At 34.4% G+C, this 57,671-nt stretch carries 60 protein-coding genes and 1 pseudogene (1 of these 61 running past the window's edge); 48 read left to right on the forward strand and 13 right to left on the reverse strand.

Annotation, left to right across the window (positions count from 1 at the left end; translation table 11 throughout):
* Positions 1-90: 90 nt before the first annotated feature.
* Positions 91-1,446: an MATE family efflux transporter gene (locus BMY57_RS02325; protein WP_091772416.1), complete on the reverse strand. Its 1,356-nt coding sequence runs from the start codon at positions 1,444-1,446 to the stop codon at positions 91-93.
* A gap of 92 nt (positions 1,447-1,538) precedes the next feature.
* Between BMY57_RS02325 and murG the strand changes: the two genes are divergently transcribed.
* The gene (murG, locus tag BMY57_RS02330; RefSeq protein ID WP_091772417.1) at positions 1,539-2,609 is read left to right on the forward strand and encodes an undecaprenyldiphospho-muramoylpentapeptide beta-N-acetylglucosaminyltransferase; all 1,071 of its coding nucleotides are present in this window, start codon (positions 1,539-1,541) and stop codon (positions 2,607-2,609) included.
* Positions 2,610-2,647: 38 nt separating this feature from the next.
* Here murG and BMY57_RS02335 read toward each other — a convergent pair whose 3' ends face one another.
* From BMY57_RS02335 to BMY57_RS02345, 3 genes are read right to left on the reverse strand one after another with little or no spacing between them, the layout of a single operon-like run.
* Complete coding sequence (locus BMY57_RS02335) at positions 2,648-3,790, reverse strand: Ger(x)C family spore germination protein (protein ID WP_091772418.1); 1,143 nt, start codon at positions 3,788-3,790, stop codon at positions 2,648-2,650.
* Positions 3,774-4,886 carry a GerAB/ArcD/ProY family transporter gene (locus BMY57_RS02340; RefSeq protein ID WP_091772419.1) on the reverse strand — a complete coding sequence of 371 codons (1,113 nt, stop codon included), beginning with the start codon at positions 4,884-4,886 and terminating at the stop codon, positions 3,774-3,776. Before BMY57_RS02340 ends, BMY57_RS02335 begins: the two co-directional genes overlap by 17 nt.
* Before the next feature lie 2 nt (positions 4,887-4,888).
* Entirely contained in the window at positions 4,889-6,394 is a 1,506-nt protein-coding gene (locus BMY57_RS02345; protein WP_091772420.1) for a spore germination protein, read from the reverse strand.
* 102 nt (positions 6,395-6,496) lie between these two features.
* On the opposite strand from BMY57_RS02345, the gene BMY57_RS02350 reads away from it, so the two are divergent.
* The 15 genes from BMY57_RS02350 to BMY57_RS02420 all read left to right on the forward strand — a co-directional run bounded on the left by BMY57_RS02350 (position 6,497) and on the right by BMY57_RS02420 (position 24,002).
* Positions 6,497-7,519, forward strand: coding sequence for a TIGR00341 family protein (locus BMY57_RS02350; protein ID WP_091772421.1), 1,023 nt, complete (start codon positions 6,497-6,499; stop codon positions 7,517-7,519).
* A gap of 536 nt (positions 7,520-8,055) precedes the next feature.
* Entirely contained in the window at positions 8,056-9,798 is a 1,743-nt protein-coding gene (locus tag BMY57_RS02355) for an ABC transporter ATP-binding protein (RefSeq protein WP_091772422.1), read from the forward strand.
* A gap of 1 nt (position 9,799) precedes the next feature.
* Positions 9,800-11,821, forward strand: coding sequence for an ABC transporter ATP-binding protein (locus BMY57_RS02360; protein WP_091772423.1), 2,022 nt, complete (start codon positions 9,800-9,802; stop codon positions 11,819-11,821).
* A gap of 13 nt (positions 11,822-11,834) precedes the next feature.
* Positions 11,835-12,638 carry a S1C family serine protease gene (locus BMY57_RS02365; RefSeq protein ID WP_091772424.1) on the forward strand — a complete coding sequence of 268 codons (804 nt, stop codon included), beginning with the start codon at positions 11,835-11,837 and terminating at the stop codon, positions 12,636-12,638.
* A gap of 67 nt (positions 12,639-12,705) precedes the next feature.
* Positions 12,706-13,437, forward strand: a complete 732-nt coding sequence (sigI, locus tag BMY57_RS02370; RefSeq protein ID WP_091772425.1) for an RNA polymerase sigma-I factor — start codon at positions 12,706-12,708, stop codon at positions 13,435-13,437.
* Between the two features lie 2 nt (positions 13,438-13,439).
* Positions 13,440-14,726: an anti-sigma-I factor RsgI family protein gene (locus BMY57_RS02375; RefSeq protein ID WP_091772426.1), complete on the forward strand. Its 1,287-nt coding sequence runs from the start codon at positions 13,440-13,442 to the stop codon at positions 14,724-14,726.
* Positions 14,727-14,922: 196 nt separating this feature from the next.
* A complete protein-coding gene (locus BMY57_RS02380; protein WP_091772427.1) occupies positions 14,923-16,332 on the forward strand; it encodes a hypothetical protein in 1,410 nt (469 codons plus the stop codon).
* Positions 16,333-16,353: 21 nt separating this feature from the next.
* Positions 16,354-17,532 carry an ABC transporter permease gene (locus BMY57_RS02385; RefSeq protein ID WP_177176310.1) on the forward strand — a complete coding sequence of 393 codons (1,179 nt, stop codon included), beginning with the start codon at positions 16,354-16,356 and terminating at the stop codon, positions 17,530-17,532.
* Positions 17,529-18,533, forward strand: a complete 1,005-nt coding sequence (locus tag BMY57_RS02390; protein ID WP_091772429.1) for an ABC transporter permease — start codon at positions 17,529-17,531, stop codon at positions 18,531-18,533. The genes BMY57_RS02385 and BMY57_RS02390 overlap by 4 nt, the downstream gene beginning before the upstream one ends.
* Positions 18,534-18,548: 15 nt before the next feature.
* Positions 18,549-19,247, forward strand: a complete 699-nt coding sequence (locus BMY57_RS02395) for an ABC transporter ATP-binding protein (protein WP_091772430.1) — start codon at positions 18,549-18,551, stop codon at positions 19,245-19,247.
* A 4-nt stretch (positions 19,248-19,251) separates the two neighbouring features.
* Positions 19,252-20,676, forward strand: coding sequence for a GAF domain-containing sensor histidine kinase (locus BMY57_RS02400; protein WP_091772431.1), 1,425 nt, complete (start codon positions 19,252-19,254; stop codon positions 20,674-20,676).
* A gap of 16 nt (positions 20,677-20,692) precedes the next feature.
* Positions 20,693-21,337 (forward strand): response regulator, encoded by a 645-nt coding sequence (locus BMY57_RS02405; RefSeq protein ID WP_091772432.1) that lies wholly within the window; start codon positions 20,693-20,695, stop codon positions 21,335-21,337.
* Between the two features lie 86 nt (positions 21,338-21,423).
* The gene (locus BMY57_RS02410; RefSeq protein ID WP_091772433.1) at positions 21,424-22,044 is read left to right on the forward strand and encodes a YhcN/YlaJ family sporulation lipoprotein; all 621 of its coding nucleotides are present in this window, start codon (positions 21,424-21,426) and stop codon (positions 22,042-22,044) included.
* Between the two features lie 96 nt (positions 22,045-22,140).
* Positions 22,141-23,148 carry a SpoVR family protein gene (locus BMY57_RS02415; RefSeq protein ID WP_091772434.1) on the forward strand — a complete coding sequence of 336 codons (1,008 nt, stop codon included), beginning with the start codon at positions 22,141-22,143 and terminating at the stop codon, positions 23,146-23,148.
* A 56-nt stretch (positions 23,149-23,204) separates the two neighbouring features.
* A complete protein-coding gene (locus BMY57_RS02420) occupies positions 23,205-24,002 on the forward strand; it encodes a pentapeptide repeat-containing protein (protein ID WP_091772435.1) in 798 nt (265 codons plus the stop codon).
* A gap of 386 nt (positions 24,003-24,388) precedes the next feature.
* Here the strand turns inward: BMY57_RS02420 and BMY57_RS02425 are convergent, their stop codons facing one another.
* A complete protein-coding gene (locus BMY57_RS02425) occupies positions 24,389-25,048 on the reverse strand; it encodes a hypothetical protein (protein WP_177176311.1) in 660 nt (219 codons plus the stop codon).
* Positions 25,049-25,147: 99 nt separating this feature from the next.
* Here BMY57_RS02425 and BMY57_RS02430 point away from each other — a divergent pair, with 99 nt between their 5' ends.
* From BMY57_RS02430 to BMY57_RS02445, 5 genes are all read left to right on the forward strand, one after another.
* Complete coding sequence (locus BMY57_RS02430) at positions 25,148-25,567, forward strand: hypothetical protein (RefSeq protein WP_091772437.1); 420 nt, start codon at positions 25,148-25,150, stop codon at positions 25,565-25,567.
* A gap of 126 nt (positions 25,568-25,693) precedes the next feature.
* Entirely contained in the window at positions 25,694-25,849 is a 156-nt protein-coding gene (locus BMY57_RS16000; protein ID WP_175615480.1) for a hypothetical protein, read from the forward strand.
* A 142-nt stretch (positions 25,850-25,991) separates the two neighbouring features.
* Entirely contained in the window at positions 25,992-26,507 is a 516-nt protein-coding gene (locus BMY57_RS02435; protein ID WP_091772438.1) for a GNAT family N-acetyltransferase, read from the forward strand.
* Between the two features lie 135 nt (positions 26,508-26,642).
* Complete coding sequence (locus BMY57_RS02440; RefSeq protein WP_091772439.1) at positions 26,643-26,963, forward strand: YqfO family protein; 321 nt, start codon at positions 26,643-26,645, stop codon at positions 26,961-26,963.
* A 25-nt stretch (positions 26,964-26,988) separates the two neighbouring features.
* Positions 26,989-27,330, forward strand: coding sequence for a GNAT family N-acetyltransferase (locus BMY57_RS02445; RefSeq protein WP_091772440.1), 342 nt, complete (start codon positions 26,989-26,991; stop codon positions 27,328-27,330).
* A gap of 29 nt (positions 27,331-27,359) precedes the next feature.
* Here BMY57_RS02445 and BMY57_RS16240 read toward each other — a convergent pair.
* Positions 27,360-27,440, reverse strand: a pseudogene (locus tag BMY57_RS16240) (GNAT family N-acetyltransferase); the annotation flags it as partial.
* A gap of 607 nt (positions 27,441-28,047) precedes the next feature.
* On the opposite strand from BMY57_RS16240, the gene BMY57_RS02450 reads away from it, so the two are divergent.
* Genes BMY57_RS02450 through BMY57_RS02470 form a run of 5 tightly spaced genes read left to right on the forward strand, consistent with a single transcriptional unit; the run spans position 28,048 to position 31,086 of the window.
* A complete protein-coding gene (locus BMY57_RS02450; RefSeq protein WP_091772441.1) occupies positions 28,048-28,815 on the forward strand; it encodes an HAD-IIB family hydrolase in 768 nt (255 codons plus the stop codon).
* A gap of 33 nt (positions 28,816-28,848) precedes the next feature.
* Positions 28,849-29,469 carry a nucleotidyltransferase family protein gene (locus BMY57_RS02455; protein ID WP_091772442.1) on the forward strand — a complete coding sequence of 207 codons (621 nt, stop codon included), beginning with the start codon at positions 28,849-28,851 and terminating at the stop codon, positions 29,467-29,469.
* 17 nt (positions 29,470-29,486) lie between these two features.
* Positions 29,487-30,149, forward strand: a complete 663-nt coding sequence (locus tag BMY57_RS02460; protein ID WP_091772443.1) for an HAD family hydrolase — start codon at positions 29,487-29,489, stop codon at positions 30,147-30,149.
* A 2-nt stretch (positions 30,150-30,151) separates the two neighbouring features.
* Positions 30,152-30,610: a DinB family protein gene (locus tag BMY57_RS02465; RefSeq protein ID WP_091772444.1), complete on the forward strand. Its 459-nt coding sequence runs from the start codon at positions 30,152-30,154 to the stop codon at positions 30,608-30,610.
* Positions 30,611-30,630: 20 nt separating this feature from the next.
* On the forward strand, positions 30,631-31,086 hold the full coding sequence (locus BMY57_RS02470) for a GNAT family N-acetyltransferase (RefSeq protein ID WP_091772445.1): 456 nt from the start codon (positions 30,631-30,633) through the stop codon (positions 31,084-31,086).
* Positions 31,087-31,287: 201 nt separating this feature from the next.
* Here BMY57_RS02470 and BMY57_RS02475 read toward each other — a convergent pair whose 3' ends face one another.
* Positions 31,288-31,467, reverse strand: coding sequence for an aspartyl-phosphate phosphatase Spo0E family protein (locus BMY57_RS02475; protein WP_091772446.1), 180 nt, complete (start codon positions 31,465-31,467; stop codon positions 31,288-31,290).
* A gap of 232 nt (positions 31,468-31,699) precedes the next feature.
* Here BMY57_RS02475 and BMY57_RS02480 point away from each other — a divergent pair, with 232 nt between their 5' ends.
* The 11 genes from BMY57_RS02480 (at position 31,700) to BMY57_RS02530 (ending at position 41,513) form a co-directional block, all read left to right on the forward strand.
* A complete protein-coding gene (locus BMY57_RS02480) occupies positions 31,700-33,472 on the forward strand; it encodes a methyl-accepting chemotaxis protein (protein ID WP_091772447.1) in 1,773 nt (590 codons plus the stop codon).
* 85 nt (positions 33,473-33,557) lie between these two features.
* Positions 33,558-34,727, forward strand: a complete 1,170-nt coding sequence (chrA, locus tag BMY57_RS02485) for a chromate efflux transporter (protein WP_369678845.1) — start codon at positions 33,558-33,560, stop codon at positions 34,725-34,727.
* A gap of 12 nt (positions 34,728-34,739) precedes the next feature.
* Positions 34,740-35,519 carry a cobalamin-binding protein gene (locus BMY57_RS02490; RefSeq protein ID WP_091772449.1) on the forward strand — a complete coding sequence of 260 codons (780 nt, stop codon included), beginning with the start codon at positions 34,740-34,742 and terminating at the stop codon, positions 35,517-35,519.
* Positions 35,520-35,539: 20 nt separating this feature from the next.
* Positions 35,540-36,280 (forward strand): AzlC family ABC transporter permease, encoded by a 741-nt coding sequence (locus tag BMY57_RS02495; RefSeq protein ID WP_091772450.1) that lies wholly within the window; start codon positions 35,540-35,542, stop codon positions 36,278-36,280.
* Positions 36,277-36,570 (forward strand): AzlD domain-containing protein, encoded by a 294-nt coding sequence (locus BMY57_RS02500; RefSeq protein ID WP_091772451.1) that lies wholly within the window; start codon positions 36,277-36,279, stop codon positions 36,568-36,570. The genes BMY57_RS02495 and BMY57_RS02500 overlap by 4 nt, the downstream gene beginning before the upstream one ends.
* A gap of 16 nt (positions 36,571-36,586) precedes the next feature.
* Positions 36,587-37,132 carry a GNAT family N-acetyltransferase gene (locus BMY57_RS02505; RefSeq protein WP_091772452.1) on the forward strand — a complete coding sequence of 182 codons (546 nt, stop codon included), beginning with the start codon at positions 36,587-36,589 and terminating at the stop codon, positions 37,130-37,132.
* Positions 37,133-37,289: 157 nt separating this feature from the next.
* The gene (locus BMY57_RS02510; RefSeq protein ID WP_091772453.1) at positions 37,290-38,291 is read left to right on the forward strand and encodes a hypothetical protein; all 1,002 of its coding nucleotides are present in this window, start codon (positions 37,290-37,292) and stop codon (positions 38,289-38,291) included.
* A 217-nt stretch (positions 38,292-38,508) separates the two neighbouring features.
* A complete protein-coding gene (locus BMY57_RS02515) occupies positions 38,509-38,745 on the forward strand; it encodes an IDEAL domain-containing protein (RefSeq protein WP_091772454.1) in 237 nt (78 codons plus the stop codon).
* A 136-nt stretch (positions 38,746-38,881) separates the two neighbouring features.
* Positions 38,882-39,688, forward strand: a complete 807-nt coding sequence (locus BMY57_RS02520; protein WP_091772455.1) for a M15 family metallopeptidase — start codon at positions 38,882-38,884, stop codon at positions 39,686-39,688.
* Between the two features lie 150 nt (positions 39,689-39,838).
* Entirely contained in the window at positions 39,839-41,233 is a 1,395-nt protein-coding gene (gene fumC / locus BMY57_RS02525) for a class II fumarate hydratase (protein ID WP_091772456.1), read from the forward strand.
* 79 nt (positions 41,234-41,312) lie between these two features.
* A complete protein-coding gene (locus BMY57_RS02530) occupies positions 41,313-41,513 on the forward strand; it encodes an alpha/beta-type small acid-soluble spore protein (RefSeq protein ID WP_054754960.1) in 201 nt (66 codons plus the stop codon).
* Positions 41,514-41,725: 212 nt separating this feature from the next.
* On the opposite strand, the gene BMY57_RS02535 is transcribed toward BMY57_RS02530, so the two are convergent.
* Positions 41,726-41,920 carry a hypothetical protein gene (locus BMY57_RS02535; RefSeq protein ID WP_091772457.1) on the reverse strand — a complete coding sequence of 65 codons (195 nt, stop codon included), beginning with the start codon at positions 41,918-41,920 and terminating at the stop codon, positions 41,726-41,728.
* Positions 41,921-42,040: 120 nt separating this feature from the next.
* On the opposite strand from BMY57_RS02535, the gene BMY57_RS02540 reads away from it, so the two are divergent.
* The gene (locus BMY57_RS02540) at positions 42,041-43,177 is read left to right on the forward strand and encodes a DUF445 domain-containing protein (protein WP_091772458.1); all 1,137 of its coding nucleotides are present in this window, start codon (positions 42,041-42,043) and stop codon (positions 43,175-43,177) included.
* Positions 43,178-43,269: 92 nt separating this feature from the next.
* On the forward strand, positions 43,270-43,620 hold the full coding sequence (locus BMY57_RS02545; protein WP_091772459.1) for a YlbF/YmcA family competence regulator: 351 nt from the start codon (positions 43,270-43,272) through the stop codon (positions 43,618-43,620).
* Between the two features lie 90 nt (positions 43,621-43,710).
* Here BMY57_RS02545 and BMY57_RS02550 read toward each other — a convergent pair whose 3' ends face one another.
* On the reverse strand, positions 43,711-43,896 hold the full coding sequence (locus tag BMY57_RS02550; protein ID WP_091772460.1) for a YhzD family protein: 186 nt from the start codon (positions 43,894-43,896) through the stop codon (positions 43,711-43,713).
* A gap of 164 nt (positions 43,897-44,060) precedes the next feature.
* Between BMY57_RS02550 and BMY57_RS02555 the strand changes: the two genes are divergently transcribed.
* Genes BMY57_RS02555 through BMY57_RS02580 form a run of 6 tightly spaced genes read left to right on the forward strand, consistent with a single transcriptional unit; the run spans position 44,061 to position 52,604 of the window.
* Positions 44,061-45,293 carry a metallophosphoesterase family protein gene (locus tag BMY57_RS02555; protein WP_091772461.1) on the forward strand — a complete coding sequence of 411 codons (1,233 nt, stop codon included), beginning with the start codon at positions 44,061-44,063 and terminating at the stop codon, positions 45,291-45,293.
* A 4-nt stretch (positions 45,294-45,297) separates the two neighbouring features.
* Positions 45,298-48,246 (forward strand): ATP-binding protein, encoded by a 2,949-nt coding sequence (locus BMY57_RS02560; RefSeq protein WP_091772462.1) that lies wholly within the window; start codon positions 45,298-45,300, stop codon positions 48,244-48,246.
* Between the two features lie 14 nt (positions 48,247-48,260).
* A complete protein-coding gene (gene yhaM, locus BMY57_RS02565) occupies positions 48,261-49,202 on the forward strand; it encodes a 3'-5' exoribonuclease YhaM (RefSeq protein ID WP_091772463.1) in 942 nt (313 codons plus the stop codon).
* A gap of 24 nt (positions 49,203-49,226) precedes the next feature.
* Positions 49,227-50,177, forward strand: a complete 951-nt coding sequence (locus BMY57_RS02570; RefSeq protein ID WP_091772464.1) for an AAA family ATPase — start codon at positions 49,227-49,229, stop codon at positions 50,175-50,177.
* Positions 50,174-51,391, forward strand: a complete 1,218-nt coding sequence (locus BMY57_RS02575) for a DUF58 domain-containing protein (RefSeq protein WP_091772465.1) — start codon at positions 50,174-50,176, stop codon at positions 51,389-51,391. Before BMY57_RS02570 ends, BMY57_RS02575 begins: the two co-directional genes overlap by 4 nt.
* Entirely contained in the window at positions 51,375-52,604 is a 1,230-nt protein-coding gene (locus tag BMY57_RS02580) for a hypothetical protein (RefSeq protein ID WP_091772466.1), read from the forward strand. Before BMY57_RS02575 ends, BMY57_RS02580 begins: the two co-directional genes overlap by 17 nt.
* A gap of 38 nt (positions 52,605-52,642) precedes the next feature.
* Here the strand turns inward: BMY57_RS02580 and BMY57_RS02585 are convergent, their stop codons facing one another.
* Complete coding sequence (locus BMY57_RS02585; protein WP_091772467.1) at positions 52,643-53,509, reverse strand: peptidylprolyl isomerase; 867 nt, start codon at positions 53,507-53,509, stop codon at positions 52,643-52,645.
* 151 nt (positions 53,510-53,660) lie between these two features.
* Here BMY57_RS02585 and BMY57_RS02590 point away from each other — a divergent pair, with 151 nt between their 5' ends.
* Positions 53,661-53,747: a YjcZ family sporulation protein gene (locus BMY57_RS02590; RefSeq protein WP_091772468.1), complete on the forward strand. Its 87-nt coding sequence runs from the start codon at positions 53,661-53,663 to the stop codon at positions 53,745-53,747.
* A gap of 248 nt (positions 53,748-53,995) precedes the next feature.
* On the opposite strand, the gene BMY57_RS02600 is transcribed toward BMY57_RS02590, so the two are convergent.
* The 3 genes from BMY57_RS02600 to BMY57_RS02610 form a co-directional block, all read right to left on the reverse strand.
* Entirely contained in the window at positions 53,996-54,538 is a 543-nt protein-coding gene (locus BMY57_RS02600; RefSeq protein WP_091772470.1) for a DUF3267 domain-containing protein, read from the reverse strand.
* A 175-nt stretch (positions 54,539-54,713) separates the two neighbouring features.
* Positions 54,714-55,244, reverse strand: coding sequence for an HTH-type transcriptional regulator Hpr (locus BMY57_RS02605; RefSeq protein WP_091772471.1), 531 nt, complete (start codon positions 55,242-55,244; stop codon positions 54,714-54,716).
* 100 nt (positions 55,245-55,344) lie between these two features.
* Entirely contained in the window at positions 55,345-55,821 is a 477-nt protein-coding gene (locus BMY57_RS02610) for a GbsR/MarR family transcriptional regulator (protein ID WP_246247608.1), read from the reverse strand.
* A gap of 292 nt (positions 55,822-56,113) precedes the next feature.
* Between BMY57_RS02610 and BMY57_RS02615 the strand changes: the two genes are divergently transcribed.
* The gene (locus BMY57_RS02615) at positions 56,114-57,313 is read left to right on the forward strand and encodes a quaternary amine ABC transporter ATP-binding protein (protein WP_091772472.1); all 1,200 of its coding nucleotides are present in this window, start codon (positions 56,114-56,116) and stop codon (positions 57,311-57,313) included.
* Positions 57,314-57,350: 37 nt separating this feature from the next.
* A protein-coding gene (locus BMY57_RS02620) for an ABC transporter permease (RefSeq protein WP_091772590.1) crosses the window boundary here: on the forward strand, positions 57,351-57,671 show its beginning. It continues 525 nt past the right edge of the window; 321 of the gene's 846 nt are visible here — the first part of the coding sequence; its start codon is at positions 57,351-57,353; its stop codon lies off the right edge, out of view.

Consider the following 57,671-nt stretch of genomic DNA (forward strand, 5'->3'; position numbering starts at 1 on the left):
AAAATTAAAAAAGAGTATAAAAAAATCGTGGAGAACATCAATTTTGATGTCTTCCACGATTTTTTATTTTACTGGGTTTTGTCCCAGCCTCTAACCACTTATCAAAACCTTCCTTTTATTTACAAAAAACAGTCTAACCGATAATGCAATGGCACCAAATCCTAATCCAGTTATGAGGCCAACCCAATAACCATATGGACCTAGCGCGGTAAAATTAGCCGCGACATATCCAGCTGGAAGTCCTAGCACCCAAAAAGAGACTAGCGCAATTACGGATGTGACATTGACATCTTTATACCCACGCAACGCTCCTTGGATTGGGGTCCCAATTCCGTCCGATAATTGGAAAAAGATAGCATAAATTAAAAAGTGCTGCATCAGTCCAATGACTACAGGGTCATTACTGTATAACATGGCGACATGCTCACGGAACATATAAATCAAAATCCCGCTAACTAACGAAAAGATCACTCCAGAACTAATCCCAATCTTGGCATAAGCCGTCGCTTCCCTTAATCGATTAGCTCCTACTTCAAAACCGACCGCAATGGTAAGCGCCATGGCAATTGCCAATGGCAGCATGTAAAACAACGTCGCAAAATTAATCGCGGCTTGGTGGGCAGCTATGGTTTCAGTATTATAAACACTCATCAATAATGTAATGGCTGCAAAAATACTTGTTTCAAAGAAAATCGTTATCCCAATTGGAATACCAATCTTCAATTGTTCCTTCCACGCCGTAAAAGATGGCCGTTCAATTGCTGAAAAAACTTGATAGCGATTAAAAGGAGCTCTCTTTTGTACAATCCAAACAGATATACTCGCGGAAATTAAGTAAGTGATGGCAGATGCCATTCCTGCCCCAATTCCACCAAAAGCAGGAACTCCCCACTTACCGAAAATAAATAGGTAATTAAAGAAAACATTCAAGGGCAAAGCTAATAATATAATCAGCATAGAAATCTTTGTCTGCCCCAGCGCATCAATAAATGACCTTAATAAATTAAATAAGAATAGTGGAACCATTCCAATGCCAAGACTCACTAAATAGTATTTAGCAATATGACTTACTTCTTCCTCTAAAGATAATGCGTTTAGAACAGGTGTCAACACAAATATTCCGATTATAAAAATGAGTACAGCAATGCAAACAGACAGGTAGACCCCTTGCCTTATTACATGTGTAATCTGATTGGTTTTCTGAGCACCCATTAATTGAGAGACAATCGGTGGGATTGCCATTAAAATTCCTGTTACACCAGTAAGAATGGGAACCCAAATGGACGACCCGATCGCAACACCTGCTAAATCATTCGCGCCTGCTCGCCCCGCCATAATCGTATCAAAAAAATTCATTAAATAGAGGCCGACTTGAGTGACCAAGATCGGAATTAATATTTTAATAAATAGTGACAGTTTTTCTGAAATCCCATGAGTTTCGTACATTATTCAACCTCGCTCCTATTCAAAACGAACGACATTTGTTAATATGACATTATACTTGATTTTACTTGATAAGAATAGAAGGGAAGACATGTATGAGTCAAAAATCGATCGTCTTTACCGGTGGAGGTACAGCAGGCCATGTAGTCGTGAACTTGGCTCTAATACCTGAATTTTTAAAGGAAGGTTATGATGTTCATTACATCGGTTCATATAATGGAATTGAAAAAGATTTAATTAGCCACTTAGATGGGGTAACGTATCACGGAATTGCAACGGGGAAGTTAAGAAGGTATCTATCTAAAGAAAATATAAAAGATCCGTTCCGTGTTTTAAAAGGTATTTTTCAAGCAAGAAAAATACTTAAACAAGTTAAGCCTTCCATTGTGTTTTCAAAAGGTGGGTTTGTATCTGTTCCCGTAGTAATGGCTTCGAAAATGACGGGTGTTCCATCTATTATTCATGAATCTGATTATACACCTGGTTTAGCTAATAAAATTGCGACGAAATTTAGCTCATATATCTTAACTACTTTTCCAGAAACAACAAAGCATTTACCTGAAGAAAAAGTTAAGCATATGGGTGCAATTATTAGAGAAGAACTGTTTGAAGGTGACGCTAAAAAGGCTTATCAGTTCACAGGTTTAACAGAAGATAAACCGATTATCCTTGTGATGGGTGGAAGTGCTGGTGCACAGAAAATTAATGAATCTGTTCGGTTGGCATTACCAACTTTATTAAAAGACTTCCAAGTTATTCATTTATGCGGAAAAGGGAAAATCGACCCATCCGTTCAACAGGCTGGATATGTCCAATATGAGTACATTTCGGAGGAATTAAAAGATTTATTTGCGATTACAGATGTGGTGATTTCGCGTGCTGGTTCGAATGCTATCTTTGAATTTTTAGCCTTAAGAATTCCGATGTTACTGATTCCTCTTTCAAAACAATCGAGCCGTGGTGATCAAATTTTAAATGCGAACTCATTTAAAAAACAAAATTATGCGGAAGTGATTGAAGAAGAGGAATTAACAAGAGAACATCTAGTTCAAAAAACAGAGGACTTGTATCAAAACCGTGATACTTATAAATATAAAATGATGCAATATCAACCTCAAGAAGTAAAGCAAGATGTCGTAGAACTGATTAAACAAACCATGAAATAAAAAAGCTCAAGGGAGATTACCTCTCTTGAGCTAAATTATTATTCAATAATTCCATAACTACGTATAGTAGTTGATACATTCACTTGAACATCAATATCTTGAAACATGTCACGCCATTGTTCTTTCGTGATATTTTTCCCCTCTTTTTTAGATTTATATTCTTTTCCAAAACCATAGAAATCAGCATTGGCTTCTTTAGACTTCTCAATTAATTCTTCAATTTTAGTTTCTATTTGCTTATTGATTGTTTTTTCAAGCAGATCTAATGCTTCTCTGTTACTTAAGTCAATTCGTTCGGTTAGTTCAACGAGTCTACCTTCAAGATTTATATCTACTCTGTATTTTAAGTTCTCAATATCTGTGATTTTTACGTCAGTCTTATTACTGATTTTTTCTAAGACAACAAAGACTTGATCAGAATCGGGTTTTTCGTAACCCTCCATATAATTAAGAAACGACTCTATAGGGAAGTTTAGTTCAACTTTACCTTCTTTTAATTGTTTCGTCATTAATAACACATAAAAAATATCGTCTAATGGAAGTTCATCTACATAACGATCATCTTGAAATATAGCTAGCCCAGTTAATTGAGCTTTATCATTATGATTTTCAATAATAGGTACTAATGGATCCTGTCCAATTGTAAAAAATGCTCGTGTAAATTCATGCAAAGTATTACTATTTAATTGCTCGTCTTCGATTGCTGTCTCAATCAACCGTTGAATGTAAGTCCCAATATTGGGTAACTGTTCATAGTTTGTAGCACTTAGAACGTGTTGAGTTGGCTGATTAGAAACGGCTATATACACCATATCAGATATAGCAGCGTCACGTTCTAAAGTATCAATATAAGGGAAAATGCCTCCTCTAGCTAATTCAGGTCCATACAAGATGGTTCTAAGTTGGCGAGAAACGATTTTATATCCCGATTTTTTATTCGCATTTTTCTTTAACTCTCTAAATGTATGTCCCTCACTATAAATAATTTGAGAAGCATCTGTAATATCTGGGTTAAATTGAAATAACACTGTTGTCAATTGAAGCATGTCGTTACCATTTGCTTTATCGAACCCATAAGCGGTTACGATTCCTAATTGTTCTAGGACATTCTTTTCGACACAACCTGCCAGTAGAGTAAGTGACATTAAGTTAATGAGTATAAACTTAAGAACTTTTTGCATTCTTTTTCTTCCCTTTCATTCGTTGTCTAATCGCAAATGGAAGGAGCACAAAAGGAAATCCAAAACCTAAAAATAACCCAACTCTACCTGTGAAATCCGTTAATTTATTTACAAGTTCTCGGTCATCAAAGATTGAGACAAATAAGAGAGAAAATATAATCATGACAGCTAGACAATATTTTTGTTTCCAGCCATGAACACGCTTGCAAGTGAAACTAACCATCCAAGCGAGTAAAATCAGGTTTGGTAATATAACTAGAATCCATAACGCAACGGCTAATATATCAAAACGTTCAAACATTGGAAAAGAAATAACTTTAAACAATGTTAGAAGTGGCCAAACTTTTTCCTCCAATTGCCTAGGGGAAAAATACCCAATTGCAACCATGGTCGTTAATAAATACATAGCAACAGTAAACACGATGGCAAATTGGCTATAACGTCCCACTCTTTTCTTATCGTTAATGAATGGATATACCATCCATAACAATTCAAACCCTAAAAACGTGTAAGAGGAAATTAACACGCCTTGGTAAATTTCATCTAATCCAACTTGAAACATAGGAAAATAGTTTCTCGAATCAATTTGAGTGATGGGTTTGTGTAATAATCCAACCATCCATATTGAAGATAGAAAGAATACAAAGCTAGATCCAATGGCTACTCTTATTCCTCCATAGACGGCATACCAAACCAATGTCAGAAGGAGTAATCCAATGAACCAAGATTTCATTTGTGGGAAAATAAATACTTGGACAAATTCGATATAGTTTGCGATGACACTTAGAAATAGGAGTAAAAAGTATATGACAAATAGTGAACTGACAACTAGGCCAACATATTTCCCCATCGATTTTGTTAAGATCCCGGGTAAATCTTCTTTTTCAAATGAATTTAAAACAAATACCATACAAGCAATGACTAAATGTAAAATTAACCCTGTTATAATAATGGGGATCCAACTGTCTTGTCGGGCTTCCATAAATACTAATCTAGGGTATCCAGCCATACCAACACCGACTTGCATGGTGTGTAGAATAATAAATAAATACCAGGCTTTTATTTGATTTTCTTTTGGTATAGATAGACTTTTCATAGCTATTCCTCAATATCCCGTTTTTTAGTATTGGATGGTTCCTCAAAACGTTTTTTATCTTTTGGCATATTTGAAGCGGCACGATAATTACTCTGGAGAAATGGAAGTCGCAAAATCGAATTATCTAAGTCCTTGTAACGAAATGGATAAATTGGTGAAAAATATGGACGTTTTAAAGATTGCAGTTTTACGACATGAATTAAGATTAGGGCATAGCTGTAGAAAATACCGATAACCCCCCAAAGGCCTGCCATAATGATTAATGGGAAACGCATGATTCGGATGGCAGTACCCATTAAATAACTAGGAATTGTAAATGAAGCGAGAGCACTAAGTGCCACTATAATAATTAAAATATTACTCGTAAAACCTGCTTGTACAATGGCCTGTCCAATTACGATACCGCCTACGATACCCATTGTCTGACCGACTTTGGTTGGTAACCGTGCTCCGGCCTCACGAATTAATTCTATTAAGAACTCAAGTATTAGAGCCTCGAGCAATGGCGGAAATGGTACTCGAGAGCGCGAGTGACCTAGTGATACAAGTAAAGCTGTTGGTATAATTTCGTAGTGAAACGTTATTGCAGCAACATAAAACGGCGTTAATGTAATCGATAGAAACATGGCAATCAAACGCATGAAACGAATGAACGTCCCCATGTTCCAACGAGTATATAAATCCTCAGTTGATTCAAAGAAGCTAAAGAAGTTTGTAGGTGCAATGACCCCGCTAGGACTTTTATCAACCATAACACCTATTTTTCCTTCTTTAATTTCATAACAGAAACGATCAGGTAATTCTGTCACATAAAGCTGTGGAAAAATAGAATATGAGTTATCTTCAATATATTGCGTTAAAACAGAGCTTTCTAGTACATCGTCTGTTTGAAGTTTGTTTAGTCTTCTACGCATTTCTTTGACATTTTCGTCATCAGCGATACTCTTAAGATAAACGAGACGTACCTCGGTTGGAATCTCATTCCCAACAATGAATTTTTCAGTTACTAATGAAGGATTATCTAATCGCCAATGAATGATATTTAGATTAGTTTGTATCGATTCTGTAAAAGCAATTTGGGGTCCAAAGATCAGAGATTCAGTTTCAGCTCTCTCAGGCTCTCTTTGTTCTAGTTGTGGGACGCCATATGTAATGCAGTGCTCCTGCCCCTCTATATAAATAGCAACTGAACCCATCATTAAGTCTTCTCCAATTTCTTTAAGAGAGGATCTTAGTTCTCCGCCTGAGATAGGGATCTTGTTCATTAATGATTCTGTGTTCCATTCTTCATCAGATTGCTGCATGACATGGATAATGTGCTTGTAAATATTCTCTTTTTTAACCATGTAATTAATGAAAATAACAATTATCTTTTGACCTTGATGTTCGAATTGTTTGCTAGAGACATCTGGTGACGATTGAAAAAAATCCTTTATGTCCGTCGCAAATTTATCAATTTCACATGGGAAATAGCTTGATGAAGTCTTTTTTCTGCTTCTCCGTCTCATGTTGATCTCCTTCAAATGTTTTATGAATAGTATGTGATTGTTAAACGAAAATATGTAAATACTAATGCTCATACAATATAGATTTACAGTGGGTGAGGTCGTTTGAATTTACAATTAGTAGAAGTATATGTGCCGAAGAAGAACTACCATTTTGTCGTAGAAAAGTTAAGAAGCTTTTCAAGAGAAGGGACTTGGAAAGAGGAAGAGTCTCATGATGAGAGAATTTTAATTAGGATGATTATTTCATCTGATTATGTTGAAGAAGTTTTAAACTATTTAGAAACCGTCTCAAGATCTTCCGAAGGATTTGAAACTATTCTGTTCCCAGTGCATACGTACTTTTCTCATTTAACCATTCAGAAGGAAGAACAACCAAAAGAGGAACTACCAGAGGAAGAAGAAGAGGAAGAAGAAAAAAGAAAGTTTCTTCGGGCGAGTCGTCAAGAGTTAAAACATACAGTGGAAGAAAAAAGCGATTTAACTTTGAATTACACATTGTTAGTCATATTTTCTGCAATCGTGGCGACAGCTGGTTTTATGAAAGATGACACAGCCGTTGTCATTGGGGCGATGGCAATTGCTCCATTAATCGGTCCAGCTATATCAATGGGATTTGCGACCGTTTTAGGAGATTTAAAGCATTTAGGAAAAGCTGCGTTTACCCTGTTTGCAGGGGTATTTGTAATTGTTTTGATTTCGGCTATTTTTGGTTTCTTTTTTGTGAATGGCACGGAATCTAGTCAGTATATAAACCGAACAGAAGTGACGCTAGCCGATTTCTTTTTAGCCTTAGCAGCTGGAGCAGCGGGGGCTATGTCAATCTTAAATCGATTATCTAGCAATTTGGTCGGGGTCATGGTCGCAGTTGCCTTACTCCCGCCCGTAATTACCTTCGGGATGTCTATAGGGCAAGCATTATGGACGGATACGTACGGAGCATTTTTATTAATTATGACGAATATTACATGCATAGTTCTGAGTGCTGTGATCATATTCTTTATAAGTGGAGTCCGACCAGTCAGGTGGAAAGATGAATCCATGATTAGTGTATCGAGACTTGTATCAATCTTTTTTATTTCAATTATTGCAGCGATTATTTTTGTCATTATTTTCATAGGCTTTTGATGCAATTTCAAAAACTTTTCGAAATTGTGTTGCTTTTTTGATTTTAACAGTATATAATCTTTAAAGTAATTAGAAAAAACAGGTAAAGGAGGTCACGAAAATGATAAGAGTACAAATCAATGGACAGCATGCAGTAGAAGTATTAAAAATTCAATATTTAAATATCGTGACCAAACCTATAGATACCTGGAATAGCTCTTTATAGGGTTATATCGTTGTCTTTATATTTATTGTTAAAAATCAGGTGAATTAACGTCGCGATTATATGATGATCGCGGCGTTTTTGTTGTTTATAAAGCACATTTGGCCACGGTCAAGTGTGCTTTATTTATATAGACTTTGTTTTTATGAGCAACAGAGTCATTATGTTTCAAAATTCAAAAGGAGAGTGAAGAAATTGTTTAAGATTTCATTTGAGATTTACCGTAATGGAATTCGCAAACGAATTAACATTGAATTTCATTTATTTAGTAGGCAGCATAGGCTGGATGACGGTTAGTTAACATCAAAAATTGAATTAAAAGGGGGAATCATAAATGATTAGCGTATTTAAAAAATTATCATGGTATTTTAAAGAGCAATGGATCCGGTACACATTGGCTATTACGGCTTTAATCATCGTAAATGTTCTCGTAGTTATTCCACCAACTCTTTTGGGTGAAATCATTGATTCCATACAAATGAATCAATTAACGAATGAACGTTTTACACAGTTAGTTGCATTTTTTATAACTTTAGTCATCGTAAGTTATTTAATCTCTTTTTTCTGGGACTACACATTGTTTGGAAGAGCAATCCTATTAGAGAAGAAAATGCGCTCGCTCTTGATGGGTCATTTTATGAAAATGACACCGTCTTTCTTTGGGAAATACCGCACAGGCGACTTGATGGCTCGTGCAACGAACGATTTAAAAGCAATCATGATGACAGCAGGATTCGGAATTCTTACATTAGTTGATTCAACGGTTTTTATGGCATTTATTATTGCGATTATGTTGTTTACGATTGATGTGAAATTAACTTTAGCGGCTCTGATTCCATTACCAATTATGGCGTTCATTATGCAAAAATACGGAAAAGCCATTCATGAGCGGTTCATGAAAGCTCAAGCATCCTTTAGCGAGTTGAACAACGACACACTTGAATCAATTCAAGGAGTTCGAGTTATTCGCGCTTTTGTTCAAGAAAAGCAGGATGAAAAAAGATTTAATGATAAAACAGAAGAAGTCTTTCAAAAGAATATTGATGTAGCAAAACTAGATGCTTTATTTGAGCCGACAATCAAAGTGTTAGTGGGGTTAGCTTATACGATTGGTTTAGGGTTTGGCTCATATTTAGTGATTCGCGGGGATATTACAATTGGTAAACTAGTCTCGTTTAATGTTTACTTAGGAATGTTGATTTGGCCAATGTTTGCAGTTGGAGAATTGATTAATGTGATGCAACGAGGTAATGCATCATTGGATCGAATAGATCAAATTTTATCCCACAAACCAGATGTGTCAACTCCTGAAAAACCTAAGTTAGTCGAACGTCCAGAATCGATTATTTTTAAAGACTTATGGTTTAAATATCCTGACGTATCACAATATGATTTAAAAAATATCAATTTGAATATTCAACGAGGAGAAACAATCGGTATTGTAGGGATGACAGGGGCAGGAAAAACAACCGTGTTTAGACAGTTATTAAGGGAATATCCACCTGCTGAAAAAGGTGCCTTATATATTAACAACGTTCCAATTCAAGAGATATCGTTAGAACAAACCCGTGATTGGATCAGTCATGTACCACAAGATCATATTTTATTTTCAAAAACAGTGAGAGAAAATATTTTATTTGGTAATCCAAATGCTTCGGATGATTTAATTTATGAAATATTAGAAACGGCATCTCTACGTGAGGATATAGAAAATTTACCAGAAGGTCTCGATACATTAGTAGGAGAAAGTGGAGTGACGTTATCAGGCGGTCAGAAGCAAAGGGTATCCTTAGCTCGAGCTTTAATTAAAAATCCAGAAATTTTAATTCTTGATGATTCATTGTCTGCAGTTGACGGTAAGACAGAGTCTAAAATTATTGAACACCTAAAGAGAGTTCGTTCTAATAAAACCACATTGATAGCAGCACACAGATTGTCAGCTGTGCAACATGCCGATCAAATCATCGTTCTTGAAAACGGTGAAATTGTTGAACATGGTACACATGAAGAACTTATGAAACATCAAGGTTGGTATTATACGCAATTCGTTATTCAACAGATGGAGGGAGGGAATTAATATGGATCAACCATCAACCGAGAAGCGTTTATTTCAATATGCGTGGTCTTTTAAAAAAAGTATCTTTATCGGTCTGCTATGTTTGATGGTTTCGGTAGCCTTAGAACTATCGGGACCATTCATAGCTAAACATTTAATTGATCAGCATATTGTCGGTGTTGCAAACCATTATGTCGTAAGTGAAAATAATGAAGGGGTTCATTTTAACGGAATGACTTATGAAAGGATCGATCGGACAGAACAACCATCAGATGAACAAGTCACCCTATATCAAGATGGGATCTCGTTTTATTTATTTGATGAAAAGGTTCCATTGAATGCTTCTATAGTTGAATCGAACTCAGATCGTTTCGTTTTGGATGATCAAGGAGAGTCCATTGAAACGACTGGTCAAAGATTATCAGCAGGCGAAGTTTATACTTTTTTTGAAGGTGAAATCGGCTCGATCATGTGGTTGCTAGCCTTATACATGGGATTAATCTTAATCGCATCCTATTTCTTATATTACAAGACGTATTTATTACAATTTGCCTCGAATCGAATTATTCAAAAAATGCGTCGAGATGTATTTGAACACATTCAAAGCTTACCGATTAAGTATTTCGTTGATCAACCAGCTGGTAAAATTTTGGCAAGAGTTACGAATGATACTGAGGCGATTCGTGAGCTGTATGTAAAAGTATTAGAGGTGTTTGCCTCTGGTGCAATTTATATATTTGGTATATTTGTAGCGCTGTTCATTCTTGATCCAAAACTGGCAGCGATCTGTTTATTTTTAATTCCAATATTGTTTATTTGGATGAAATCATATAAAAAAGTCGGTGGTCGTTATAATCGAATCATTCGAGAAACAAATAGCCAAATCAATGCGAATATAAATGAGTCAATCCAAGGTATGTCAATTATTCAAGCTTATAATCAGACAGAACGAATGACAGGTGAGTTTGAAGAGCTCAATGAAAAACATCGTGTTTATCAAACGAAAATGAATACTTTTACAGCATGGACATCATTTAATTTAGTCGATGTAATGCGAAATGTTGCCTTCGTTGTCTTCATACTTTATTTCGGTGGAGCGGCATTAGATGGAACTACACTCGCTTCAGCTGGTCTACTTTACGCTTTAGTTGATTTATTAACACGTCTATTTGAACCAGTTGATCAAATTGTCAGCCAATTAGCTCAGCTAGAACAAGCAAGGGTATCAGGAGGTCGTGTTTTCGAGTTAATGGACGAAAAAGGTGAAGAAGTGAATTATAGCTCTATTCCTCGATATGAAGGTCACGTCTCTTTCAACGATGTATCATTTGCTTATGAGAAAGATGACTACGTTCTAAATGGAATTAATTTTGAAATTACACCTGGTCAAACAGCCGCATTCGTTGGTCATACTGGTTCAGGTAAAAGCACCATTATGAATTTGCTGTTTCGATTTTATGATCCCACCCATGGGAAAATATTAATTGATGGTCAAGATACAAAAGAGTTTTCAAAACAACAAGTGCGAAAACATATTGGTATTGTGTTGCAAGACCCATTTATTTTTACTGGTACCATCATTTCAAATATCACGATGGATGACCCATCTATTTCAAGAGAGCAAGCCATTGAGGCGTTAAAAGCTGTTGGTGCTGATAAATTCATTGAAAAGCTACCTAATCAATATGATGAACCCGTTAAGGAGAAGGGAAATGAATTTTCCACTGGTCAACGTCAGTTGTTGTCATTCGCGAGAGCTTTAGCCTTTAATCCAGCTATATTAATCTTGGATGAAGCAACAGCTAATATTGATACCGAAACAGAAGGGCTGATTCAAGAAGCCTTAAATGTACTCAAAAAAGGCCGTACGACACTCGTGATTGCTCACCGATTATCAACCATTCAACAAGCTGACCAAATTTTCGTTTTAAAACATGGTAAAATATTAGAAAAAGGAAACCATGAAAGCCTCTTGAAAGAACGTGGCGAATATTTTAATATGTATGAAATGCAACTTGGTCGAAATCGAATGAATGTCTCTTAAGTAGGTGAGCGAGATGACTGATGATAAACGTCCAGATATCATCGATGAGGATCTTTATGAAAATATAGATGAAGAAGAAATGTATGAAATATTACAAGAAAAAAAGAGAGAATTACGTGAAAGAGACAAAGAAGAAGAGCAAAAGCCAAAACGCCCATTTCCTAAATGGGTATTTTGGCTTATTGCTGTTTTTATGGTCATCAATATTGGTGCAGCTATCCCCAATTTCTTTTCGTTAGCCGCGATTGATTTCGTCAAAACATCCGCTCAGCTCATGATGGATGAGGATATTCAGGAATATAAAGAATCCATTGCATTAATCGATACAGGTGAAAGTAAGGGGACGGGTTTTACTTTTACCGAAGAAGGACAAATATTAACGAATTATCACGTGATTGATCGATCAGGACAATTACTTGTTTACTTACCAGAAGATGGCCCATATACAGCCACAATAGTAGAAACTTATCCTGATATAGATTTGGCTGTCCTTAAAATAGAAGGAGAGGAATTTCCTTATCTCGATTTAGCAGACCAAGCAACGTTTAAAAAGGATGAGCCGTTTTACTTTATTGGTAATCCCTTAAGATTTAGTGGAATTGCTAATGAAGGTGAAATTATTGGCCTTTCTGATTCCTCACTGGACACTGATGTATTAATGCTTCAAGCTCCAGTTTATCGAGGGAATAGCGGAAGTCCTGTAATTAATGAACAAGGTGAGGTTATTGGTGTTATTTATGCTACGCGTCAAAGTGAGGAACATGGAAAAGTCGGTTTAGCCATTCCAATCGAATCGTTTCATGAGCGATATGAATAAAGGTGTATAACACCCATAAAGGGAAATGTGGAACCGAACAATTATAGTACGTTGGGGGTGATGAGGGGTGTTAAAGCGTCCAAAAATAGATGACGTATCCCTCGAGGAACACGTGAAGGCCGTACAATCAGGAGATGAGGAGACCCGTCATCATCTATTAGCGGATTATCAACCTTTTATTGCAACATGTGTTTCTAAAGTGTGTAAAAGGTATATAAATCCAGAAAGAGATGATGAGTTTAGCATTGGATTAATGGCTTTTAATGAAGCGATTGATGCTTATTCGGTGGAAAAAGGTAGTTCTTTTTTATCTTTTGCCAAATTAGTCATTACACGAAAGGTTATTGATTACATAAGATCAGAAAAAAATGACTTTTCGACCATTTCACTTGATCAGTCAGATAGTGATGAAGATAGTCATTCACAAGATTGGCAAATTGCTGATGCATCAAAAAAGGTTTTTTATGACGATGAATTAGCATGGCATCGTCAAATTGAAATAGATGAATATAATGAGAAGTTAAAAGAATATAAGTTATCATTTTCAGAATTAGCAAGAGTCTCTCCTAAACATCAAGATGCAAAGAAAACGTCTCAGCATATCGCTAAAATCATATATGAACATGAAGAGATTAAAGAATACATTTTAAAGAAAAAGAGATTGCCTATTAAAAAAATCGTCCCAATCGTTAATGTCAGTAAGAAAACCATTGAGCGAAATCGTAAATATATTTTAGCTATTTTTATATTAATAAATGAAGACTTTACATTTTTAAAAGATTATATTAAGGGGGTGTAATCATGAAAAAAGGACTCATCGTTGAACAAAAAAGAACAAGCACGTTAATGATGACAGCTGACGGCTCTTTTTATAAAGCGCGTAAGATTGAGGGGTCGATAGGGGAAGAGTTGCCTTTTGAACCGTTAGAAAGCCCCAGTCTTATTTTTGACTCAATTATTCATTGGTTTCGTTCACTAGCCTTCATGAAACCTGCCATGGCCGCAATTATAGCATTATTATTTATTATTCCTTTCTATTCATGGTTAGGTGAAGATGAGGTTCATGCTTACGTGAGTATTGATATTAATCCAAGTGTTGAACTGTCTTTAAATGATCATTATGAAGTGATTGATATAGTAGGATTAAATGATGATGGAAACCGACTTATAGAACAATTAACCGATTGGGAAGGTGAACCGGTTGATCAAGTTTCATCTAAAATACTAAGTTTAAGTGATCAACTAGGTTATTTAGATCATGACCATCAAGTGTTATTCGGAATTAGTTATGTTGAGCAATTAACCAATAGTCATGATGTTTTACAAGAAGTATCTCAAGAAATGCAGTCAGCATTTGACTCGATTGACGTCGCCTTATTTGAAATACCATCACAAGTAAGAACAGAAGCTCACAATCAGAAGACTTCAATGAATTTAATGTATGCATCTAATTTATTAGATGAAATGGATCAACAATTAGAAACATCAGAAAAAGAGATAGAGACAAATACAGATAGGTCTAAACAATCCTCAAAAGATATAGATTTAAAGAACTTGGAAGTGGTTGAGAAGTTTGTGGAAAAATCCAACTCTGATCAAATACCACCAGGGTTAAAGAAAAAAGTCGAAAAGTATCACGAAAAACAAGAACAACAGAAAGAAAAGACAAAACAAAAACCTGATAAACAAGAGAGTCAAAAAGAGGAAAAATCCAAAAACAAAGAGAAGTCTAAAAAAGAAAATAATAACTCTAACGAAACAGATGAGTCAGACCATCCTTCACAAAAAAATAATCCACCTTCACAAAAAGATAAATCTAAAAAAGATAAACAAAAGGGCAAACAAAAAGATCAAGAAAAAAAGCAAAACCATGGAGGCCCAAAGAAGGATCAAGGTGATGGGTCTCCTCCCGGTTTGGACCGAAAGGACAACCTTAAGCAACCCAACAACAAAGGTCAAAACAATCAAAAAAAATCTAATAATAACGAAAAAAAAGGTGGTCCTAAATCCAAAGGGTTAGATAAGAAAAATGATGAACATCCAGGTAAGAAAAAAGGAAATGATAAAGATAATAATAAACCGAATTAACTTAAAGACTACAGAGTTCATTCTGTAGTCTTTTTTTGTTGAATTAATGACCAAACCTTGAAAAAATATGAAATTAAATGCATGATAGAATACATGTTGAATTCTGGAAATGTAGATTTTATTATAATGGTCTTCTTAACGGACAACCTGTATCATAAGATATATCATCAATAGTTCGTGTAAATGAGGTCTTATCATGCGTGAAAGCTTAGTAAAATATAAAAAAACTTTTATCCTAATCGGTGTGGTTCTTTTAGTGGTAGTAGGATTTTTTATTTACCGAATGGTTACACATTCGGTCATTCAGTATGCTGATATTGAAAAGAATACAATTCAAACGATTCTAAGTCATACTGAAGACTATACGGAGCATTCAAGATCATTAGCAAAGCGTTTAGCTAATGAGGAAAACCGACAAAAAATGATTTTAAGTGGCAATGTAAATTTAGGTGAGTTTAGTCAAAAGTCCGTTATAGCTCGATCTATTCTCGCAAATTCAAGAATCGTAATAGATTCTCAGCATCAACCTCAGAATGAAGAGATGTCAGCCAATGTTAATGTACAATTACAAAGGACGAGTTTATTAAAAGCTCAACTTTATCAAGATTCGTTATATACAGCTGTAAAACTACCTTTTGTACAAAAGGCATTCGGAATTAAAAATGATCGTTTAGGAGAATGGATGTCAACACATCACGATCAACAAGTGATCGAGGAAGTACCAAGCCAATTAGAGCAATCCTTTAGTTTAAGAGGAATGGATTACATAAAGTTATTTCAAATTCTACAAGAAACTGATTTGGAAGAAGAATCAAATGTATCTTTTAAAGATGGTAAATATCAAAAGCTGTCGATGAATGTTTCAGCAGAACAAGCTGAAACGTTCAAGGAGATATTAATTGATGAAGTTAATTCAAATAACGATAGTGAATATACACAAAAAGTTATGAAGTATGTCGAGCAAATTAGCTTTCCAGACGGATTTAGCTATGATGTCTATTACACAGAGGATTTTGTAAGATACCGTCAACTCGAGGGAACTTATCGTTATGAAGAGGAAGAGCACAATTTTAATATTAACTTAGATACGAAAATAGAAGAGGATCAATACCGTGTAGAATTTGTTTCTAATATAGGTCATCATGACGGACCTATTAAGATTGATTATCAAGCTATTGGCGAACCCGGTTCGGATAGTTATAATATAAAAAGAGACCTAAACATACAAAAACAACAGAACGATCAGGCTGAGCTTAAGTGGAATACGCGATACAGCAGCAATCTACAGGAGATTCAATTTAACATCAATGTCTCGTCTTTTTTACCTAGAGTAGAAGGAAATGTCGATATAAAAACGAATATAGATAAAGATGAAGGTCAAAAGACTTATCAAGGAGATCTATCCATAAGCAATATTAAGACTTCTTTTGATATAACTCGAGAAATCGATTTTAGTCAAGAGACCGATATCGAAAAAATAGATGCCCAAGATGTTCGATTCATACATCAAATGTCTATAGATGAATATAATCATTGGTTTAATGGATTAAAAGAACAATTTAATGATTATATAAAACAAATAATTGAAAAGTTTAATCCTTTTTAATATATGAAAGGGGGCAGGTCTGTGATTTTTCATCTTTGGAAGTATGAGTGGAAGCGGATGCTTAAACGGCCTGGCCTTTTTTTATTTACTCTTTTATTTCCAATTGCCGTTATAGGATTAATTTCACTCTTCTTATATACAACTGCTAGTGATGAGTTAGAATCAGTTCATTTACTGGTTTTAGATGAAGACCAAACTTTTGAGACAAATGCTTTAATTAAGCAATTACAAGATGATCAAACCATTGATGGTGAGGTTTTCTTTAATCAAGGTAAAGAAGATTTATCTTATTATCTTGAACAACCTGATGGATACGCAGCAATCGTTCAAATACCTGAAGGCTTTACAGAACAATTAAGTAATGGTGTAAATGAATCTATTAATGTTTATTTAAATGAAAACTTGCCCATTGCATCAAACTTAGCTTATTTATTATTAGAAAGTGGACAAGATTACATATCGGCTGCTCAAACTGGGGTTAATACGGTTAATCATTTTCATATAAAATCAATGGAAGATACAGATGAACGACAACAATTTCTTCAACAATCCATTGTTCACTTTACAACTTATTCACTCGGGCGCAATTCGTTCTTTGAAGAAGTATCATCAGAAGGAATGATGCTTAGTTGGTCTATGCAAGCCTTTATTATACTAACGACTTTATTAATCCTATTTACATATTGGTTGTTGGTCATACTTAATCAGCCAAAGCATCAACCTATTATTCAAAAACGTCTTAATTTAATATCTGTTACACGTTTCGATCAATTAATTGCTCAATGGTTATATCAGTTGACATATTTAATGCTTTATATAATCGTAATGGTTTTATCACTGTCATATTTCGTCTTTCCAACAGTTGAGATTGACCTTAATCTAATCACTCACTGGTTAACAATTGGAGTGGGATTGACTCTGCTCTATACGCTAATCAGGTTACTGATTCCAACTTTTATATTAAGCATTATAATCTTTACTGTGGGCAGTTTAATTTTAATGATGATAAGTGGTTTATTATTACCACCTATCTATCTACCTGAACATTTGAGTATTCTTTCATTTATTTATGAAGGGTTCGAGAAAATTTGGCTACAGGATAATATACCGATGGTTTATTGGATTGGAGTAGGTATAGCGACGTTAATTGGATTATTAGTATTATTCATCGTCCGTAAGATTGGGGTGGTGTTAAAATGATATTTAAAATCTTACTGCAACAGAAATGGACGTTAATTTTATTAATATCCGCCCCAATCTTGTTTATAATTATAGGTTACCAATTCATTGATCGAACAACTGACGATATCAAAGTACCAGTTGCTTTAGTAGATCCATATGAACAAAATATTACTGAACAATTGTTATCAGATATGTCTACAGATGAGTCGTTTAATATCACCCATGCTACGTCAATCCCAGAAGAGGTATTAGAACGTGGCGAAGTTGAAGCCATTTTTGTTTTACCTGAAGATTTAGAAGGAAAAATAAGAGCTGGAGAGTTAGAAGGCACCATTCAATGGTATCGTCACGAACGAAGTGTATTTGATGGATTATTTAAAGAACAATTAGCTTCAGCCATTATGACGAGGGCTATTCGATCTGAAGCTGCAAACTTAGTCCAACGTTATCAAAGTGATGCGGACTGGAATGAAATATATGAATATGGGCTTCGATACTTAGAGCCTGAACCGATTTTTCAAATTCAATTTGAATCCGTTCAGCAACAAATCTCGCAAGTTAATCATGATTCCGAAGATTGGTTGTTGTTCCGTTGGTTGTTCTGGATATTTATTTGGAGTATTTTGGCTTTCTTAACGCAATTATTATTAAACTGGAAAGAACAGAACATATTTGAACGTTTATCAACCATCGGACATGCCAATTCTTTACGTAAAGCATGGTTTTTTACATTTTTAGTTTTATTAGCAATTTTAACGGTCTTTACTTCAGTTGGAATTCAAACCTTGTGGTTGTCTTCATATAACTGGATGACTGTTGCAATCGATGTTGGGATTGTCATTTTTTCATTATTGATCTATTATCTTTTATCATTTGTCATTCAAAAACGAGAAACGTTATGGACAATTGCTTTAACTTATGGTGTCTCAGCATCTGTAGTCTTTTTTTTGATTCAATATAACCTATTATCGTTTAACTGGTGGTTTTCCATCTTCCTTCCAAGCTGGATATTAGTATAAACAGGAGAGATCGTTATGTTAACTCTTGAAAACATCACATATAAAAAAAGAGGACAAACCTTATTGTCTCAAATTAATGGTGAGATTAACCGAGGAGATTGTGTGACGTTATTTGGACCAAATGGAGCTGGAAAATCAACTCTAATAAAGATTATGGCGGGATTAGTAAAGCCTTCAAAAGGTAAAAGATCCATTCAACCCGAACACAAAAACCCAATTGGCTATGTTCCACAGCAAACAGCTTTATTTAAAGGGTTAACGGTTCGTGACCAAATAAAGTATTATCAAAAATTAACTAAACCTAAATCGAATGAATTTATAGACGATATGATTCTCTCGTTAGGCTTAAGTCAAATTTTAAATAAAAGAATCGAACAATTAAGCGGCGGGATGAAGCGTAAAGTGAACTTAGCTGTAGGAATGGTGCATCAGCCGGAGTTATTGTTGTTGGATGAAGCGTTCGTAGGAGTTGATTTAGCTGCCAAACATGATATGTTAACGTGGTTAAGAAAATTAAACAATCAAGGGACAACCATCGTTTTTATTACTCACGATTGGTACGTTATCCAACACTTACAGCCCACAATGTGGGTTTTAGACCATGGGGTTATGATTGATCAAGTCGAATGGGATTCCGTTCCATATTTAAATCTTAATCGACAATCCCAGGCTCTTCAAAAAATGTTTGATGTCAATATGGGCAGTGTAAGGTGATTGAATGGAAGATTATAATAAGGTTTTTACTTTAAAAACCATAGCTGAGGTCCTAAACCAATCTAACGAAAGGAAGCCAATGCTTCAAAGTGTACTTGAATCATTTTTAAATATTACACACTTTGAGGCAGGGTGGATCTTTCTAGGAGAACATGAAATGGAGCTTGTGGCGGATTACGGTTTACCTGAAGCCTTGATCGTCAATGATAAAGAACCAATGTGTGGCAGTGATATGTGCTATTGTTTATCAAGTTATAAACAGGGGCGATTGGAACAGGCTTTTAGTATTTTAACTTGCAAAAGGTTAGAACAGGCAAATCGAGAAAGTAAATATCATACAGGTGGTTTTACTCATCACGCCACTGTCGCATTACAAGATCAGAACAAAAAGTATGGGGTGTTTAATGTCACAGCTCCTAATCGAACACAGTTTCATCAAGATGAACTGGATTTATTACAATCCATTGCAGAACAAATCACCTATGCCCTTATAAGAATCGAATTATTTGAAGCGGAAGAAAAACGGGTAAAGCTATTAGAATCCTTACATCATATCTCAACTGAGCTTCGTCAAATCGAAAGCTATGACGATTTAAAACATTTGATCGATCTTACGGTTATTAACTCTTGGATTTTAGGATGTGAGATCCATGTACATGAGGCTAACCTTAGGTGTGGCAATAAAACCTCATACCAAATCCATATAGATTTACCTACGTTATCAGGAGAAATAATCTTTTTCAGCAATCAAAATGTAGATGAACAAGAAACTGAATTCCTTAACTTATTAGCTCAATATATAGAACTAACCATTAAATCAATTCAATTGAAGGAACGGGAACGAAATATCATCCAAATTCAAGAGCGTGAAGCATTGGCTCAAGATTTACATGACACTGTTAACCAATTATTATATTCTATGACAGCTACGTCCAGTGCTTTAAAAACGATGAATCAAGACGAATCATTAAATGAACCGATTCAACTTATTCATTCGTTATCCCAACAAGCGCTTAACGAAATGCGACAATTGATTGAAGACAAACAATCGAATTTTATTAAAAAAGGATTAGTTTCAGCTCTTAATCAATATGCTACTCAAATTGGGCTCACTTTAAACTGGTCGACTAAAGGTGTTAAAGACATCCCGGTGCAAATGGAAGAGGCTTTATATAAAGTAGGTCGAGAAGCGATTCATAACATTTATAAACACGCAAGTGTCCAAAAAGCGAGCTTAAAACTAATTCGAGACCAAGAGCATATCCAATTTCAAATTCAAGACCATGGTCTTGGTTTTGACACAGACCAAGTTAAAACATCATTTGGATTAGTGGGGATAAAAGATCGAGTTAATAAATTAGGTGGAAAGTGTGAAATTCTTTCAAAACCTGAACGAGGAACAAAGATAGACATTACGATTCCTGTTTAAAGTCGAGGGGAAAAATATGATAAAAGTATTACTGGTTGATGATCATGAAGTGGTTCGAAAAGGACTTATTTATTTTTTAAATACAAAAGATGATATTGAAATAATTGGCGAGGCATCAAACGGTCAAGAGGCACTAGATATATTAGAACACGATCAGGTTGATGTTTGTGTATTAGACATTCAAATGCCTGAACTGGATGGAATCGACACCATTAAGGAAATTCAGAAAAAGTCTTCAAAGGTACATATTTTGGTTCTAACAAGCTTTTTAAATGATCAATATGTGATCTCAGCCATTCAAAATGGTGCAAGTGGATATTTATTAAAAGACTCAGGACCTGAAAAATTACATACTGCTATCCAAAAAGTTTATCACAATGAAGAAATGATTGATGAAAAAGCAGCTGTTCACTTGCTTAAACATGTAAAAAAACAGCCGTCTATGTCACAAGAAAAAGAATTATTAAACAGTTTAACGAGACGCGAGACAGAAGTGTTGAAGGAAATCATGAAGGGACATTCCAATAAAGAAATTGCAACCCATCTTTTTATAACTGAGAAAACAGTCAAAACACATATATCGAACATATTATCAAAGCTAGACGTTCATGATCGTACCCAAGCCGCGTTATTCGCAGTTAAGCATTTAGATAACGATTAGCACATTTTCCCAACGTTCACTAAGCATATTCGATGCCTTATTTTTTCATACTAAGGATAAATTCATGAAGAAAGGAGGCGTCGAATGTGCGTTTTTTATTCTGGATAACTTTAGCCGCGATGCTAACGTTTTTAGGTGCTTGTCAGGGATTGGATGATCAAGGCTTAAATAACGGAAACAATAATAACGGTGATAATGTTGAGATGATTGACACTGATCGTAATAACGATGGAAATCAGAGACAATATCGTGAGTTATACCGTCAAGATAATGAAGACAGAATGCGAGAACGTGATAACCGTTTAGATATGATTGATGTTGAGGAAGATCGTGATCAAAGACCAAATGATCGTAATGGTCAAAATAATTATGAAGTAGCAAATGAAGCTGCTGAAAAAATTTCAGATGATATGGATGAAATTGATGAAGCTTATGTATTAGCTGGTGAAAACAATGCTTATGTAGCCGTTACATTAGCAGGTAATAATACAGACGACGAAGTAAGTGATGACATTAAAAAGCAAGTATCAGAAAAAGTAAAAGAAGCAAATGATGATATTGAAAATGTGTATGTATCAGCAAACCCTCAATTCTTCGATATGGTAAATAACTATGCTGAAGATGTACGTAATGGCGATCCAGTGGAAGGGTTCTTTGAAGAGTTTAACTCAATGATCGACAGAATCTTCCCTGACTTAGAACGATAATATGAATGATAATCAAAACTCAGATAAGGTTTTAGCCTTATCTGAGTTTTTTTATGATAAAGACATCATATTCTGTATTGAAGGGGGGAGGTTTGTATGGATTATCGTAAGAAATTAGTAACTAAGGAAGAGCTATTAGACATTCACCATAAAGGATACCGCAATCGTTATAGCACTTCCCGCGTTACAAATATACAGGTATTAGAAATGTTTGAGCTGGACCAACCACCGACCATTTACTTAAATCAGGAAAACTCTAAAATTGAAAATGAATATGTCATGGCTCACTGCATGGGGCATATTGAGTTTGTGCAGAACAATTCAATTTTGAAAGGCTTAAGGAAACCACGGCTAACCTATGATATGTTGTTTCCATATATACAATTTGATCAATTCGATTTATTTTTAGCAACCATGAGAACACTAGGTTCAACCACTCAAAGCCTTGATTCACGCTTCATTGCTCCAGTCGATTATTTTCTTTCTAATAAAAAGAATTGGTTTTTAGATTGGCAAAAATGGTTGTTAAAGCTCATAAAGGAAGAAGTGCAGTATTTTAATGCCATTAAACAAACAAAGTTAATGAATGAAGGTTGGGCTACGTTTATGCAGGCAAATGCACTGCAAAAAATGAATTTAACTTTAAGGGAGAAACTTGAGGTTGCTCAGTTAGAAGCTCAGTTGCATTATAAGCCTGAAGAGGGTTTGAACTACTACTCACTGGGTCAGGCATTATGGAATGAAGTTCCTAAAGAAGAACGAATGCGAGTCGTGAAGGAATTTGATGATGTTGGACTTATTGAAAAATATTATACTGAAGCGGTACATCAAGCAGAAAAAATAACTGTTGCGGCAAATCGAAAGGTGACGGATGATTATCGGGAGGTTAAAAGGGAATTAATATTATACTTTAAACATCAATCTCCCATTTTTTATGTAGATCAAGAAGTTACCGATGAAACAGGTTACGTGACCCTTCGATATCAAAATTCTCCATACCAAATTGAAGCCAATCAAATAAACAAAATTAAAGGCGCACTAGAACAGATTCTCAAACTGCCGATTTATATAAAACCACTATACGCACAAAGAGTTTCTAACTAATGTTTAGAAAATTATGTTAATATGAAGGTAACTAATGACTTTAGGAAGTGTGTGTCGTGATAAATCGTTTGAAATCAGACTGTCAAAACTGTTTTGCGTTATGTTGTGTAGCCTTACCATATGAAAAATCAGCTGATTTTCCTTTAAATAAGAATGCTGGAGACGCTTGCCCAAACTTATGTTCAAACAACCTGTGCTCTATTCATGATCAATTAAGAGATCGAGGATTTAGAGGCTGTGTCACCTATGAATGTTTTGGGGCTGGCCAGCATGTTTCACAAGTCATTTATAAAGGCAACGATTGGCGAGATGACACCACTAGGGCTGAAGAGATGTTTGCTGGCTTTCCTATTGTTCAACAGCTTCATGAAATGCTTTGGTATCTAGAACAAGCCATCACGTTAACAGAAACCGAACCATTTAAAGAGAGTTTAAGAGAAGTTTATGAACAAACCGTTGAGCTAACAAAAGAACAGCCTGAAGATATTTTAAACATAGATATTAACTCACATAGAAGTACCGTTAACTCATTATTAATCAAGACAAGTCAAGTGTATAGAGCAGAATTCACTAATCAAGTCAAAATTAATGAACAAGATTACTTAGGAGCTAATTTAAAAGGGTTAAATTTACAAGGGCAAGATTTTCGTGGAACATTAATGATGGCTTCAGATTTGAGCCATTCTGATTTGAGTAAATCAGATTTTATTGGTGCTGATTTAAGAGATGCTAAACTATATGGCGCCAAAATAGGAGATGCACTTTTTCTAACCCAGTCACAAATTAATTCAGCTATCGGTGATCAATCTACTGAGATTCCAAGTTATTTGAAGAGACTAAGACATTGGTTATAGATGAAGTTTTCTAGGAAAGAAATAACAGTGGAAAAAACATTTAGGAGTGACCGTGTGAATCAACCTTTACTAAGGGCTGAAGGAATTATAACAACCGAAGGCCATACAAAAATACTTGTACAATGTGATTTAGACAAGTTAATTGCAAGAAGGTGATTTCTACTTGCAAGAATGACAGTTTTATTTGGATAAATATTCTTTTAATTTGTAAGAAGTAAAAGTCTGTTTGCGAGAATCAAGTTTTTATTTGTAAAAATGTCATACCTACTTACAACAATTAAAAGTGAGACACACAAAAGGTATGAACTAGACATTTATTACAATTTATAAAAGTAAAAAGATCATCAACTACAAAGCATTTAGCTGATGATCCCTCTAAAATACAATCATTTTTGATTACTTATAATTTCTTTCGCGAACTCCTTAGCTTCTTCTTCAATATCATTTTCTTCTGCTAAGTATTGAATCATATAGCTAATGCCATCAAAATTTATTCGTATGATGACGGCCTCTGTATTTCTTTCAATAAATTGATATTGAACTTCATGTCCATCAATTTCAATAAGATCAGCATCTTTGATTTCCCCACCATCACCTTTAAAAATAGTGACCATAATAGCGGCTCCATCCATATATAAATCACCATAGATGACTTCTTGACGATTACTTTCTTCCCACTCTTCCAAGGATTTCTCATCAACTTTTTCATCTTGAGAGATATTATATTCAACTTGAGCATTTATAGGTTCACCTTTAGTAGGTCCGTCATCTTCCGCTTTAGGGTTTGGACCATATTCTATGGATACATGACCAATTGGATAGTCTGTTTCAGGTAGATAAGGAGTCACTCCTAAATATTCATTGATCTCTTCACTAATGTCTCCCGATCCACTTGTACTTTGACCACACCCAACTAATAAAAATAACATGACAATGAGTATGTACTTCTTCAGAAAGATCCCCCCCTTGATAAAAATACTTTCACTCTTTTTAATAAATATTTTAAAAATTTTTACGACATGCTCATCATACCAAAAAATATCCATTTTTGATTAAAATCCAAATTTATTTTGCCAAAAATTTAAAAAGAACTTTTCTAGTATATTGTTTCCTGTTGGACATACCATTTATTAGGGGGAATCTCTGTGAAGAAATTTATAATAGGGTCAACAGTGTTGATAAGCTTTATAGTTATATTGCCATTTACAGGTGTTGATTCTACTGATGAAACAGAATCATCTCAAAATACTGAACCTATTACATTTGAAGAAGGTGAGACAGAGAAATTAAACGCCATGATTGTTGATATTCATAATGAAATACAGAAATTCGATGTTGTAGAAGATATGAGGATAGGGGATATCAAGGAAAACACAAGCGCTATAATTCTAGAAATTAATGTATCAACCACCTTAAATAGGGAAAATAGTAGCGAAATGATCTTAGCACAGGAGATCGAAAGAACAATTAAAGATGTGCTGATACAACACGATGAACAATTACCCACAATCGATACATATAAAATCTTTTTAAAAGACAAGAACGGGAAAAATTTGATCAATTGATTAATAGGTTAAAAAACGGACTTAAATATATAAGTCCGTTTTTTAGATAAAGTCAGTAAAAATCCACTTATGATAAAATTACCTAATATAAAAGTTTTAGGATAATACAACAGAGGTGAAAGAAATATGTTAATGTTATTCGTCATAATTATATTAATAGTGTTCCTGTTCGATCTTTCTAAAATAAGAAACCAAAATGATCGATTGATTGAGCAAAATGAAAAGATTATCTCATTATTAGATGATATTAAAAACAGTTCTTCAACTGACAAGCTTAAATGAAGTTAAGACTTAGATAGTTTCTAAGTCTTTTTTATTGTATAAAAGGTTTAAAAATAATGTTTAGAAAATTATGTTAAAATAGAGTAAGACTTAATAAAAAAGGAATTTGTATAAAATATTAATTATATTGGTGGTAGTCAAAGTGGAAATTACAATTGAATCATTACAATACAAAGATGCTGGGCCACTATTTGAATTTGAACTAAAGAACAGACACTATTTCGAGAAGATGGTACCAAGTCGTGGAGAGGAATACTATAATTATGAATCTTTTTTAAAAAGACATGAATCTTTGTTGAAAGAACAGTCCGAAGACTTATCATATTTTTATTTGATAAAAGATCAAAATAGCAATATTCTCGGAAGAATAAACTTAGTAGATATAACTAAGAATGGTGGGGATGTTGGTTATAGAATTGGCGAAGAAAATATCGGGAAAGGAATTGCTCAAAAAGCCTTAACAATGCTCATTCAAACAGCAAAAAATAAAGGAATCAAACAGATTTCAGCAAAGACAACAAATAATAATATAGCGTCACAGAAAGTATTAGAGAAAAAAGGTTTTAGGTCAATCTTGCTCAGGGGCATGGAGATTATTTGGAAATGGTTTTTAAAGAGCGTCCCTAATTTATACACCAAAAAAGCAGATAAGAAATAAAGTTAGCGTTATTCCTAGGAGGACTATTCTGAAAAATGATTGTTAAGTACAGATATAGCAATCTGAAAATGTATCAACAGAAAACAATGTTCGCCTATTAGATATTATAAATAGTTTTGAATAGGAAGGTCATATATGAATTTTAACTATGTCAAAATCGAAGTTTTAGTACCAGAAGAATACATAGAAAAACTTAGAAATAATTTAAACGATCAAGGTTTTTTAAAAGTCGGAAACTATGATCATGTCATTTCATTTACAGAGGTTAAAGGATATTGGAGACCTCTTGAAAATTCGAATCCATACAATGGAGACATTGGTGACATTTCTTTTGGAACGGAATGTAAAATGGAATTTAAGTGCTTATATGAAAATATGGAACAGGCTAAACAGATTATTAAGAGTGTTCATCCTTATGAAGAACCTGTCATTAACATATTGCCTCTTTTGAACTAACTTGAAGAAGTATAGGGGTGATTTTATGGACTATATGATCAGACTAGCAAATGAAAAAGATGCTGAAGAACTATCTCGTCTTAATCAAGAATTTAACGGTGGAGAAAGGCAACCTACAACTAGAATTATTGAGAGTTTTAATAATAATAATGAGTTAGTGACTGTGGCGTTTTTGAAAGATAAGTTGGTAGGTTTTGCTTGTGGTCAAATTTATAGATCATTTTGTTACTCAGTTGCTCAAGGCGAGATTACTGAACTCTATATTGAGGATCATGCACGAAGACATGGCATCGCCTCATCATTAATTGATGAATATCATCTCGTTCCATTTTGCGTAATTTCAACCTTTTTGCTGAGAACATCATGACATCCCCTTAAATAATTTTTAGATTTGTTTCCCCAGTAATCTTTCTCCCCTATATCAATAATACATTCAGCATTTTGATTTTTATAATCAATATTGATTAATGATGTAACCATTTAATGGAAGAGCAATTAACTTATATCAAAAACTTGGGTTTATAGAAGAAGGTATAAGCAGGCAATGCTTATACAGAGACGGCAAATGGCATGATATCGTTCATAAAAGCAAATTGCGTTTGCGGCATCAGTATCGTTACTTAATCCCCAAAGTGGCATCCAATTATTCAAGAAGCCATAAACATTCGTAAAAATGTAAAGGAAGATGTTTTAAATACGAGTGAAGAAAAATTAAAGCAAACACTCGATTTTTCTTATTTTATAATTTGTCATTGTAATGAGCTATTGAATGAATATTGATTTTTAGATTAAAAGAAAAGGAAGATGTATGGAAACATTAAATCTTAATCGCTCGGAAGTTCAAAACTCAAATAACCATTTATAGTATGGTTCGATTACCATTTCAAGATTTAGTGGGAGCCTGGAGTATATAGGAAAGCTAAGGAATCCATTATAGGATAAACGTTTAACTTTTTAGAATAGTTATTAGAAAATTATGTACATTGATTTTATACAAGAATAGAAGAACTGCGTTACCCAATATTATAGGGAATTTTGATTTAATACTTAATAATTTTGCATTCACATAAGGGGGCTTTTAACTATGAAATTTGTTTTTGATTTAGATGGAACCATTTGTTTTAAAGGACAACCAGTCTCTCAACACATTATCAATGCACTATTAGAAATAACTAAAGGTGGGCATGAAGTCATTTTTGCATCAGCCAGGCCAATTAGAGATATGTTACCTGTGATTGATCAAAACTTGCATCATTATAAGATGATAGGTGGAAATGGCTCAATCATTTCAAAAGATGGTGAAATCATTTATACAGAAGCTTTCTCACCTAACTTAATTGATGATATCAAAAAACTTATTGAAAAATATAACGCAACATACTTAATAGATGGTCATTGGGATTACGCTTATACTGGACCTAGTGACCATCGGATATTACAAAATGTTGATCCTAATAAGTTAGCACATTTAGTTAACGTAGAAGAATTAGATCCTGTAATCAAGATATTAATCTTAACTTCCAATGACTTTGAACAATTGGAAAATGAAATATCTCAATTGGAGGTATTTGTAAATAAACACAAAAATGAAAAGATCCTTGATATTAGCCCTAAAGGTATAAATAAATGGCGTGCATTAAGAGGATTGGGTGTACAAAAAAACGATTATATCGCTTTTGGAAATGATTCAAATGATATTCCAATATTTGAAAATGCATTGTATTCTGTCATGATTGGTGATCATGAGGACTTATCTCAATATGCAAATGATCAAATTGTAAATAAAGATGGTCTTGAAGATGAAATTATTGATAGAATACAAGATTTAACAAAGCAATATAAAATAAAATAATTATGATATTTTAGGCGTTTTGAGGTGGATTGAATGAAGAAATGGGAAAGTGCTTTAGAAGAAGTGTGTCAATTATATTCACAGTCTAATGAAAATATTGACTGGATTTTGGTGGGTTCAGTAGGGTCCGTTTTGCAAGGTTGTCAGATGGTACCAGGTGACATTGATCTTTATGTTAAACATAAGGAAGGCGTTTCACAATTTTCGGATTTACTAAATAAGTATTCCCTTCCAGACAAAAGCATCGATCGAAACAGTAATGAGTGGCTATCTTCTATAGAAGAACCTATCTTCCATCAGACATTTCCTTCAGGTTTTGAATGGACAAAAGCACGATGGGAGATAGAGGGATTTAAAGTAGAAGTGATTCATATTACTAATTCAGCCGGTATTCCTGACAATTTAACAGGGGATGGGATATGGGAAGGTGGCAAGTATATTTGGGACTATTATAAAAACGTTACGTTCAGGGAGTACACCATACCTGTTGTTCCCTTAGAGATACAATTGGAGTCAAATTTAAGAAGAAAAAGACAAGATAGAGTAAATTTAATATTAGAAGCTCTGAATAATAACGGATATGATCAAGAATTAATAAATAAAGCACTCTCTTTAAAGCACTTATCTTATTTTAATACTGCAGTAAAAATATAATTTAAGGGAGATATAAAATGTCACAATCATTTATCTTTGATATGGACGGAACACTATTTCAAACAGACAAGATTCTAGAGTTATCATTAGAAGATACATTTAATCATTTAAGGTCATTAAATCAATGGGATACCGACACACCAATTGATCACTATCGTGAGATTATGGGGGTCCCTTTACCAAAAGTTTGGGAAACGTTATTACCTCATCATTCACAAGAATTAAGAGAATATACGGATACTTATTTCCTTGAAAGATTAATAGAAAATATTAAAAGTGGTAAAGGGGATTTATACCCTAGTGTAAAAGAGGTTTTTAGTTACTTAAAAGATCGTAACTGTTCGATTTACATAGCAAGTAATGGATTAAAAGAATATTTAAAAGCTATTGTGAATTACTATGGCTTGGATGAGTGGGTAACGGAAACCTTTAGTATCGAACAAATTGATTCTTTGAATAAAGCCGATTTAGTTAAGAGGATTATTGAAAAATATGATATATCCAAGGGTACAGTAGTAGGAGATCGTCTATCAGATATTAAGGCAGCTAAAGAAAACGGTTTAGTCTCTATAGGATGTCATTTTGATTTTGCACAAGAGGAAGAGCTAGCCCAAGCTAATATTGTTATAGATGATCTAACGGAATTAAAAACCATATTTATAGATAAATTGAAGGTGTGAACATGAGGAAATTCTTTGAGTATAACTGGCAAGTCAGAGATGAATGGTTTGCTTGGTGCCAACCATTAACGGCGGATAAATTATTAAGAGAACGAATAGGTGGAGTCGGCAGTATTTTATATACTCTTTTTCATATTATTGATGTGGAATACAGTTGGATTCGCGCTATCCAAGGAAAAGAAGATCTAATCGTCAATTTTAATGAGTATAATTCTTTAGAACAGGTTAAAAGGTTATCCGATAAATATCGAGTTGAGATAAATGAGTTCTTAAATACAGACGTTGATCGAATAAAGAGCCAATCGATCAAGGTTCCTTGGGATCAAGCTGAATATACCGTAGATGATATTTTGCATCATATCATTGCTCATGAAATCCATCACATCGGTCAACTGTCTATTTGGTCAAGGGAATTAAACCTCGAAACTATACCTGTTAATTTTGTTGGAAGAAAAATTTAAAATACATACTTGGAGGAAAAATGGTTTATTTAAGAGAAGCTTTAGTTAAAGATGCTGCAAAATTAAGTGAGATTGCCATTCGATCTAAAGCTCATTGGGGTTATGATCAACGTTTTATTCAGCAATGTAAACAGGATTTAACGATTACGGTGGATTATATTAATCAACATCATGTTTTCGTTTTAGATAGTGGTGAACAGATAATAGGGTTCTTTACATTCGTAAGAGATAAAGAAGATTGTTTAGATTTTTTTAATATCGAACCAAACTTTATCGGAAGATGTTATGGTCAGTTGTTATGGCAATACGTCATTGAAAAGGCTCGTGAATTGGGAATAAAACGTTTCACCATTGATAGTGACCCTCATGCCAAAGGCTTTTATGAAAAGATGGGAGCCATCCAGATTGCTGAAGTTCCTTCAACGGTTTTTGAAAATCGAATGCTGCCATTGATGGAATATACTTTGGAAACCTGACTTCTTTAAAAAATACAATTATGTTCAAAATAAAAATAAAGTAGTTGTCATTAATAATTCAAAAGAATTATTTATTCATTTAGAAAGTTAGTTCACACATGAAAAAGACCTCTCAATCAAATTTGAGAGGTCTTTTTCGGTGGGTGGGTTAATACGATGAAAGCTTTGATTTTTACTTGATATGTAGGTTTCTCTGTTACATTATGAACATAGCTTAGAATCAATGGTTTGGTATTTGTTCAACAGCTTATCTAGGTCTTGACTAATTTTTACAGTGTGTGGGTGATTAAACCCTTTTGCATACGCTGTTGAAATCATGTACTGCTTCAAATCCTTAATTTTTCCCTCTAGTTTTGTGACAGGTACTTCAACATTCTCCATAATAAGTCGTCCTTCCTAATTTTTTTATTTCTCAAACACACACAAGAAATATCATAAATGACTTTTCTACTATTGTTAATAGATTAGACAAAGGTTCTAATAACTCGACAAAATTCAATGTGGTTTACTATAGTTTGAAAAGTTTTGTCAAAATTTAAATTATTCGTATTGCGAATTGTTTGAAATAGTGGTACTTTTTATCTATAAGTTTTGGAAAAAGGTGGGGGAAAATTTGAAAAAGCTCTTTCGACGAAAATCTAAAAGTATTAGTCAAGATAAACCATTAGATTTTAAAGAGAAAAAGAAAGTGTCAATATGGCGCAACTTAAGTATTGGTAAAAAATATGGTTTAGTTTCGATCTTATCTATTTTATTATTTCTTATTGCCTCAGGTGTTGTTTTTCTAAGTTTACATACGGCTAACGATCAATTAGATGCTCAAGATAGAAGAAGTGAGAGGGCCATCTTAATTGATGAGATTAATTCCATCGTTTTAGAAAAAGATTTGGTTGTGGTTGATTTTGTAGAATATAAAACGAATACATATCGTGATGAATACGAGAGCTTAATGGAGCGTTTTAATGAGTTAATCAATGAAGTTAAGCCTCGTTTAAGTAGTAGTCAAACTGAATTGATGGATCAAATTGAAGTGAATAATGAACAGATGGATGGCATTTTCTTCGATGAAGTGACACCTGCTGTAACCGCTCGAGATGATAATAGCGCCACATCGGCTCGTTCCCAGTTCGCTGCCATGAGAGCTGAGACTCAAGACCTATCCAGTCAGTTAAGAGAGTCTATTGTGGATGATTATGACGCTGCGTATCAAAATACTAAATCAGCCTTTGCGTCAGTATTAACTGCTTTAGGTATTGGAATCGCCGTAGTTGTCATAATAGCAATGGTATTATTATTCTTCATTAGTCGTTATGTACGTAAAAATATTAATCAGGCTGTTGAAATGGCAGATGAGATCTCAAAAGGTAACTTAGAGGTTAAACATCTTGAATATCATGGCAAAGATGAAATTGGACAATTGTCTCAGTCATTAAATACGATGAAGGACAATTTAACGAAGATTTTATCAGATGTGTCCTTAGCATCAGAGTCTGTATCTGCTCAAAGTCATCAATTAACACAAGCGTCACATGAAGTTCAAGAGGGCAGTGAACAAATTGCATCCACTATGCAAGAGCTCTCATCAGGAGCAGAGAGTCAAGCTCAGAGTGCATCTAGTATTAATGAGATGATGGAATCATTTTTACAAAAAGTTCAAGCCTCTTATCAAAATGGTGAGAATGTATCATATGAATCAGATTCTGTGTTAACGTTAGCAGAAAAAGGACGGAATCAAATGGTCGCCTCAACGGACCAAATGAGACGAATTCACCATATTGTTGAAGGCGCTGTACAGAAAGTTAAGGGATTGGATGAACAGTCTCAGGAAATTTCAAAGCTAGTCGAAGTGATCCAATCCATTGCTGAACAGACAAACTTACTAGCTCTGAACGCAGCTATAGAAGCAGCGCGTGCGGGTGAAAATGGGAAAGGATTCGCAGTTGTAGCAGATGAAGTAAGGAAATTAGCTGAACAAGTAGCTGATTCAGTTGGTGATATCACAAAGATCGTCCATAATATACAGGAAGAATCAACAAGCGTGACTGAACAACTAGAATCAGGTTATTCTGAAGTTGAGCAAGGTACTAAACAAATGGAAAACACCCAACAAACATTTGATCACATCAATGAATCCATTAACCAAGTGACCGGGAAAGTCCAAGAAATTTCATCTAATTTAAAAGGTGTTTTAGATGACAGTGTACAAATGAATCAAGCGATTGAAGAGATTGCTTCTATTTCAGAAGAATCGGCAGCAGGAGTTGAGGAAACAGCTGCAACAGTAGAGCAAGCTCATAATTCAATGGAAGAGGTATCCCACTCAGCAAAAGAATTGAGTCAATTAGCAGAAAAATTAAACCATCAAGTTAACCGATTTAAAATATAATATGCTAAAATATAAGAGGCTACTTATATAAGTGGTCTCTTATATTTATAGAAATTATTATATTGGGGTGTCCATTTTGAATTCAGTGAAAACTTATTTGGAGATTTTATTTGTCGCAACGCGATTGGGACTAACCTCTTTTGGAGGACCTGTTGCGCACCTAGCCTATTTCCAAGAAGAATATATAAAAAGGAAAAAGTGGCTAGATGATAAGACTTATGCGGATCTCATTGCGTTGTGTCAGTTTCTACCTGGTCCCGCAAGTTCTCAAGTTGGAATATCGATTGGAATGATTCGGGGTGGTGTTTTAGGTGGTATATTAGCCTGGATTGGTTTTACACTGCCTTCAGTTGTTGCTCTAATTTTATTTGCCATGTATGTCGTTCAAGCTGATTTAATGGATTCAACGTTTATTGCAGCCTTGAAAGTGGTCGCTGTAGCAGTAGTGGCTCATGCGATCTTAAATATGGGAAAAAAATTAACACCTGATTTACCTAGAATCGCTTTTGCAATTATTGCGGCTGGTTTACTTTTATTAGTTCCTTTGGCTTCTATGCAATTAGTTGTGATTGGGGTCGCTGCCTTAGTTGGTTATATACTTTTTAGGCATAAGGAGTTAGATACTCAAACAAGTTTAAATATTAACTTATCGAAAATAACTGGTGCTGTAAGTTTATCGCTATTCTTCCTTTTATTAATTGCTTTACCTTTGATTAGTCAATCAGTCACGAATGTTTATGTACAATTGTTTGATATCTTTTATCGTGTTGGTTCTCTTGTATTTGGTGGAGGACATGTCGTATTACCGTTATTAGAGCGTGAATTAGTTCCAAACGGTTTCTTATCGGAAGAAATGTTTTTATCTGGTTATGGTGCTGCTCAAGCTATACCAGGACCATTATTTACGTTTTCTAGTTATCTTGGTCAAGTAGCTTCTGGCCTAACAGGGGCTATAGTGGCAACGATTGGAATCTTTTTACCATCATTCTTATTATTAATTGGAATCTTACCTTTTTGGAAATCCATTAGCCAATTTAAGGCTGTACGTGCAGCATTAATTGGTGTTAATGCATCCGTCGTTGGAATATTATTAGCAGCATTTTATGATCCGATATTTACGAGTGCTGTAGCGGATAGTGTAGATTTTGCTGTTGCTTTAGTTGGTTTTAGTTTATTACAATTTTGGAAAAAGCCTGCTTGGCTAGTCGTAATTCTGACGGTTGTCCTATATATATTAGTAAGAGAATTGGTATAAGGGAGTGCTTGGATGAGAATTGTATCTTTATGTCCTAGTAATACTGAGCTATTGGCATATTTAGATTTAATGGATCAAGTGGTGGGTGTTGATCATGATTCAGACTGGCCGGAAGTGGTACAAGAATTACCAAGGGTTGGTCGTGATTTAAACATTGACGTGAATCGTGTACGTGAGTTAGAGCCAGATTTAATTCTGGCTTCATTGAGCGTCCCAGGAATGGAGAAAAACATTGAGAAACTTGATGAGGCAAAGCTTCCTTATATTATTTTAAATCCCAATTCTTTAGATGAAATAGCCGAGGATATTTTAACAGTCGGAGAACATACAGGATATAAGGAAAAAGCAAAGGAAGTATATGATTGGTATTATGGTGTTTTACAACAGTATCAAGAGCTTTCTAAGCAAGTTTCCACTCCAAAGCGAATATATTGGGAATGGTGGCCAAAACCCATTTTCACACCCGGGAAATTAAATTGGTTAAGTTATATTAGTGAATTAGCGGGAGCGGTTAATGTTTTTAGTGATGTGGATCAAGCCAGTGTACAAACTGAATGGGAAGAAGTAATAAAACGTAACCCAGATGAAATTTGCATGGTTTGGGTTGGGGTTCAAGAGAAAAAAATGAATCCAGATTTAGTTAGAAAACGTCCAAATTCTAATGAAATTAAAGCAATCCAAGAAGATCAAATTCATGTGCTTGAAGAATATTTATACTGCCGACCTTCACCGAGATTGTTAGAAGGGTTAAAAAAATTAGCCAAAATTTTGCATCCAGATATTTATAAATAACTTGTGAAAGAAGGTAGAACATGGAGCAAGTTCATTCATATAGTTCAACTAATGATTTTAGTAGAAAATCTGTGATAAAAAGAGGTGCTGTAGCAGGGTTTCCTATTTTCCTCGGATATTTACCAATAGCGATTGCTTATGGGGTTTTGGCAAAAGAATCAGGGCTTTCAACATTTGAAACAACTATGATGAGTGTACTGGTCTTTGCCGGAGCTGCTCAATTAATGACTGCTGGTATGTTTGCGGCTGGGACCATGTTTATAGAAATTGTGATTGCAACCTTTGTATTGAACTTTCGACATTTTATTATGAGTATGTCTTTTATGAATACAACGAAACGTTTTCCATTAAAATGGCGTTTTCCTTTATCGTTAGGATTAACGGATGAAACCTTTGCCGTTTCGTCATTACATAAAGAAGAAGCAGAGCAAAAGAATGGGACGTATTTTTATGCAACTTTAATTTTAATGGCTTATATTGGTTGGATCTTTGGAAGTTTAGCTGGTGCTTTACTCGGTGATGTTCTACCAGAGACTTTAAGTACTAGTATGGGGATAGCTTTATATGCGATGTTTATCGGTTTATTAGTACCATCAATTAAGAAAGAATGGCGAATTGGACTTATTGCAGCTTTTAGTATGGTTTTAAATTATGTTTTTAATGTCATATGGTCGATTTCTAGTGGCTGGTCAATTGTCTTAGCGACTGTTGTAGGCAGTTTTTTAGGCGTGATTTTACTGAAGGAGGAAGAAAACTCATGATTATGATGACAATTATTGGTATGGCTATTGTAACAGCTGTTCCTCGTTTTATTCCAGCCTTCTTTATGGGTCAGACAACTTTTAAGCCATGGGTCAATCGTTGGTTAAATGCTATTCCTTTTGCAGCGCTTGGTGCTCTTATTTTTCCGGGTGTTATGAATGTGATTGAGGATCGTCCTCTCATTGGAATCGCTGGTGGTTTGATCGCAGCCGTCATTGCATTATTTAATGTAAATGTTATATTTGCAGTGTTAGGAGCAATCTTGACTGTCTTTTTATTAACGATGTAAAGAAAGTAGGGATTCTATGTTAACCATAAGAAAAGCAACGCCGAATGATGCGGAACAAATTGCTAGAATTCATGATGAAACATGGAAGTTAACATATGGTCCGCTTATTGCTAATGAAGATCTTGAACAAGTGATCACATACAATCATCGTAAAATTATTTGGGAGACAACGTTATCATCTAAAAAAGTTCAACAGTTTGTTTACGTAGCTGAAAAAGATGGAGAACTGTTAGGGTTTATATCAGGTGGAAAACAACGTGCTGAACATTTTAGTTTTGATGCAGAGATTTATGATATTTACGTTCTAAAAGATGCACAAGGTCAAAGGGTTGGTTATGAATTATTGAAGCGATTTGTGGAGCAGTGTGTCGATCATGGCTATCAATCATTGCTAGTTTGGATTTTAACGGTTAATCCGTACGGACGATTTTATGTACGTTATGGTGCTACTAAAGTTGAGGCAGAAAACACTACTATAGGCTCAGGTACATATGAAGAAACAGCTTATGGTTGGAAAGATTTAAACGAGTTAAATGGTCAATTAATGGAGATATCGTTATAAGCCCGCACGCTAACCTACTTAGCGTGTTTTTTTATTGAATCACAAAGTTTGATGAAGGCGTATCTTTTTTAAATTTTAAAATAATTTTATATAAACCCCCAAAAATGATTATCTCTGGTTCGTAAATTATGAGTGAAAATAGCGAAGAGGTGATTAAATGAAACGTCGCAAGATTATTCATTCGTTATCTGCTGCAACATTAACAGCTTCTATGGTGTTAGCACCTATGAGTATTTCAGCAGATAATCACGAAGAAAAGAATGAAGACAAGGACCAACCAGTTGTTGAGGTCAAAGAAGAAACAACACTTGAAGAAAAACTATTTACTTATTATGGAAAAGTGAATAATCAGCTTTCATTGGCTTTAGAAAATGAGGATCTTGAGAGAGTCGGACTTATTTTAGACTGGTCATTACAACAAATCGAAGAAGCTGAAGCATTATTTGCTGATGGTCTTGAAGAGGACGCTAACATATTACTAGAAGAAGCTTTAAAGCTTCTAGAAGAAGCGGAATCTGAAGACGAAGATTCAGAAGAAGAGAATGAAGAACAAGAAGAGCCTACAGAAGATGAAGAAAGTGCAGATGAAAATGAAGATGAGCAAACTGACGAAGATGTAGAAGAAGATGAAGATGAGGAAACAGTCATCGGACAAAACGTTATTTCTTTAGCTCTATCTATAGAAAAAGTTAATAATCCAGTTGCAAAAGCAGCATTAAAACGAAATGTTGAAAAATCACTAGCTCGTTTAGAAGCTAAGTATGGTGAAGATGAACTAACGGCTCTTTACGAGAGTTTAAATGATATTACTGATGAATTTGTAGAAGAAGAGACTGAAGAAGCGCCTGAAGAATCGCAGGAGGAAGAAACAACTGAAGAAGTATCTGAGGAAGAACCAGTTGTTGAAGTTGAAGAAGAAGTTGAAACAGATCGTGAAGAAAACTTTAAAGTGAAATCTTCAGAAAAACAACAATCAAAAGCTAAAGCTGGCAAAGAAAAAGCTGAAGACAATGCTAAAGCTGGTAAAGCCAAAGCTGAAGAAAAGTCAGCAGAAGCTAAAAACAAATCCAAAGGTCCAAAACCTGAAAAAGCAAATAAAGGCAAAGGCAAGGATCAAAAACCAAAGGGCAAAGGAAATGGTAAAGGCCCAAAAAATTAATTAAATATCGTTGAACTCTTCGCTACATGTTAGCGAGGTTCATATACACCTCTCTCCCAACAGAGGCTTTTCCCTGACAAAAGTAATTGTCAGGGATTTTTTTAACTATGTTGCGTTCGCACAATTATTAAAAAAATTCGCATATTTTCTGAATATTGTTGCAATTTTTTAGGGTTTTTTATTATAATAGAAAAAAGGGAGTAAGGGGGAGAAAAAGATGAAAAAACAAGTGACCTCTTATGTGCTCATTAGATATCAATTTCCTAAACGGGTAGCAATTAAAGCTAAAAGGGAAGTCCCGTATGAAATCAAATTAGCTGCACGCTTAGTGTTAGATGAATTAGTATTTATGTGGAATAAGAATGCTTTAGAAGAGCAAATTAACCTAGCAATAGATCAAGAAGATTATGACGCATTCAATGAGTTGAGTAAAAAATATGCTAAATATTTATAATTTGAGCAAAGAAGCTACCTCTTACAGTGAGGTGGCTTTTTTCTCAAGGTTTAAATGATTAAAAAGGCTTTGTCGAATAATCACATCACATGTTAATATGAATAAAGACAACTTGAGAGAAAAGATAGGGGATTATATGAAGAAGATTTTAATATGGACGAGTTTGTTTATCGTTTTAGCAGGATGTACACAAGATGATCAGGGTGCTTCATTGAATGCCAAGTCTGCAGATGGAGTCCAATTTGGTATTAAAACAAAATCACCGTTAGAGCTAGTAGTTGAATCGGATGACAATGAACAAGAACAAGAAAAAGAAAAAGAGTCCGAGCAAAATGGTTCGGAAGCTGATGTTATAACAGTGGATAATCCTCATGAAACAGATGTTATTGTGAATAAACAACGTCGTTTACCTGAAGGGTTTGAACCTAAAGATTTAGTGGAACCCAATGTTTCTTTTAATGCTCCAGAAGGAAACCCGAAACGTTTAATGAAAAAGGAAGCTGCTCAAGCATTAGAGGATCTATTTGAAGGTGCAAAAAATGCAGGCTTTGATTTATATGCTCAATCAGGATATCGCTCAATAGAGACACAAACTTGGATTTATAATAATAATGTTGAAACCAAAGGGCAAGAACATGCTGATAAATACTCTGCAGTACCTGGCCACAGTGAGCACCATACTGGTTTAGCGATGGATATTACCATTCCATTGGAAACAGGTGGATTTTTAGGACTAGAAGAGGCCTTAGGTGAAACTGACGCTGGACAATGGGTAGCAGAGCATGCTCATGAATATGGATTTGTTATTCGTTATCCTGAAGGCAAAAGCCATATTACTGGTTATGAATATGAACCTTGGCATTTAAGATACTTCGGTATAGAGTTAGCAACAGAAATTCACGAATCACGTTTAACAGTAGAAGAGTTTTTTGATTTATATTAAGGTGTGGATATTTTCCGCATCTTTTTTATGTGTATCATTAGTTAAATTAATCAGTACTTTTTCTTTATTTTACGACCAGTTATTCGTTTTTATAATGGATTTTTGATATTATAGTAAAGGATGATATACAAGCTTTAAGGAGGATGTTTCATGGATTATCGTATTGAAAAAGATACTTTAGGTGAGATCAAAGTTCCAAGTGATAAATACTGGGGAGCGCAGACTCAGCGTAGTAGACAAAACTTCCCAATTGGTAATGAAGAAATGCCAAGAGAAATTGTAGAAGGATTTGCGATCCTTAAGAAAAGTGCCGCACGCGCTAATGAAGAATTAGGTTTATTGGAATCTGACAAAGCCGACGCTATCGCGTATGCAGCAGATGAAATTTTAGCTGGAAATCTTCATGATCACTTCCCGCTCGTTGTATGGCAAACAGGTAGTGGTACACAATCTAACATGAATGTTAACGAAGTCATTGCTTTTGTTGGTAATCAATGGTTAGAGAAAAAAGGCAAAGAAACACGCCTGCATCCTAACGACGATGTAAATAAATCTCAAAGTTCTAACGATACGTTCCCAACAGCATTACATATTGCATCTGTAAAGAAAGTAGAAGAGCATGTATTACCTTCATTAGCAAAAATGAAGCAAACTTTAAAAGAAAAATCTGATGCATATAGTGAAATAGTTAAGATTGGACGTACACACTTACAAGATGCTACTCCGTTAACACTTGGTCAAGAAATTAGCGGATGGCATCGTATGTTAGAAAAAACAGAATCCATGATTAAAGATACTTTGAAATATGTTCGAGAAATCGCGTTAGGTGGAACGGCAGTCGGTACAGGCATTAATGCTCATCCTGACTTTGCTGAAACGGTTGCGAAAAAAATCAATGATGAAACAAATGGAACATTTATCTCTGCTCCAAATAAGTTCCATGCTTTAACAAGTCATGATGAGTTAGTTCATACTCATGGCGCATTAAAAGGTTTAGCGGCTGACCTTATGAAAATTGCTAACGATGTACGTTGGTTAGCAAGTGGTCCTCGTTGTGGAATTGGTGAAATTACAATTCCAGCTAACGAACCGGGTAGCTCTATTATGCCAGGTAAAGTGAATCCGACTCAAAGTGAGGCCATTACAATGGTTGCGGCTCATGTAATGGGTAATGATGCAGCAATTGGTTTCGCAGCAAGTCAAGGAAACTTTGAATTAAATGTCTTTAAACCAATGATAGCTTATAACTTCTTGCAATCTTGTCAGCTACTAGGTGACAGCATGGAATCATTTACAGATCGTTGTTTAGTTGGTTTAGAGCCAGATGAAGAAAAAATTGACCAATATCTAAATGATTCATTAATGCTTGTAACAGCATTAAACCCTCATATTGGTTATGAAAATGCAGCAAAAATTGCGAAATATGCCCACGAAAATCGCTTAACATTACGTGAAGCTGCTGAAGAAACTGGTCTTCTTTCTGGTGAAGAATTCGACAAACTTGTGGTGCCTAAAGAAATGACTAAACCAAATGCTAAAAAGTAAGATTTAAAAGTAGCAAAAATTACCGTTAATAAGATTTCGCCTCCTGTAGAAAATATGGATACACAGGAGGTGAGATACAATGGCACAGAACAACAACTCAAACCAATTAGTAGTACCAGGTGTTGCTCAAGCTTTAGACCAAATGAAAACTGAAATCGCACAAGAATTTGGTGTTCAGCTTGGCCCAGACACAACTTCACGCGCTAACGGTTCTGTTGGTGGTGAAATCACTAAACGTCTAGTACAAATGGCAGAACAACAATTAGGTGGAGCTAAGTAACACAGCGTCATTTGATAACCTCTAAAAAACAATCAAAGACGAAAATCACATGGCAGGTAAGAGCAAATCAATCAAACTCTTGCCTGCACCATAAACAAAGAGGGTCCTTGATGGCCCTCTTTTCTTTTGCCATCATAAACATGTAGATATTTATAAAGCCTAGTTAGTAGGTATAAAAAACGACCTTCCATCCAAGGAAGGCCCATTTGTATTTACTCATCATCAGGAGTTTCTCTATATGGAGTAAAAGGTTCGTCATTTGGTTTTATTTCATGAACCTCTTCAATTTGTGATCGATTATAGGTTGGTCTAACATAACCGCCAGCCAAGCCTTCATTTAACATACGATCCACATCTAAATCGTATTCGTTTCTGCTGTCTTTATCTCTTTTTCTTGATTTGGCCAAGCTTAACCCTCCCTTCACTTTATAGTTAGTTTGTACTTTGCAATGGACGTCAATACTGGTAAATAATCGTTATTCATGCTAAAAATATAGTGTTAACATTAAGCTACAAAGGGTGAGACAATGAACACAGGACTATTACTAATTTTTATGGTTTTAATCGGTGCCTTAATTGGTGGCATGACCAACTTTTTAGCGATAAAAATGCTGTTTAGACCTTATGAAGCAGTATATATTGGTAAATTTAAGTTGCCATTTACTCCTGGATTAATTCCAAAGCGCAGAGCAGAACTTGCTGAACAACTAGGACGAGTTGTGACAGACTATTTAGTCACCAGTGATGCGCTTGAACAAAAAGTTTTAGAGCCAGATTTTCAACAAAAAATATCGGTGATGATTAACCAACAAATTGATCAAATGATTGATCATGGTTATACTCTCCAAGATTTAATTTTGAAAATAAATCCAAACTTTAAGGCATCAGATTTAGAACAAGAATTAGAACAAACTTTTGAAAAGAAAATTAAACGAATTTATGAAAAGAATAAACATTTAACAATTAGTGAAGTTTTACCTAATGAATTACATGAAGTCATTGAATCGCAATTACCTGAGTTTACATCGTATGTTATTCAACAAATTGACCAATACTTAACAAGTGAAGAAGGGCAGAGGAAAATTTCTGAAAGTGCATCGAAGTTTTTACAGACTCAAGGTTTTTTAGGAAACATGGTGTCTTCATATTTAGGTGAAGATGGTTTAGCTGAAAAAATTACACCAGCTATTAAAATGTTTTTAAGCTCAAATGAAACTCATGAATCTATTCAAAAGCTACTCGAAAAAGAATGGATTAAATTTAAGGAAAAAGATTTGGAATCCATTAGAGAATTAGCTATCAATATTGATTTAGAAGAGAGGATTGCTCATTACATATCAAATGAACTTAACATTAAAAATTATCTAGAGCAGCCAATTGGGGAATTATTTGAAGATCAAATGGCTAAGCTGAAAGAAGAGTGGGTACCGAAAGTAGTCGAATTTGCATTTCAAAAGCTATCCTTACAAATGTCTACGTTACTCGAACAACTCAATCTATTTGATTTAGTTAAACAAGAAGTGGAAACGTTTGATGTTTCAAGAATAGAACGATTAGTGTTGGAGATTACGAAGCGAGAAATGAATATGATTACCTATCTAGGTGCGTTATTGGGTGGTTTCATTGGTTTAATTCAAGGTGTTTTAGTTTTGTTGATTACTTAAAATAGTGGTTTGCTGTAATAGAATTAAATGACTATACAGTGAGTTTAATCTTTGGTACAGTAGGAAAGTAATGAATTTTTAGGAGGTATATTGTGGCTAATATTTATGACTTAGCTTATGATCTTGAGAAAGGTTTACGCAATAGTGACGAATTTCAAGATTTAAAACAAGCATATGAAAAAGTAATGAACGATCCTCAAACGAAAAAAATGTTTGATGATTTCCGTGACACTCAACTAAATTTACAACAGAAACAAATGCAAGGACAAGAAATCACGGAAGAAGAAGTTAACAAAGCGAAACAAGTTGTAGAACTTGTTCAACAACAAGAAGATATTGCTAAGCTTATGGAAGAAGAACAGCGCTTAAATACGCTAATTTCTGACGTTAGCAAAATCATTACGAAACCATTAGAAGAACTATATGGTGAAGAAGAGCAGTAAGAACAAACCCGAGTCAAGCTGAATAAGCTAACTCGGGTTTAGTTTTATTTTTCAAGAAAGATTAATTTTGTTAATCATTTAAAGTTTTTCTCATCGGTGAAATAACAGTAGACGTGCATCTGGAGATACTAAACGATGAGTTGTATCTTTATAATCGTTTTCTTCAAGTTTTTGTGTCGCAATAGTCTTAGCTTCATCTTCGCTATTAGCTTCGATTTGTTCATCTAATAATGCTTCACCCTTATTTGAATATACGGTTAAAAAATATGTTTTCATCTTACATTCCTCCCACTCAATCTCTATCTTAACTATATGGATTTATTTGATTTTTGTAAATAGATAATGAATTATAAATTTTTTCTTAGAGAACATAACTAGAACGTGCGTTCGCACCCTGATTTTGATAAAATAAAGGTAACAGGAATTAATGGAGGAATAACATGTTAAAACCAGTTGTGCGTTTTTTACATAGTGCGGATTTACATTTGGATAGTCCATTAAAAGGGTTGAGCAATTTACCGAAGGCGATCTATGATGACTTAAGTAGAAGTACAATCAATGCTTTTCATAAAATGGTTGATGTCGCGATTAATGAAAAGGTTGATTTTGTCTTAATCATAGGAGACCTTTTTGATCAAGAATCCTCATCCATAAAATCTTCCCTTGAATTAAAAAAAGGTTTAGAACGCCTTAACTCCAATTTTATTAAAGCGTATATTAGCTTTGGAAATCACGATTATATGATGCAACAGAAAGCTAAGCTAAACTTTCCTGAAAATACATTTGTTTTCCCATCTAATGGTGTAATCAATACGACTTATGAAAAAGATGGACGAGTCTTAGCTGAGATTAGCGGTTTTAGTTATCAACAAAGGGCCGTTATAGAAAATATGGTTGAACAGTATCAGAAAACAACAGAAGCTCCTTATCATATTGCGACGTTACATGGAAGTTTAAAAACGAATCAGGAACATGACACATATGCTCCTTTTTTACTGGAAGATTTAAAGAGCGTGAATGCTGACTACTGGGCTTTAGGACATATACATAAACGTGAGATTCTTCATCAACAGCCATTAGTAGTGTATTCGGGTAATATACAAGGACGTCATATGAAAGAATCGGGAGAGAAAGGTTGTTATTTAGTTGAGTTAAATGGGCAAGAACCTCATATGTCCTTTCATCAATTACACGATGTCTTATTCAGTGAAGAAGAGGTTGCAATCGAGAATGTTAAAAGTCCTGAAGACATCGTGAACAAGCTAGAGCAATTTAAAGGTACGTTACGCAAAGAAAAACATAAAACAATTGTTCGCTTAACCGTTCACTTATCAGGATCTGATGATCTATCTATTGGTCCTGATTTCGTAGATGAAGTATTAGAAATTGTAAATGAAACCGAGGAAGAGGAGAATACGTGGATTTGGATTAATGAAATGAGATTGATGAAGCACCAACAGTATGATCGGGAAGAGTTAAAAGAATCGAATCCGTTTATAAACGAAATCCTCAAAACAATTGACCAGACAGAAGAGCTTGATGCCTATATCGATGAATTACAGCTCCATCCGTTATTTAAAAAATACACCAATATTGAAATGAACGATTTAAAAGATGAGATCAAGCAGGAAGCAGAAGATATCATTTTACGGAATTTGATGAAAGAGGGATGATCCAATGCGTATAAAAGAACTAGATATTGTGTCCTTCGGTAAATGGAATCGTAAAAAAATGCCCCTTTTTGATGAACTAAATTATTTTTATGGACCTAATGAAGCGGGGAAATCAACTATTAGAATGTTTATCATTTACATCTTATTTGGACTAAAAGCTGATGAGCGTGAACAATATATATCAAAAGTTGACGGCCAGTTAGGCGGACGCCTCGTCGTTGAAATCGAAAAGCAATTATACGTTTTCGAACGATTTTTACATAAACAAAAGGGGCAATTATCTGTAACAAAAGATGGGGAGGAATTAGAACGAGCCGATGTTAAAAGGTTATTGAAAGGGTTAAACCGCCCTTTATTTGAAGCGGTTTTTTCATTCGAGGACCGTGATTTACAAACCATTCGTCAATATAAAAGAGAAGATGTTGGTAAAGTTTTATTTAACTTAGGATTAACGGGTTCTGATCTTATTACTCAACTTGAATCTCAATTAATCAAAAACACGGATGAGATTTTCAAAAAACAAGGTAAAAAACCTCCTTTAAATGAAAAGTTATTGGAATTAAAGAAACTACAACAAGATATACAAGAGGCCGAACAAAAAGAATTTAAGCACCAACAGTTATATCAAGAGTTAGATCAACTTGATCAATCTCTCCAAAAGCTGAAGACCGATGAACAACGTTTAATGAATGAAATATCATATTTCGAAAAGCTAAAACAAGTGAAGTCGCCTATAATTAAATACCAGCTATTATTGGATGAAGTTCAATCACTATCAGATGTAAAAGATTTTCCGAAAGACGGATTAGAACAATTTAATGAATTACAGAAAGAAATTAAACTTCAAAATGAACAAATCAACAACTTAAATACGACGATTCAAAATATAGAGGACGATCTTTTAAAAGTTAGCAGCAAGAGTCAACTTAACAATTGGTCAATTTCACTGACGGAAGCACAACATCTCATACAAAAAATCACCAAACAACAAGATGAAGTTGAACGGTTAAAAGAACATTTAAAAGTGTTGGAACATGAATTTAAACAGGTTCAGGGTGATTTAGGGGTTGAGATGGAAATAAAGGATTTAAAAGGAATAACCGTGAACCATTATACTAATGAGAATTGGAAACGATTAGCTAGTCAATGGGATCAACTTAAAAACCATATTCAATCTTTAAAATTAAAAATTCAACATAAAAACGAAGATCTTGAAAGGCATCAGCATCAGAAACAAAGTATTGAACTACAAATGTTAAGCAATGCAGAAGAACACTCACTCCAAGAGCGATTTGATGATTTAAAACTAAATGAACAAAAACAATTGCTAGAAGAACAATATCGTAATCAAATGAAATCACAACAAAATACAATCAAAAAAGTCAATGGCTTTGTTTCTGTTTCCAAATGGATTCTCCCAATCATGATTTTGGTTGTCACTTATATGCTTATGTTTCGAGAAGGTTTAGACTTCTTAACTGTTTATGGAGGTCTCGCAGTAGGAGTCGTCTTATCAATTATTGTTTTTTATATTCTTCATCAACAACATAAAAATACGAGGCGCACAATTAAAAGGTTGAACTCAAAACCTAGTAATACAATGAATCATGAAGAGGAATTAAATGATCTTCGTCAACAATTAAATTTTCAACAAGATTTAAAACAACAGGTACAGCAAATGGATCATTACATTAAAGGAGTTAGAAGTCATTTAGAAGAGTTAGATAAGGAGCTTAATTATGCTCAAAAGCAATTTGGGTCAGTTGAACAAAGCATTGAAGAAGAAATTAACTCATTTCCATTTATGAAACGATTTGAATTATTTCATTGGCCAAATGTCTATGATCAGTTGCGTAAAGGTAAGGAAACCGCGACATCTTATATAAAAGTAAAAAAACAAATTCATGAACTAATGAAGTATATAGAAAACCATATTAAAGAGCTAATAACGATTGTCCATCTGTATGAGCCTGAAAAATATGTAGAAGACCCAAATTTAATTTGTAACATGGCTTTAAATTATGTTGAACAAGAAAAGTCTTGGCAGCATGAGATTAAACAGAAAAATGACTGGTTAAGTGAACAAAAAACTGAACGTCATAAGTTAGTAACTAAAAAAGAACAGAAAGACGATGAGTTAACTCAATTATTATCTTCTGTAGGGGTTTCTTCCGAAGAAGAGTTCAAACAGAAAGCCGACCGTCATCTAGAACTAATTGAAAAAAACAAGCACCTCAATGATTTATATGAAATGATTTTTGAAGTTTTTAATCAAGAAACGGAACTAGTTATTCATAAGAATTATGATTGGTTGGATATTGAATCACGTTTGAATGATATAACTCATAGGCTTAATGACCTTCGAGAAAACATTGAGGAAACCCGAAATCAGATATCCGAAACACAAGCTGAATTGAAGCAACTTGAGGAAAATGGTGTACTATCAGATTTAGTGCATCAAAAATCGATTCTTGAAGCGGAAATATTAAAGCTCGCTAAAGAATTTGCCATTATGAAAACAGCCTATGGATTTTTGAAAGACACAAAAAATCGATATCAAAATGTTTATTTACCTGGTATTATGAATAAAACGTCTGATTATTTCAGTAAATTGTCTGACGGTAGATATATGGAGTTAAAATTTAATGAAGATGAAACTATATTAGTTAAAACCACAGAAGGACAATGGTTTAACGTGCAACAGCTCTCAGAAGGAACGGCTGATCAATTATATATTGCTTTAAGATTTGCATTAAATGATTCGCTTAAAGATTATATAGATCTTCCGTTTATTTTAGATGATGCGTTTGTGCATTTTGATCAAAAACGCAAGAAGCAAGTTTTAGAAATCGTTAAAGATATATCAGACAAACAACAAGTTCTTTATTTAACTTGTCATCCAAGAGAGCAAGAATATATGAATGAAAGACCATTACAATTACACGTGAGTTAAAGGGGAGATGAGACATGAGTCAAGGGATTGCGAATGTATCTGTTGGGGAACAATTTGAAGGGTTTCTATTAATCAAGTCGGCGGATAAAGGTGTCGCAAGTAATGGTAAGCCTTTTTTAACGATTATTTTTAGAGATCGTTCAGGTGAAATTGACGCTAAGTTGTGGGAAGTTACAAAAGATGACGAAGAAGTATTTAAGCCTGAAAGTGTAGTGCACGTTCATGGAGAAATTAGGCAGTTTCGAGGAAAAGCACAACTCAATGTTCGACAAATTCGATTAGCTACTGCTGCTGATGGTATACAGCTTGAAGACTTTATGGAAAAGGCTCCTATACCAGTTGAAGAGATGCAAGAGTTTATGACTCAAATCATCTTTGAAATGCATAATCCAAATATTCAAAGAATTATTCGTTATTTTATAAAAAAATACGAAAATGAATTGTTCACTTACCCAGCTGCAACAAAGAACCATCATGAATATGCCGGAGGCCTCGCACACCATATAGTATCGATGCTGAAGTTAGGAAGACAATTAACTGAACTTTATCCTGACTTAAATCATGATCTGTTATATGCTGGAATCATCCTTCATGACATTGGAAAAGTGAAAGAGTTATCAAGTCCTATGTCTCCATCTTATACCGTACAAGGAAAATTATTAGGCCATATTACGATTATGGTTGATGAAGTGCAACAAGCTGCAAATGAACTTGGGATTGATGGAGAAGAAGTGATGTTACTTCAACATATGATTTTGTCCCACCACGGTAAAGCAGAGTGGGGGAGCCCAAAGCCTCCACAAATAAGAGAAGCAGAAGTACTACATTTAATTGATTTAGTAGATGCGAAAATGAATATGATGAATCGAGCACTAGAAAAAGTGAAACCGGGAGAGTTTTCTGAACGTATATATCCATTAGAGAATCGTTCTTTTTATAAGCCTGATATCGAATAGATTAATAGGGGGAGATGGGGTTAAATGAGTTTACAAGAGTTTGCTGATCAAATAAAGAAAGAAGTTGGTCGCGTCATTATTGGCCAAGGTGATTCAGTCGAATTGATTGCCAATGCTTTAGTTAATAAAGGACATATTTTGCTTGAAAGTGTTCCTGGAACTGGGAAAACCATGTTAGCTAAAAGTATTGCAAAATCAATTGAGGGAGATTTTAAACGTATTCAGTTTACACCTGATGTATTACCGTCAGATATTACAGGGATTCACTTTTTTAATCCAAAAGATCAAAAGTTCGAACTGAGAGTTGGACCTGTTGTGACCAACGTGTTGTTAGCAGATGAAATAAACCGTGCGACCCCAAGAACTCAATCAGCGTTATTAGAAGTCATGGAAGAGAAACAAGTAACAATCGATGGTACTACTGTACAGATCGATCAGCCGTTTATTGTTATGGCAACACAAAATCCTATCGAATCTCAGCAGGGTACCTTTGAATTACCAGAAGCACAGATGGACCGATTTTTCATGAAGATTAATATGGGTTACCCTTCATTTGAAGAAGAGCATCAAATCATGAAAACTTATAGATTATCAGAACCAATTGAAGAATTGTCGTCTTCTGTAACTAAAGAACAGTTGATTCAATATCAGCAAGAAGTGAAAAAAGTTTATTTAACAGAAGAAGTTGAGAAATATTTGCTATCGGTTATAAGAGCTACTCGTGATAGTGAATGGACGGATGTTGGTGTTAGTCCTAGAGGGACGTTAGCTTTAATGAAGGCTGTTCAAGCGAATGCTGCGATTTCAGGGAGAAATTATGTCATCCCAGAAGATGTTAAAAGGATGGCACCGTATGTACTCTCTCATCGTTTAGTACTAACTTTAGAAGCGTCAACCAAGAAATCACAACTAGAAGTAATGGAGGAGATTTTAAAATCGGTTGAAGTCCCGGTTGAAATTGGAGTCGAACGATGATGTTTAGAAAAAATATTCGAAGCTCTAACATATTTATATGGTTGACTATACCTGGTGGGATCTTTATATTATTTAGTTTTTTTCCTGCATTTGGAACGTTCCCTATATTAGCTTTTGTAGGTGGTTTACTCATATTTTTACATTTTTTTAGTCGATTCTATGAAAAACATGTTGATGATTATTTAACGATTGATAATCCAGATCATAAAGTAAGAAGTTATCCAGGTGATGAAGAACATATAAAGTTAGCGATTGCTCAAAAAGGTATTTTACCAATCATTAATGCGAAGTTAATGGTTACATATGATTTAGTTTTAGAATCTTCGTATGAAGGAATTAATAAAAATCGAAATAAAACGGTTGAAATACCTTTTACGTTATTAAGCTTTGAGAAAAAGGAAATCTCTCTTCCAGTTTTATCAAAACAAAGAGGAATAGGTAAAATTCGTGGCATCCATATCGTCGTTCCTAATTTATTGGGGTTCGGTGATATAGAGTTAATATTTAATCACTTCTATCGTCAGGAAATCATCATCTACCCTTCATTAAGAGAAGTTGAAGGGGTTCATTTACTAGAGGCTAGAAATAATGGGGACCAACAGGCAAAACATTCTATATATGAGCAGCCATTATTACAATACGGAACCAGACAGTATGTTAATGGGGATCCGTTTAACCGGATTCATTGGAAGGCGACTGCAAAACGTGATGAATTACAAACAAAGGTCGTAGAAAAAGTAAATCAATTATCTTGGTGCTTTGTCATTAATGTTAAGACAGAATATGGAGCTCCTATGATTCAACAAATTGAACGAGTACTTGAACATACTGCATATTTATGCCGCTTGGCGACACAGAAACAAATCCCCTATGAACTTTACATTAATGTACGAGGGTTTCAGGGAGTCCCATATCTTCACTTGCCACTAGGTAATGATCAAAAGCATCTAATGAATACGTTAGAATTATTAGCGAGAATTAATCCCTTAGATTTAACGGCTCCATATATCCAAGTATTAAAACACATTGATCAACAGAATAAACCACCTTATATCATTCATCTAGGAGAATTAGAGGATGAACATATATCAGTATTGAGTCGCTGGAAGCGTCAAGGAAGTTCAGTATATTACGTTGACGAAAATGATTATTCTGCAGAACTGATCCCTCTTACGAAGAAGGGAGGGGTTGAAACCCATGATTTATCAGGGTAAAGCCATCAAGATTTGGCAAAGAGTATTGGTAGAAACCATGACACTTTGGGTTATCATGTATTCACATAGCGTCCATAATCAGTATGAACCCAATACAATCGGATTCTTTTTATGGTTAATTTTTACTTTAGGTGGTTATTTCCTTCTTAACCGTTTATTAGGACAACAGTTAAAATTGATCCATTTCTTAGTCTTGGCAGTTCCGTTATTTCTAATTGCAATCATGCTTGGTTTTACGCTATTACAGGCAGCTGCATTAAGTGGTTTTATTATATGGCGAATCATTCGGCATGAGTATGATTCTTATTTGGAAACAGAAAGCCTGTTTATTGGGATTTCCGTCATAGTTGTATTTTTTACTTATTTTACAGGACATTATAATGGGCTAGAGAATTCAAATAGTATAGTGATTTTGCTGGTTATTCAACTTATTATCCTGATCATAGGTCGTTTATTACATAACTTAAACGCCGTTAAAGAATTACAGAATACGAGTAAAAAGATATGGACTGTAATAGGAGTATCGGCTATAACTTTAGGAGCAGCAGGTTTGGTGTTTGTGACCTTTCCTTTGATCCGGTCCGTTTATTACTTCGTAGTAAATAGTATTATTTCTGGATTTGTATTTCTACTAAGTCCTATATTGAATTATCTCGAAAATATCGAACCACCAGAGGGAGAAGGAGAAGTACAAGAATCGGATACCGATGGTGAAGGTCGTATGGAAGATCAATTTAGAGACCTTGAGAGTGAACCACTCATTACAAGTGAGCATATACTCATAGCGTTTATTATATTAGTGGCCATCATTGTCTTAATCATTCTGTTTAGAAATAAGAATAAGTTACTAAAGAATATATCATTTGTAAAAAGTCAAAACGATTTAGTCACAGAATCAGGGCGGACCAATGAGAGGAAAACTTGGAGGATTCATTCTTCCTCTAAGGCTCCTCATAATGATATTCGAAAAGCATTTTATAAATTAGAAAAATGGTCAAAGAAAAATGGAGTAGGTCGTTTTTTTGATGAGTCAATAGACGAATGGCTGTCTAGATACAATTTAAGTGAAATGATTGATGATGAGGCGGTCAAAATTTATCGTGATGTTAGGTACGGTCAATTTGAAATAGAGTCAGATCAAAAAAAGCGATATTATAAACAGCTTGATTCGATTAAGCAAACTTTAAAACAACATTATGTAAAAGAAAAATAAACAGCCTGGAGTTTTATTTACTCCAGGCTGATTTTTGGTTAAAACAGATCTTCGTAGTTTTCAAGTTTGATATCAACATTGGCTTCGTCTATTATATTTTGTACATTTTCGTTTAATGCTTGGTTATCAACTTGTGACATGGTTATCTCTTCTTTAATTTGATCTTTCATATCTTCAAAAGGTTCTAATTCTTCTTCTGATTCACGTTTATCATTCAGTAAGATAATATGGTATCCATATTGAGTTTCAACAGGCTCACTCACTTCCCCAACTTCAAGTGCATATGCAGCATCTTCAAACGGTTTAACCATTTGCCCTGTTGAGAAAAATCCTAAGTCTCCTCCGTCTTGTGCAGACCCGTCTGTAGAGTATTCACTCGCTAGTTCAGCAAAATCTTCACCATCGTTATATTTATCTAATACTTCTTGTGCTGTTTCTTCATCCTCAACTAAAATATGACTCGCATTTAGTTCAGTTTTCATTCGATCATATCGCTCTTGAACATCTTCCTCAGTTACTTCAATGTCTTGAGCCGCTAATTGATATTGCATTTTACTTAATAATAGTTCGTAACGGAATTCTTGTTCACTTTTAAAACCTTGTTGTTGTAAAGCCATGGCGAACTGTTGTTCATCCATGCCCTCTTTAATTTCAGCAATTTCATCGTCGATCTCATCTAACGTAACTTTATTTTCATCTTGAAGTTGATCATTAACTACTTTACGTGTCACCATATTTTTTAATACATCTTCACCATACATTTCCGCTAACTCATTATAAAACTCTTCCTTTGTAATGTTTCCTGCAGCTGTCTCAGCAATGACTTCTGAATCGTCTTCATCATTGCTACATGCTGCTAACACCATTAATATAACAGCTAGTCCGACTAATAATACTTTTTTCATCTGCGTATTCACCCCTAGATATGTAATATTCTTAAAATTAAATATACCATACTTCTTTCATTAAGTAACCATACATTTTACTTATATGCCTAGTCGGATTCAGGTCATATGTCATAGGATACTGTAGTTAAGTGACTAGGAGGTGAGATGTATGGGACACAAAGGTTATGGCGATGGTTTCGCGTTAATCGTAGTATTGTTCATATTATTAATCATTGTTGGTGCTACTTGGTACTAATAACAAAAAAAGGTTGTTCCTACCTTGGAACAACCTTTTTTTACATATACTATAAATAATTCACTTCATAATAAGATGAAATAAGCAAAATAAGCATTGAAACATTTATTGTTCTAAATACTTTGCTGCTTTTTTCTGAAGATAGTTCGGATTTTTCACAAAAACGTAGTGCTAGTGAATTAAATGCATATAAGACAAACAATGCAAAGGGTACGTAAACAAATAGCAAAGTATCGCCTCCTAATATATTACGGTGACTTGATCAGTATATCATAGTTTTCTTGTGATTTTTCTATAATACTATTGCGCGGGGCTTTGACAAAATAACCTAAAGCGATCAAATCTTGTAATGAAATCCCGATATTAAGTGCTAAACAAAGAATAATAATAGGGAAATACATAGGAAACCCTATTAAAGCTAACATTAGTGGCACTGTGATCTTCAAAGTTGGAGCTAGCATGGTTAGAATAGATGTCCTCTTTGATAAACTAGATTTCATTTGTATTCTTAAAATAGGAATATATTTATATTTAAAACCCCAACGAAAGTGGAATTCTTTATCTGTAAACATAATTGGAATTGCATGAGTAAGTTTATGCAATAAAGGTATTAGAATTAAACTACTTAACACAATATATATGCTAGGTGCTTTAATTGTAACACCTGAATAAATAATTGAAAATGGTACATACATAAATAAAAATGTTGTGAGTCCTAATAAGGTAGACAAAATGACTAACCTATTATAACCAAGCTCTTTCGACACGTTAATAGATTTCCAGCATGTCATAATAGGGCCTCCTTCATTGCAGTATTATTCTGTTGAAATCACTATTTCTTTTATAATAGCTCTCAACGAATAATACGCTGATTGAAGGAAAATTTCAACCCCTTTTTTAATAATTTTTTCTCGGTTTTTAAAAAAGGGCTTTAAGCACTACCATATCAGGCCTTGAGCCTATTGATTAAGATCTAGTTTCCTCACTTAAACTTTTTAATGAACGATCTAAAATTTCAAGATATTCATCTCCATATAAATGCTTCACAATAGATTCTAAATCTTGAAATTCTGGAAAACGTCCATAAATGCTTTTTAATGGTAGTGAAGCATTCATGACACTGTTTCGTTCTGAATCGTGAGCTTCCATCGTTTCTTCGAATAACTTAACTCCTTGATCCGTTAACTTCACATAAGTATTTCTCTTATCATCTTCTTTTTTTGAAAAAGTTAATAACCCTCTTTGTTCAAGTTTTTTTGAAAAGTTAAAAGCTGTTGATACGTGCATGACCCCGAACTTAGAAACTTCGGAAATGGTTGCTCCTTTAAGATGATAAGCGATCCATAGGACATGATGTTCATTGAGGTTTAAATCAAATGGTTTAACCCAATCTTGCCAATCTTTTTCAATGGCTTTCCATATGGCTTTAGTTAATTGAGCCATTTTATGTGAATATAGAATCGCTTCTTGTAAGGAATATGTTTCTTTATTATCCACCTAACCGACTCCTTGAAAGAAAATTATATGTTATTAATCTTAACATAATTTTCGAAAAAATAAGAGTTGGCAAAACGTTTATTGTTGCCAACTCTTAGTATTATTGGTCATATTGACTAATCTGTTTAAAAACTTCCTCTAAAGAACGGTGAAACTTAATGGCCTCCGACAATTTGTTAGTTAAAATATCGGAATCTGAATGAAGATCATTAACTTCATCCTGTATGGATTCTAAACTAGTAATTTGTAGTTCTAAAGCCTCGAGCCACCTCTTTACGTAAGTCTTCATAAATTTTTCATATAAATCTTTCTTAGCTTGATAGAGATCTTTACGAGCTCCTTTTATAAAAACTCGTTCAACTAAATTAAAATCTAATAATGTACGAATAGAATTACTCATGGCTGTTTTACTTTTTCCTAATGAGTCTTTCATATCATCTAGTGTCATTGGTTGATCATTGAGAAAGAGGATGACAAAGAGTTGCGATTCAGTTTTATTCAATGAGAACATTTCGAGTGTTTTGGAGAATTCAGATATCAACTGATTATTGATTTGCTCTTGTTTATCTTGATTCATGACTAGTGAAGTAGCCTCCTTTAAGAAGTCTAACTTTAACTCTACATTAAAACAGAAGTATTTCAACTTTACTAATTAGGAGTATAAACGAGTATTTTTAAGTAAATAAACCTATTTTTATTCTTAACTCTGTAAAGTTTGAACTTTACAGACTATATAAACGGATACAATTGTTTATAAAGTTTGAAAAAATGAAACAAAATCTTTATAGTTGAAAAGGTGATTTATTACACGATGATTACAAAGTATTACATACGTGTAGGATAAAAGTACGTCAAGAGAGGTGAAAAGTGTGCCAGTTATAAAGGTCAGTAATTTATCAAAAATTTTTGGTAAGAAAACCAAAGAGGCACAAAGATTATTAGATGAAGGATATTCTAAGGAAGAAATCCTTGAAAAAACAGGTTGTACCGTCGGGGTAAACCGTGCAAGTTTTGAAGTTGAAGAGGGCGAAGTATTCGTCATTATGGGTTTATCAGGTAGTGGTAAATCGACTCTTGTACGCTTACTCAATAGATTAATAGAACCTACAGAAGGGGACGTAGAAATTGACGGTGAGAACTTAGCAACGATGAACAAGGAAGATTTACGTAATATTCGTCGTCAAAAAATGAGTATGGTGTTTCAGAAGTTTGCTCTATTTCCATTCCGTACGGTTCTAGAGAATACGGAGTTTGGTTTAGAAGTACAAGGAGTTTCGAAAGAAGAACGTTCAGAAAAAGCTAGAGAAGCTTTGGAATTAGTTGGCTTAGGAAGCTTTGTTGATCAGTTGCCGAGTCAATTATCAGGTGGTATGCAGCAGCGTGTTGGATTAGCACGAGCTTTGGCTAATGATCCTGAAGTTTTATTAATGGACGAAGCTTTTTCAGCATTAGACCCATTAATTCGTAAAGATATGCAAGATGAATTATTAGATTTACAAGAAAAAATGCAGAAAACGATTATCTTTATTACACACGATTTAGATGAAGCTTTACGTATTGGTGATCGTATTGCATTAATGAAAGATGGCTCCATTGTTCAGATTGGATCGCCTGAAGAAATCTTAATTAATCCAGCTAACGATTACGTTGAGAAATTCGTTGAAGACGTGGATCGTTCCAAAGTTTTAACAGCTGAAAAGATTATGAAACGACCTGAAACGGTTAATATTGATAAACACGGCCCACGTGTGGCATTAGAGCGTATCCGTGAACAAGGTCTTTCTAGTATTTTTGTAACAGATCGTTCTCGTAATCTAAAAGGCTATGTGACTGCTGATGACGTGTCAGAAGCACGAAAACAAGGGAAAAGTGACCTTCGAGAGATCCTAAGAACCGATATGCCTAAGGTCGATAAAGAAACTTCTGTTCATGATTTATTTGATATTATTCATGATTCGCCGGTTCCAGTAACCGTAGTGGAAGATGGAAAATTACGTGGCATTATCGTCCGAGGCTCTATCATTGCAGCGTTGGCTAACGGAAGTGAGGTGGACGGAAATGATGCTTAGTATGACTAAGTTTACTTTACTAAGTTTTATAACATCGATGGAAGAGTTTTTTGGAAATACAATACCTGTTGCAGAAGGGGTTGACAGGTTTGTAGAATGGATTACTGAAACTTTTAATTGGTTTTTTGATCCAGTTAAGAACGACTTTGGAAATTTAATTGAAAATTTTGCAGAGTTATTAGCATCATTACCAGCAAGTATTGTTATTTTATTGGCTGTTGTATTGGCTTATTTCTTATCTGGTAGGAGATTTGCTTTACCAGTTTTTACATTGGTTGGCTTACTCTTTATATATAACCAACAACTATGGGAGCAACTGATGTTTACATTTACATTAGTGTTGGTTGCAAGTTTTATT

It is taken from the genome of Piscibacillus halophilus (assembly GCF_900110685.1).
Lineage (GTDB): Bacteria > Bacillota > Bacilli > Bacillales > Alkalibacillaceae > Piscibacillus > Piscibacillus halophilus.

What these genes read in the sequence shown, in the direction of transcription:
- BMY57_RS02325 (WP_091772416.1), bottom strand. Translation starts at nt 1,446, where the DNA reads ATGTACGAAACTCATGGGATTTCAGAAAAACTGTCACTATTTATTAAA.
- murG (WP_091772417.1), top strand. Translation starts at nt 1,539, where the DNA reads ATGAGTCAAAAATCGATCGTCTTTACCGGTGGAGGTACAGCAGGCCAT.
- BMY57_RS02335 (WP_091772418.1), bottom strand. Translation starts at nt 3,790, where the DNA reads ATGCAAAAAGTTCTTAAGTTTATACTCATTAACTTAATGTCACTTACT.
- BMY57_RS02340 (WP_091772419.1), bottom strand. Translation starts at nt 4,886, where the DNA reads ATGAAAAGTCTATCTATACCAAAAGAAAATCAAATAAAAGCCTGGTAT.
- BMY57_RS02345 (WP_091772420.1), bottom strand. Translation starts at nt 6,394, where the DNA reads ATGAGACGGAGAAGCAGAAAAAAGACTTCATCAAGCTATTTCCCATGT.
- BMY57_RS02355 (WP_091772422.1), top strand. Translation starts at nt 8,056, where the DNA reads ATGATTAGCGTATTTAAAAAATTATCATGGTATTTTAAAGAGCAATGG.
- BMY57_RS02360 (WP_091772423.1), top strand. Translation starts at nt 9,800, where the DNA reads ATGGATCAACCATCAACCGAGAAGCGTTTATTTCAATATGCGTGGTCT.
- BMY57_RS02365 (WP_091772424.1), top strand. Translation starts at nt 11,835, where the DNA reads ATGACTGATGATAAACGTCCAGATATCATCGATGAGGATCTTTATGAA.
- BMY57_RS02375 (WP_091772426.1), top strand. Translation starts at nt 13,440, where the DNA reads ATGAAAAAAGGACTCATCGTTGAACAAAAAAGAACAAGCACGTTAATG.
- BMY57_RS02380 (WP_091772427.1), top strand. Translation starts at nt 14,923, where the DNA reads ATGCGTGAAAGCTTAGTAAAATATAAAAAAACTTTTATCCTAATCGGT.
- BMY57_RS02390 (WP_091772429.1), top strand. Translation starts at nt 17,529, where the DNA reads ATGATATTTAAAATCTTACTGCAACAGAAATGGACGTTAATTTTATTA.
- BMY57_RS02395 (WP_091772430.1), top strand. Translation starts at nt 18,549, where the DNA reads ATGTTAACTCTTGAAAACATCACATATAAAAAAAGAGGACAAACCTTA.
- BMY57_RS02400 (WP_091772431.1), top strand. Translation starts at nt 19,252, where the DNA reads ATGGAAGATTATAATAAGGTTTTTACTTTAAAAACCATAGCTGAGGTC.
- BMY57_RS02405 (WP_091772432.1), top strand. Translation starts at nt 20,693, where the DNA reads ATGATAAAAGTATTACTGGTTGATGATCATGAAGTGGTTCGAAAAGGA.
- BMY57_RS02415 (WP_091772434.1), top strand. Translation starts at nt 22,141, where the DNA reads ATGGATTATCGTAAGAAATTAGTAACTAAGGAAGAGCTATTAGACATT.
- BMY57_RS02425 (WP_177176311.1), bottom strand. Translation starts at nt 25,048, where the DNA reads ATGGATATTTTTTGGTATGATGAGCATGTCGTAAAAATTTTTAAAATA.
- BMY57_RS16000 (WP_175615480.1), top strand. Translation starts at nt 25,694, where the DNA reads ATGTTAATGTTATTCGTCATAATTATATTAATAGTGTTCCTGTTCGAT.
- BMY57_RS02440 (WP_091772439.1), top strand. Translation starts at nt 26,643, where the DNA reads ATGAATTTTAACTATGTCAAAATCGAAGTTTTAGTACCAGAAGAATAC.
- BMY57_RS02445 (WP_091772440.1), top strand. Translation starts at nt 26,989, where the DNA reads ATGGACTATATGATCAGACTAGCAAATGAAAAAGATGCTGAAGAACTA.
- BMY57_RS02450 (WP_091772441.1), top strand. Translation starts at nt 28,048, where the DNA reads ATGAAATTTGTTTTTGATTTAGATGGAACCATTTGTTTTAAAGGACAA.
- BMY57_RS02455 (WP_091772442.1), top strand. Translation starts at nt 28,849, where the DNA reads ATGAAGAAATGGGAAAGTGCTTTAGAAGAAGTGTGTCAATTATATTCA.
- BMY57_RS02460 (WP_091772443.1), top strand. Translation starts at nt 29,487, where the DNA reads ATGTCACAATCATTTATCTTTGATATGGACGGAACACTATTTCAAACA.
- BMY57_RS02465 (WP_091772444.1), top strand. Translation starts at nt 30,152, where the DNA reads ATGAGGAAATTCTTTGAGTATAACTGGCAAGTCAGAGATGAATGGTTT.
- BMY57_RS02470 (WP_091772445.1), top strand. Translation starts at nt 30,631, where the DNA reads ATGGTTTATTTAAGAGAAGCTTTAGTTAAAGATGCTGCAAAATTAAGT.
- BMY57_RS02475 (WP_091772446.1), bottom strand. Translation starts at nt 31,467, where the DNA reads ATGGAGAATGTTGAAGTACCTGTCACAAAACTAGAGGGAAAAATTAAG.
- BMY57_RS02490 (WP_091772449.1), top strand. Translation starts at nt 34,740, where the DNA reads ATGAGAATTGTATCTTTATGTCCTAGTAATACTGAGCTATTGGCATAT.
- BMY57_RS02495 (WP_091772450.1), top strand. Translation starts at nt 35,540, where the DNA reads ATGGAGCAAGTTCATTCATATAGTTCAACTAATGATTTTAGTAGAAAA.
- BMY57_RS02500 (WP_091772451.1), top strand. Translation starts at nt 36,277, where the DNA reads ATGATTATGATGACAATTATTGGTATGGCTATTGTAACAGCTGTTCCT.
- BMY57_RS02505 (WP_091772452.1), top strand. Translation starts at nt 36,587, where the DNA reads ATGTTAACCATAAGAAAAGCAACGCCGAATGATGCGGAACAAATTGCT.
- BMY57_RS02510 (WP_091772453.1), top strand. Translation starts at nt 37,290, where the DNA reads ATGAAACGTCGCAAGATTATTCATTCGTTATCTGCTGCAACATTAACA.
- BMY57_RS02515 (WP_091772454.1), top strand. Translation starts at nt 38,509, where the DNA reads ATGAAAAAACAAGTGACCTCTTATGTGCTCATTAGATATCAATTTCCT.
- BMY57_RS02520 (WP_091772455.1), top strand. Translation starts at nt 38,882, where the DNA reads ATGAAGAAGATTTTAATATGGACGAGTTTGTTTATCGTTTTAGCAGGA.
- fumC (WP_091772456.1), top strand. Translation starts at nt 39,839, where the DNA reads ATGGATTATCGTATTGAAAAAGATACTTTAGGTGAGATCAAAGTTCCA.
- BMY57_RS02530 (WP_054754960.1), top strand. Translation starts at nt 41,313, where the DNA reads ATGGCACAGAACAACAACTCAAACCAATTAGTAGTACCAGGTGTTGCT.
- BMY57_RS02540 (WP_091772458.1), top strand. Translation starts at nt 42,041, where the DNA reads ATGAACACAGGACTATTACTAATTTTTATGGTTTTAATCGGTGCCTTA.
- BMY57_RS02550 (WP_091772460.1), bottom strand. Translation starts at nt 43,896, where the DNA reads ATGAAAACATATTTTTTAACCGTATATTCAAATAAGGGTGAAGCATTA.
- BMY57_RS02555 (WP_091772461.1), top strand. Translation starts at nt 44,061, where the DNA reads ATGTTAAAACCAGTTGTGCGTTTTTTACATAGTGCGGATTTACATTTG.
- BMY57_RS02560 (WP_091772462.1), top strand. Translation starts at nt 45,298, where the DNA reads ATGCGTATAAAAGAACTAGATATTGTGTCCTTCGGTAAATGGAATCGT.
- yhaM (WP_091772463.1), top strand. Translation starts at nt 48,261, where the DNA reads ATGAGTCAAGGGATTGCGAATGTATCTGTTGGGGAACAATTTGAAGGG.
- BMY57_RS02570 (WP_091772464.1), top strand. Translation starts at nt 49,227, where the DNA reads ATGAGTTTACAAGAGTTTGCTGATCAAATAAAGAAAGAAGTTGGTCGC.
- BMY57_RS02575 (WP_091772465.1), top strand. Translation starts at nt 50,174, where the DNA reads ATGATGTTTAGAAAAAATATTCGAAGCTCTAACATATTTATATGGTTG.
- BMY57_RS02580 (WP_091772466.1), top strand. Translation starts at nt 51,375, where the DNA reads ATGATTTATCAGGGTAAAGCCATCAAGATTTGGCAAAGAGTATTGGTA.
- BMY57_RS02585 (WP_091772467.1), bottom strand. Translation starts at nt 53,509, where the DNA reads ATGAAAAAAGTATTATTAGTCGGACTAGCTGTTATATTAATGGTGTTA.
- BMY57_RS02590 (WP_091772468.1), top strand. Translation starts at nt 53,661, where the DNA reads ATGGGACACAAAGGTTATGGCGATGGTTTCGCGTTAATCGTAGTATTG.
- BMY57_RS02600 (WP_091772470.1), bottom strand. Translation starts at nt 54,538, where the DNA reads ATGACATGCTGGAAATCTATTAACGTGTCGAAAGAGCTTGGTTATAAT.
- BMY57_RS02610 (WP_246247608.1), bottom strand. Translation starts at nt 55,821, where the DNA reads ATGAATCAAGATAAACAAGAGCAAATCAATAATCAGTTGATATCTGAA.